Source organism: Trichococcus palustris (genome assembly GCF_900114465.1).
GTDB classification, from domain to species: Bacteria; Bacillota; Bacilli; order Lactobacillales; family Aerococcaceae; genus Trichococcus; species Trichococcus palustris.
This window is the reverse complement of the sequence record NZ_FOTD01000013.1, coordinates 1-57671: the sequence shown is the minus strand read 5'-3', so window position 1 is coordinate 57671 and position 57671 is coordinate 1. Positions and strand designations below refer to the sequence as shown.

At 43.0% G+C, this 57671-nt stretch carries 50 protein-coding genes and 3 riboswitches (1 of these 53 running past the window's edge); of the genes, 45 read left to right on the top strand and 5 right to left on the bottom strand.

Annotated elements, in window-relative coordinates:
- The 8 genes from BM101_RS09485 to BM101_RS09445 form a co-directional block, all read left to right on the top strand.
- A protein-coding gene (locus BM101_RS09485) for a D-alanine--D-alanine ligase (RefSeq protein ID WP_087032259.1) crosses the window boundary here: on the top strand, nucleotides 1–461 show its final stretch. 625 nt of this gene lie to the left of the window's left edge; the window shows 461 of its 1086 coding nt (coding positions 626–1086); its start codon lies beyond the left edge, outside the window; it ends in the stop codon at nucleotides 459–461.
- Nucleotides 462–913: 452 nt separating this feature from the next.
- Nucleotides 914–2290: a UDP-N-acetylmuramoyl-tripeptide--D-alanyl-D-alanine ligase gene (locus BM101_RS09480; RefSeq protein ID WP_087033003.1), complete on the top strand. Its 1377-nt coding sequence runs from the start codon at nucleotides 914–916 to the stop codon at nucleotides 2288–2290.
- Between the two features lie 412 nt (nucleotides 2291–2702).
- A complete protein-coding gene (locus tag BM101_RS09475) occupies nucleotides 2703–4289 on the top strand; it encodes a DEAD/DEAH box helicase (RefSeq protein WP_087032261.1) in 1587 nt (528 codons plus the stop codon).
- Nucleotides 4290–4421: 132 nt separating this feature from the next.
- A complete protein-coding gene (gene acpS, locus BM101_RS09470) occupies nucleotides 4422–4772 on the top strand; it encodes a holo-ACP synthase (RefSeq protein WP_087032263.1) in 351 nt (116 codons plus the stop codon).
- A 13-nt stretch (nucleotides 4773–4785) separates the two neighbouring features.
- The gene (gene alr / locus BM101_RS09465; protein ID WP_087032265.1) at nucleotides 4786–5910 is read left to right on the top strand and encodes an alanine racemase; all 1125 of its coding nucleotides are present in this window, start codon (nucleotides 4786–4788) and stop codon (nucleotides 5908–5910) included.
- Nucleotides 5911–6064: 154 nt separating this feature from the next.
- Nucleotides 6065–6110, top strand: a riboswitch (PreQ1 riboswitch).
- A 5-nt stretch (nucleotides 6111–6115) separates the two neighbouring features.
- Complete coding sequence (locus BM101_RS09460) at nucleotides 6116–6604, top strand: QueT transporter family protein (RefSeq protein WP_087032267.1); 489 nt, start codon at nucleotides 6116–6118, stop codon at nucleotides 6602–6604.
- 817 nt (nucleotides 6605–7421) lie between these two features.
- A complete protein-coding gene (locus BM101_RS09450) occupies nucleotides 7422–8705 on the top strand; it encodes an MFS transporter (RefSeq protein ID WP_087032270.1) in 1284 nt (427 codons plus the stop codon).
- A 175-nt stretch (nucleotides 8706–8880) separates the two neighbouring features.
- On the top strand, nucleotides 8881–9528 hold the full coding sequence (locus BM101_RS09445; protein ID WP_087032272.1) for an MBL fold metallo-hydrolase: 648 nt from the start codon (nucleotides 8881–8883) through the stop codon (nucleotides 9526–9528).
- A gap of 75 nt (nucleotides 9529–9603) precedes the next feature.
- On the opposite strand, the gene cbpA is transcribed toward BM101_RS09445, so the two are convergent.
- Entirely contained in the window at nucleotides 9604–10245 is a 642-nt protein-coding gene (gene cbpA, locus BM101_RS09440) for a cyclic di-AMP binding protein CbpA (RefSeq protein WP_087032274.1), read from the bottom strand.
- A gap of 406 nt (nucleotides 10246–10651) precedes the next feature.
- On the opposite strand from cbpA, the gene BM101_RS09435 reads away from it, so the two are divergent.
- From BM101_RS09435 to BM101_RS09375, 13 genes are all read left to right on the top strand, one after another.
- A complete protein-coding gene (locus BM101_RS09435) occupies nucleotides 10652–11989 on the top strand; it encodes a hemolysin family protein (RefSeq protein ID WP_087032275.1) in 1338 nt (445 codons plus the stop codon).
- A gap of 120 nt (nucleotides 11990–12109) precedes the next feature.
- Nucleotides 12110–12838, top strand: a complete 729-nt coding sequence (locus BM101_RS09430) for an O-methyltransferase (RefSeq protein WP_087032276.1) — start codon at nucleotides 12110–12112, stop codon at nucleotides 12836–12838.
- A 399-nt stretch (nucleotides 12839–13237) separates the two neighbouring features.
- A complete protein-coding gene (locus tag BM101_RS09425) occupies nucleotides 13238–14617 on the top strand; it encodes a L,D-transpeptidase family protein (protein WP_087032278.1) in 1380 nt (459 codons plus the stop codon).
- A 216-nt stretch (nucleotides 14618–14833) separates the two neighbouring features.
- Entirely contained in the window at nucleotides 14834–15541 is a 708-nt protein-coding gene (yycF, locus tag BM101_RS09420) for a response regulator YycF (RefSeq protein WP_087032280.1), read from the top strand.
- Between the two features lie 4 nt (nucleotides 15542–15545).
- Complete coding sequence (walK, locus tag BM101_RS09415) at nucleotides 15546–17393, top strand: cell wall metabolism sensor histidine kinase WalK (RefSeq protein WP_087032282.1); 1848 nt, start codon at nucleotides 15546–15548, stop codon at nucleotides 17391–17393.
- On the top strand, nucleotides 17390–18709 hold the full coding sequence (locus BM101_RS09410; protein WP_087032284.1) for a YycH family regulatory protein: 1320 nt from the start codon (nucleotides 17390–17392) through the stop codon (nucleotides 18707–18709). Before walK ends, BM101_RS09410 begins: the two co-directional genes overlap by 4 nt.
- Nucleotides 18699–19613 (top strand): two-component system regulatory protein YycI, encoded by a 915-nt coding sequence (locus BM101_RS09405; protein ID WP_177194469.1) that lies wholly within the window; start codon nucleotides 18699–18701, stop codon nucleotides 19611–19613. The genes BM101_RS09410 and BM101_RS09405 overlap by 11 nt, the downstream gene beginning before the upstream one ends.
- 165 nt (nucleotides 19614–19778) lie before the next feature.
- A complete protein-coding gene (locus BM101_RS09400; RefSeq protein WP_087032288.1) occupies nucleotides 19779–21644 on the top strand; it encodes a DUF2207 domain-containing protein in 1866 nt (621 codons plus the stop codon).
- Between the two features lie 573 nt (nucleotides 21645–22217).
- Nucleotides 22218–23261 (top strand): anthranilate phosphoribosyltransferase, encoded by a 1044-nt coding sequence (gene trpD, locus BM101_RS09395; RefSeq protein ID WP_087032289.1) that lies wholly within the window; start codon nucleotides 22218–22220, stop codon nucleotides 23259–23261.
- Nucleotides 23248–24036: an indole-3-glycerol phosphate synthase TrpC gene (gene trpC, locus BM101_RS09390; RefSeq protein ID WP_087032291.1), complete on the top strand. Its 789-nt coding sequence runs from the start codon at nucleotides 23248–23250 to the stop codon at nucleotides 24034–24036. Before trpD ends, trpC begins: the two co-directional genes overlap by 14 nt.
- Nucleotides 24033–24650, top strand: a complete 618-nt coding sequence (locus BM101_RS09385; RefSeq protein WP_087032293.1) for a phosphoribosylanthranilate isomerase — start codon at nucleotides 24033–24035, stop codon at nucleotides 24648–24650. Before trpC ends, BM101_RS09385 begins: the two co-directional genes overlap by 4 nt.
- Nucleotides 24651–24781: 131 nt before the next feature.
- Nucleotides 24782–25591, top strand: a complete 810-nt coding sequence (locus BM101_RS09380) for an MBL fold metallo-hydrolase (RefSeq protein WP_087032295.1) — start codon at nucleotides 24782–24784, stop codon at nucleotides 25589–25591.
- A gap of 191 nt (nucleotides 25592–25782) precedes the next feature.
- Complete coding sequence (locus BM101_RS09375) at nucleotides 25783–27312, top strand: S1C family serine protease (RefSeq protein ID WP_087032297.1); 1530 nt, start codon at nucleotides 25783–25785, stop codon at nucleotides 27310–27312.
- Between the two features lie 547 nt (nucleotides 27313–27859).
- Here the strand turns inward: BM101_RS09375 and BM101_RS09370 are convergent.
- Both BM101_RS09370 and BM101_RS09365 read right to left on the bottom strand, forming a co-directional pair.
- A complete protein-coding gene (locus BM101_RS09370; RefSeq protein ID WP_087032299.1) occupies nucleotides 27860–28528 on the bottom strand; it encodes a potassium channel family protein in 669 nt (222 codons plus the stop codon).
- A 24-nt stretch (nucleotides 28529–28552) separates the two neighbouring features.
- Nucleotides 28553–29932, bottom strand: coding sequence for a TrkH family potassium uptake protein (locus tag BM101_RS09365; RefSeq protein WP_177194468.1), 1380 nt, complete (start codon nucleotides 29930–29932; stop codon nucleotides 28553–28555).
- A 325-nt stretch (nucleotides 29933–30257) separates the two neighbouring features.
- Between BM101_RS09365 and rlmH the strand changes: the two genes are divergently transcribed.
- The gene (gene rlmH / locus BM101_RS09360) at nucleotides 30258–30737 is read left to right on the top strand and encodes a 23S rRNA (pseudouridine(1915)-N(3))-methyltransferase RlmH (protein ID WP_087032303.1); all 480 of its coding nucleotides are present in this window, start codon (nucleotides 30258–30260) and stop codon (nucleotides 30735–30737) included.
- Nucleotides 30738–31405: 668 nt separating this feature from the next.
- Here rlmH and BM101_RS09355 read toward each other — a convergent pair.
- Nucleotides 31406–31780 carry a hypothetical protein gene (locus BM101_RS09355; RefSeq protein ID WP_087032305.1) on the bottom strand — a complete coding sequence of 125 codons (375 nt, stop codon included), beginning with the start codon at nucleotides 31778–31780 and terminating at the stop codon, nucleotides 31406–31408.
- 163 nt (nucleotides 31781–31943) lie between these two features.
- Here BM101_RS09355 and BM101_RS09350 point away from each other — a divergent pair, with 163 nt between their 5' ends.
- From BM101_RS09350 to BM101_RS14130, 22 genes are all read left to right on the top strand, one after another.
- Complete coding sequence (locus tag BM101_RS09350) at nucleotides 31944–32762, top strand: hypothetical protein (protein WP_087032306.1); 819 nt, start codon at nucleotides 31944–31946, stop codon at nucleotides 32760–32762.
- A 41-nt stretch (nucleotides 32763–32803) separates the two neighbouring features.
- Nucleotides 32804–36433: an SIR2 family NAD-dependent protein deacylase gene (locus tag BM101_RS09345; RefSeq protein WP_087032308.1), complete on the top strand. Its 3630-nt coding sequence runs from the start codon at nucleotides 32804–32806 to the stop codon at nucleotides 36431–36433.
- Between the two features lie 393 nt (nucleotides 36434–36826).
- Nucleotides 36827–37381 carry a hypothetical protein gene (locus tag BM101_RS09340; protein WP_256212224.1) on the top strand — a complete coding sequence of 185 codons (555 nt, stop codon included), beginning with the start codon at nucleotides 36827–36829 and terminating at the stop codon, nucleotides 37379–37381.
- A 512-nt stretch (nucleotides 37382–37893) separates the two neighbouring features.
- Complete coding sequence (locus BM101_RS09335) at nucleotides 37894–38487, top strand: hypothetical protein (RefSeq protein ID WP_087032312.1); 594 nt, start codon at nucleotides 37894–37896, stop codon at nucleotides 38485–38487.
- Between the two features lie 248 nt (nucleotides 38488–38735).
- Complete coding sequence (locus BM101_RS09330) at nucleotides 38736–38918, top strand: DUF960 family protein (RefSeq protein WP_087032314.1); 183 nt, start codon at nucleotides 38736–38738, stop codon at nucleotides 38916–38918.
- Between the two features lie 6 nt (nucleotides 38919–38924).
- The gene (locus tag BM101_RS09325; RefSeq protein WP_087032316.1) at nucleotides 38925–39197 is read left to right on the top strand and encodes a hypothetical protein; all 273 of its coding nucleotides are present in this window, start codon (nucleotides 38925–38927) and stop codon (nucleotides 39195–39197) included.
- 38 nt (nucleotides 39198–39235) lie between these two features.
- Nucleotides 39236–39321: riboswitch (cyclic di-GMP riboswitch) on the top strand.
- Nucleotides 39322–39499: 178 nt separating this feature from the next.
- Nucleotides 39500–39865, top strand: a complete 366-nt coding sequence (locus BM101_RS09320) for a hypothetical protein (RefSeq protein WP_143084451.1) — start codon at nucleotides 39500–39502, stop codon at nucleotides 39863–39865.
- 572 nt (nucleotides 39866–40437) lie between these two features.
- Nucleotides 40438–41301: a helix-turn-helix domain-containing protein gene (locus BM101_RS09315; protein ID WP_087032319.1), complete on the top strand. Its 864-nt coding sequence runs from the start codon at nucleotides 40438–40440 to the stop codon at nucleotides 41299–41301.
- A 162-nt stretch (nucleotides 41302–41463) separates the two neighbouring features.
- The gene (locus BM101_RS09310) at nucleotides 41464–42144 is read left to right on the top strand and encodes a hypothetical protein (RefSeq protein WP_087032321.1); all 681 of its coding nucleotides are present in this window, start codon (nucleotides 41464–41466) and stop codon (nucleotides 42142–42144) included.
- 21 nt (nucleotides 42145–42165) lie between these two features.
- On the top strand, nucleotides 42166–42555 hold the full coding sequence (locus tag BM101_RS09305; protein ID WP_087032323.1) for a hypothetical protein: 390 nt from the start codon (nucleotides 42166–42168) through the stop codon (nucleotides 42553–42555).
- Nucleotides 42556–42842: 287 nt separating this feature from the next.
- Nucleotides 42843–43148, top strand: coding sequence for a DUF960 family protein (locus tag BM101_RS09300; RefSeq protein WP_087032325.1), 306 nt, complete (start codon nucleotides 42843–42845; stop codon nucleotides 43146–43148).
- Between the two features lie 20 nt (nucleotides 43149–43168).
- Nucleotides 43169–43669, top strand: a complete 501-nt coding sequence (locus BM101_RS09295; protein ID WP_087032326.1) for a JAB domain-containing protein — start codon at nucleotides 43169–43171, stop codon at nucleotides 43667–43669.
- A 98-nt stretch (nucleotides 43670–43767) separates the two neighbouring features.
- A complete protein-coding gene (locus BM101_RS09290) occupies nucleotides 43768–44055 on the top strand; it encodes a hypothetical protein (RefSeq protein WP_087032328.1) in 288 nt (95 codons plus the stop codon).
- A 184-nt stretch (nucleotides 44056–44239) separates the two neighbouring features.
- Nucleotides 44240–44776: a DUF1643 domain-containing protein gene (locus BM101_RS09285; RefSeq protein ID WP_087032330.1), complete on the top strand. Its 537-nt coding sequence runs from the start codon at nucleotides 44240–44242 to the stop codon at nucleotides 44774–44776.
- Nucleotides 44777–44889: 113 nt separating this feature from the next.
- Nucleotides 44890–45864, top strand: a complete 975-nt coding sequence (locus BM101_RS09280) for a hypothetical protein (protein ID WP_143596829.1) — start codon at nucleotides 44890–44892, stop codon at nucleotides 45862–45864.
- A gap of 340 nt (nucleotides 45865–46204) precedes the next feature.
- Nucleotides 46205–46798, top strand: coding sequence for a hypothetical protein (locus tag BM101_RS09275; RefSeq protein ID WP_087032333.1), 594 nt, complete (start codon nucleotides 46205–46207; stop codon nucleotides 46796–46798).
- A complete protein-coding gene (locus BM101_RS09270; protein ID WP_087032335.1) occupies nucleotides 46798–48594 on the top strand; it encodes a DUF927 domain-containing protein in 1797 nt (598 codons plus the stop codon). The genes BM101_RS09275 and BM101_RS09270 overlap by 1 nt, the downstream gene beginning before the upstream one ends.
- A gap of 139 nt (nucleotides 48595–48733) precedes the next feature.
- Nucleotides 48734–49168 carry a hypothetical protein gene (locus tag BM101_RS09265; RefSeq protein ID WP_093399854.1) on the top strand — a complete coding sequence of 145 codons (435 nt, stop codon included), beginning with the start codon at nucleotides 48734–48736 and terminating at the stop codon, nucleotides 49166–49168.
- A 126-nt stretch (nucleotides 49169–49294) separates the two neighbouring features.
- Nucleotides 49295–50725: a recombinase family protein gene (locus tag BM101_RS09260; RefSeq protein ID WP_087032339.1), complete on the top strand. Its 1431-nt coding sequence runs from the start codon at nucleotides 49295–49297 to the stop codon at nucleotides 50723–50725.
- 4 nt (nucleotides 50726–50729) lie between these two features.
- Complete coding sequence (locus BM101_RS09255) at nucleotides 50730–52391, top strand: recombinase family protein (RefSeq protein ID WP_087032341.1); 1662 nt, start codon at nucleotides 50730–50732, stop codon at nucleotides 52389–52391.
- 532 nt (nucleotides 52392–52923) lie between these two features.
- Nucleotides 52924–53035: riboswitch (SAM riboswitch) on the top strand.
- Between the two features lie 78 nt (nucleotides 53036–53113).
- Nucleotides 53114–53401 (top strand): hypothetical protein, encoded by a 288-nt coding sequence (locus BM101_RS09250; RefSeq protein ID WP_143596830.1) that lies wholly within the window; start codon nucleotides 53114–53116, stop codon nucleotides 53399–53401.
- A gap of 309 nt (nucleotides 53402–53710) precedes the next feature.
- A complete protein-coding gene (locus BM101_RS14130; RefSeq protein WP_177194467.1) occupies nucleotides 53711–53884 on the top strand; it encodes a hypothetical protein in 174 nt (57 codons plus the stop codon).
- Nucleotides 53885–54915: 1031 nt separating this feature from the next.
- On the opposite strand, the gene BM101_RS09245 is transcribed toward BM101_RS14130, so the two are convergent.
- The gene (locus tag BM101_RS09245; RefSeq protein ID WP_087032345.1) at nucleotides 54916–55803 is read right to left on the bottom strand and encodes a type II restriction endonuclease; all 888 of its coding nucleotides are present in this window, start codon (nucleotides 55801–55803) and stop codon (nucleotides 54916–54918) included.
- A 59-nt stretch (nucleotides 55804–55862) separates the two neighbouring features.
- Here BM101_RS09245 and BM101_RS09240 point away from each other — a divergent pair, with 59 nt between their 5' ends.
- Entirely contained in the window at nucleotides 55863–56858 is a 996-nt protein-coding gene (locus tag BM101_RS09240; RefSeq protein ID WP_087032347.1) for a DNA adenine methylase, read from the top strand.
- Nucleotides 56859–57671 lie beyond the last annotated feature (813 nt).

Here is a 57671-nt window from a genome sequence, read left to right as displayed (position 1 = left end):
CATTCCGTTATGACCGCCGTGTCGTGGTTGAACAAGGAATCGAAGCGCGTGAAATCGAAATCGCCGTATTGGGCAATGACGATGTTCATACATCCGTTCCTGGGGAAATCGTGAAAACAAAAGATTTCTATGACTATGAAGAAAAATATGGCAACGCGGAAGTGTTGCTGCAAATACCGGCCGCATTACCGGAAGAAATCACCGCGAAATTACAAGAATATGCTACGACAGCATTTCGGGCGCTTGACGGCAGTGGTCTAAGCAGATGCGATTTCTTTGTGACAAAGAACAACGAAATCTATATCAATGAAATAAATACATTGCCTGGTTTCACTTCCCGCAGCATGTATCCGTTGCTTTGGGAGTATACCGGGTTAAAATATAGCGATCTAGTGGAAGAGTTGATCCAGTTAGCTCTGAAACGCCACACTGAAAAATTAGCCTATCAAAATATAGACTGAACAACGAAAGACCGTGCTTTTCCCTATTCGACAGCAGATGCAATCGATTGAAATTTGCTGTCGCATGGGGAATGGGGACGGCTTTTCTTGTTGACAGCTAGTAAGCATAAATTATTTAAATGTAAGAAGCGCATCATTGCGGATGTTTTGCGGATTCTTAACCTGTTTCGCGCCATCACATGATGTCTAGCGGTCCAAGCCTGCCGCTCGGAAACGAAAGATGAAGGAACCTCTTGGCTCTATGAGCCAAGACATACTGTTCGACTAACTTGCTGACGCAGGAAGTCTCTCAGCAATTGCGCGGTTTGCTCATTTGCGCGGTAGTCTTAGGAATTCATTCCTTAGACTACCAGTACAAGGCGACTGCAAGGAGCGTTGCGTCCTTTAAATTTCTGTCGAGGCAGAGCGGGCTTGTCCCGCTTTTCTTAACAAAAGGAAATGAGGAAATAAATGTGAAACCATTACGTATTATTGATGTTGTAAAAGCGGTCGGAGCTATTGATTACACCTCAGCCAACCGTTTTGCTGAAATCGACTCCGTTGTCTTTGATTCCCGGAAAGCAAAACCGAACAGCCTTTTTGTACCGTTGAAAGGGGAAAGCGACGGACATGACTACGTCCAATCCGCCATCCAGAACGGAGCGACGGCAACCCTGTGGAGCAGACCGGCGGGAGAAGCGCCGGAAGAGATCGCCGTCATCCTTGTGGACGATACTTTGGAAGCCTTGCAGAACCTCGCGAAGGCCTATTTGGAGATGATTCACCCTAAGGTCGTGGCGGTCACCGGAAGCAACGGCAAAACAACAACGAAAGACATGACGGCAGCGGTATTGTCGGCCCGTTACCGCGTGCATAAAACACAAGGGAATTACAACAATGAAATCGGCGTTCCGATGACCATCTTGGCAATGCCGGAGGACACCGAAGTGTTGGTGGTCGAAATGGGCATGAGCGATTTTGGTGAAATCAGCTTCCTGAGCCGCATGGCAAAACCGGATGTCGCAATCATCACCATGATAGGGGACAGCCATCTGGAGTTTTTGGGAACCCGTAGCGGCATAGCGAAAGCCAAACTGGAAATCCTGGAAGGCTTGAAAGCGGAAGGTACATTCATCTATCCCGCAGATGAACCGCTCATCCGTGAAACAATGCCGATGGATGGCGCCTACCGCAAAATGACGTTCGGGTTGGATGAGACGGCAACGCTCTATGCCTATGCAGTTGAACCCGGAAAAAACCGTACGACCTTCAAAGTGAACCGGGATGACTCGCTGGAGTTGGAAATTCCGGTGTTGGGCGCTTACAACGTCCGGAATGCCTTGGCCGCACTTGCTGCAGCAGAGGTGCTCGGCATGGCTGTTGCTGAAGTGAAGGATGCGTTGGCGAGTTTTCAGCTGACCGCCAACCGTACCCAATGGGTGGAAGGCGTAAACGGAGCACAAATCTTGAATGATGCCTACAATGCCAGTCCGACCTCCGTGACGGCGGTGCTGCGCTCTTTTGCTGCGCTCCCTAGGGAAGGTAGAAGGATTGTCGTTTTGGGGGATCTTCGTGAATTGGGTGAGAATTCTGCGGCCCTGCATGCAGGCCTTGCAGCGGAGCTGTCTCCGGAAGATTTTGACAAAGTCTACCTATACGGAACGGAAATGGCCGCACTTTATGAAGCTTTGGAAAATAAATTTTCGGCGGATAATCTTTATCACTATGTTGGAGAAAAGGCTCCTTTGATCGGAAAGCTCCAATCAGATTTGCAGAAAGCGGATCAAGTGTTAATTAAATCCAGTTTTGGGACCGATTTGCTTTCAGTTGTAGCCGCTTTGCGTGTATAATGGATTCAAAAGGGAATTGTCTTTTTTCCTTAAGGGAGACAGGCTTTCCGGCCGGAACGCACATGTGCAGCCATCTGGATGACGCTTTTGACAAATGTTGTAATGTTGTTTATTCTCACGTGGTTTTCATTGGAAATATGCTTATATCAACGTTTTTTTGTAAAGAATTCCGATAATTGACAGAAAAATGGTTTGTAAATGTCGCCGGAACATGTTATTATTGCAATTGGTAAGAATAGAGAAATAAGAGGGTTTTTTCTGCGAAGTGCAGAATGTTTGATTTATCAAGCTTTCTATTCAAGGGATTAAGTAAAAAAGGTTTATCTTTTATTTATAAGATTATGAACCGTATATAGATACGGGTAAAAGAAAAGACTCTCTAAATTTTAGTTTCTCAAAATTAGGAGGAAACATGAAATTTTCAGAATTAGGTTTAGATCCAGTATTATTGCAGTCAATTGAGTCAATGGGGTTCGAAGAAGCAACACCCATCCAAGAGGAAACTATTCCTTTGGCGCTCAAAGGATTAGACGTTATCGGGCAAGCACAAACAGGTACTGGTAAAACAGCTGCTTTTGGATTGCCGATGTTGCAAAAAATCAACAACGAGAACAAAGTCATCCAAGGGATTGTTATCGCGCCAACGCGTGAATTAGCGATTCAAACACAAGAAGAACTTTATCGCTTAAGCAAAGACAAACGTGTAACTGTACAAGTGGTTTATGGTGGAGCAGATATCAACCGCCAAATTCGCGCTTTAAAGAACAAACCGCAAATTATTGTTGGGACACCAGGTCGTTTATTGGATCACATCAAACGCAAAACAATTCGTTTAGATCACATTGAAACACTAGTTTTGGATGAAGCGGACGAAATGTTGAACATGGGCTTCTTGGAAGACATCGAAAGCATTCTTAAAGAAACACCGTCTGAACGTCAAACCTTGTTGTTCTCAGCAACGATGCCTGACTCGATCAAAAAAATCGGTGTTAAGTTCATGCATGATCCAGAACACGTAAAGATCAAAGCATCTCACACTGCAGCTAACTTAATCGACCAATATTTCGTTAAATGTAAAGATTTCGAAAAATTCGATACAATGACTCGTTTGTTCGACGTACAAAATCCAGAATTGGCTATTGTATTCGGTCGTACAAAACGTCGCGTTGATGAATTGTCCAAAGGATTGGAACTACGTGGTTACCGCGCAGAAGGAATCCATGGCGATTTGACACAACAAAAACGTATGAGCGTATTGAATGCATTCAAAACCGGCGATTTGGACATCTTGGTAGCGACTGACGTTGCTGCGCGTGGATTGGATATATCCGGGGTTACACACGTATACAACTATGATATCCCTCAAGATCCAGAAAGCTATGTTCACCGTATCGGCCGTACTGGTCGTGCCGGTAAAGAAGGTATGTCCGTGACTTTCGTTACACCAAACGAAATGGACTACTTGCGTACGATTGAAAACTTAACCAAAAAACCAATCACGCCATTACAACCACCAAGTGACGAAGAAGCTTTCCGTGGCCAAGTGAAATCAGCTATGGACGAAGTGGAATCATTGGTGAAAGAAACAGAAACAGACAAATACAAACGTGCAGCTGTTCGTTTGCTTGAAGAACACACTGCAGAAGATTTGGTTGCTGCATTCTTGAAGAGCCTTTCTAAAGATGCTACCGATGTCCCTGTTAAAATCACCCCAGAACGCCCATTACCTTCAAGAAAAGGCAAAGGCGGCGGCGGTTATAAAGGCAAAGGCGGCGGTACCGGCGGCGGCTACAAAGGAAATCGCAGTTCTTCCGACAGACGTGGCGGCGAACGCGGTGGCGAACGTGGCGCAAGCAGAGGCCGTTCAGGTTCAGGTTCAGCTGAAGGCGGCAAACCTCGTTCAGGCGGAAAACGTTATGACGACAAACGTGGTGGCGGCAGTGCGGGCGCTCCTAAAAAAAGCAGCCACAGCTTCACTATCCACAATAAAAACGACTAATTTTTAATGAAACGAACTCTCCCACCGCTGGCTTCCGCTGACGGTTGGAGAGTTTTTTTGATTTCGGATGAAAAATAGGATTGTTTTTGGTAAAATAAGAACAATGCATCAAGAATGGGTGGGTGATGAGGAATGATATTTGGTATAGGGTTAGACGTGACGGAATTGGATCGCATCACCAAGGCATATGAACGACGCAATGGCTTTGCGGAACGCGTGTTGACGGAAACGGAGTTGGCGCTATTTCACGAGCTTAGGGGGAACCGTCAAATGGAATTTTTGGCAGGGCGTTACGCAGCCAAAGAAGCCTTCTCAAAAGCGTATGGAACAGGCATCGGGAAACTGACTTTCCATGACGTCGAAGTTTTGCCGGGAGCGCATCGCAAACCGGAAATAACGAAGTCCCCATTTGAGGGGAATTGTTTTGTATCCATCACACACTCCAGCAATTTCATTGCCGCGCAAGTTATTTTAGAAAAGTAAAGGGGCCTTCAAAATGGCAGTAGGAAATCACCGTCCCACGATAGAAACCGTAGATTTAGGAGCAATCAAGTGGAACGTTCAACAAATTAGACAGGCAATCACGCCGGGTAAAAAGATTTTTGCGGTGGTGAAAGCCGATGCATATGGTCTGGGGGCCATTCCGGTTGCGAAAGCAGCGAAAGAGGCAGGGGTTGACGGCTTTTGCGTAGCTGTTTTGGATGAAGCGCTGGAATTGCGTGAACAGGGGATGCCGGAAGAATTCATTTTAGTGATGGGGCCTACGGAACCGGAAGACGCGGCATTGATAGCCGACCAATCCATCAGTGTAGCTGTGTCATCCATCGAGTGGTTGAAAGAAGCGCTCGCTTATCTGGAAGGCAGGAAGACGAAAAAGCCTATCCGCGTGCATTTGGCTACCGATACCGGCATGGGCCGCATCGGGTTGCGCACGGTCGAAGAGGTGCAGGCGTTCGAAGGCTATATCGAAAATCAGGGTGATTTCATTTTTGAAGGGATCTTTACCCATTTCGCCACAGCTGACGGGGAAGATCCCACGCAAGTGGATAAGCAGTTGGCGTATTTTCAAGAGCTAGTAGGCTGTTTGAAGAAACGCCCGCCCATTGTGCATCTCGCCAATTCGGCTATCACGCTCTGGCATGAATCGTTCCAAACCGATGCCATCCGATTGGGGATCGCCATGTATGGCTACAATCCGTCCGATACGGTGCTGGATCTTCCTTTTGCACTGAAGCCTTCCGTGCAATTGGATACGAAAATCAGCTTCGTTAAGCAAATGCACGAGGGAGATACGATTGCCTACGGGGCGCGCTACCGTGCCTATGAAGGGGAGTGGATCGCTACATTGCCGATCGGCTATGCCGATGGTTGGCGCCGGGATCTGCGGCATCAAACGGTCATTGTGGATGGCCAACGTTGCCCGATACGCGGGGTGATCTGCATGGATCAATGCATGATCAGTTTGCCGAAAGAATACCCCATCGGAACGAAGGCGACCCTGTTGGGAAAGAATGGGGGCATCGTCAACAATCCTTCCGAAATGGCGGTTGAAATCGATACGATCGGCTATGAAATTTTAACGGGGATCAATCAGCGTGTGCCCAGGAAATATCTTTCCTGATAGAAACGTCAGTTCTCAAACGGGAGTTTGGATCTGACGTTTTTTTGCTGTCCGTGCGGATGGAACAGATGCTGCAGAATGAAATTAAAATGATAATTGAGGGCTTCTTATTTTCAAAGTCCAGCGGGTATGGTAAACTGATTTGGCTTCTGAAAAAGACGTGGTTCGTCTACCATCCCACGTAAAAAAACTAGGAGGAACAATTATGAATACAAGAAAAATGGTTATCAATACAATCATTGCGGCTTTATATGTCGCGATGACGGGGATCTTTGCGTTTATGTCTTTTGGTGCAATCCAATTCCGTGTTTCGGAGATGCTGAACCACTTGGTGGGGTATAACAAGAACTATAAGTACGGCGTTTTGGCAGGTGTTTTCATCGCAAATTTAATGTTTTCCACGTTGGGAGCTTGGGATTTGGTGTTCGGATTTGGCCAAACGTTGCTTTCGTTCATCATTTTGGAGAAATTATTCAAGCCGGATGACTCCGAAATGAAACGCATGATGATGACTGCGGTGGTATTTACAGCGACGATGGTACTGGTGGCGATCGAATTATATCTCGTGTTGGATTTGCCGTTCTGGTTCAGTTTTGTGACGGCTGCCTTCGGGGAAGCTGTGGTTATGGTTGTATCGGCACCGTTGATGAAATACTTGAATAAAATCATCAATTTTGCGGAAAAAATGGCATAGGCCAAGTTTCTGCAGATCTGGATAATAAGCGTTAGGCAAGGAAGAGGAGTTTTGCTGAAGAAGCAGAATTTCTCTTCCTTTTTTTGCGTTGGAGGGCTGGTGATGGAGCTTGGCATGATGGGTCTGAGGGAAGGTTCCGCGATTTCCGGCTGAAGATATATTGCCTATTTTATTTCCTTAGCCCATGCCGTTATGCAAATCGATGCGTGTTGTTTGTATAAAAAAGTTATAGCAAAATGCAACTATCGTAATCATGCGACTGGAATCGGATAAAACTGAATATAAAATCAATTAAATCGTCGTCTTTTCATGAAAGCGCAATAATATCCCTTCACGAATAGAATCTTTTTCAAAAACAAAGATTGTGAATTTTGTGCATTCGTATATAACTAAAGAGAACGCAATAAAATGGATTTTTATGGAAAAACTTTCAATTTCAAAAAAAGTGAAATTTTAAATATTTTTCAGGGATAAAATTTTTTTGTAAGGAAAATGCCTTCTGTGTAAAGGCTTGTCTGGTTGACATGTCGGGCGAATCCTCTATAATGAATGATGTTGGTTCAGGCTCGTTACGAGAATGGATCTGTATAAATGTCGTTTTTCTGTTTTTTTCTTTGGCGGCTGCCTGAAAAAGGAGCGCGAAAATGAAAATAAGCATGTGAATAATGTCTCTTAATTATGATTAGTATTTTCGGTATAGTTCAATATGGTTATCTTTTGGGTACGTGTATTTTCTGTATTGGGATATATTTAATTATAGGGAGGCGGATTTTTCAAAACGGCACAAAAAATATATTATTGTGGGGAGCGTTTTATTTTGTCGAAAAAATATTTGCGGATTATCATTGCCGGTATGCTATTGATGCTTGGTTTAGGGGTTCCAATCAATGGTCTGGCGTCGTTTTTCAAACCTGTAACAGAAGCAACCGGATTCTCAGTTTCTCAATTTAGTTTGGTGGGCAGTTTCCTTAATTTGACGGGTATTGTGGCGGTTCCTTTAGTTACAAAATTTTTGCTGCCTAAAATTGGCTTGCGTAAAACAGCCATCCTGGGAGGCATTTTCGGAGCTTTAGGGTTCTTCCTGTTAGCCAACGGTAAATCCTTGCTTTCATTCTACTCGGCGGCAGTCGTCATCGGATTATTCATGATGTCATCAACTGCTATCGTTGCTGTAACGCTTGTGAATAATTGGTTCCGCAAAAGCCATGGTTTGGTGATGGGGCTTGTTGCTGCCACAATCGGCTTAAGCACCGCCATCACGAGTGCGGTTGTTCCTGCTTTCATCCAAAATTATGGTTGGGAAAAAGGTTTCTTATTATTGGGCGGCATGTACGCTGTTGCTTTGTTCTTGGGGGCCTTCCTGTTGATTGAAAAGCCTTCTGATGTCGGCATGTTGCCTTATGGCGTGACGAAAGAATCGATTGCTACAGAAGCGGATGATGCTTCGACGGTTGTCATTAAGCACAAAGATACGGATATGACCTATGCGCAAGCATTGCGTTCTCCGGTTTTCTATTTATTGGCCTTGTCATTCGTGTGTTTTGCAATGATTTCTACATTCACGCAACAAATTCCGATATTCTTTACGACGAAAGGCGCTAGCGCTGTTCAAGCCGGTATGATTTTGTCGATCGCGTCCATCGTCATGATTGCTTCTAAAATCGTCATGGGCATCGCCAGCGACAAACTGGGTGCAACGAAAGCATTCTACATCTTCACGACAGTCTATATCCTTGCATTCTGCATCTTTGCTGCAACAGATAACGTCACTTTCTTAATCGGCGGGGCGATGATCTATGCAGTCAGTACAGGTGTTCCTGCTGTAATGAACCAATTAGTGACATTTGACGTATTAGGGAAAAAAGAGTTCACTGCTATTTGGGGGATCTTGTCGACAGCGAGCAGCCTTGGTATGGCTATTGGCGGTCCGCTGCTGGGTTACTTCTATGACGCAACCGGCAGTTATAACGCTACAATCATCGTCAGCATCGTCTTCATGGTTGTTTGTTTAGCTTCCTTCTTCTTCGCTGTAACGCTAAGAAACCGTGGGCTTAAAAAAGGCTTAACAGATAAGGGAAATCAAAAATTGTCATATGAATGAGAATTGAAAAAGATGCTCTCCTAACCGAGAGCATCTTTTTTGTTGGGCATTTTTTGAATCTATGTGGAACAAGGTTGAGATGGGGTGTTTTTGCGCACGGTTTTCTTTGCTAGGATATTTCCGGTTCTTTCATTATAATGGAGAAGTGCAATCAAATTTAAGGAGTGTTCAAATTATGGAAATATATTCTATCACAGTCGGACCGATCCAGGAAAACTGCTATTTTTTAATCGGAAACCACGAGAACGATACAATCATTTTTGATCCGGGTGCGCAAGCCGAGGACATCATTGAGATTGTCGAAGAGAATCAGCTGCACCCTATCGCAATCGTTTTGACCCATGCTCACTATGACCATATCGGGGCGCTGGAGGCTATTCGCGAAAAATATGGCGTGCCTGTCTATCAAAATCCTATCGAGAAAGAATGGCTGTTGGATCCGAAATTAAACGGTTCTGCAAACAACCCGAATGTGCCGGATGTGAAGCTGTCCAAACCGGCCGATGTTTTCTTCGAGGAAATGGGACCGTATCAAATCGGGGAGTTCTCATTTGAAATGCAACATATTCCCGGGCATTCGCCGGGCAGCACGGTCTTTATTTTCCGTGAAAACGGCTTTGCGGTTGTAGGGGACGTCATCTTTAAGGGGAGCGTCGGACGCAGCGATTTGCCGGGCGGAAGCCATGCCACTTTGATCGAAGGGATCAAAAAATATATCGTGACCTTGCCGGAAGAAACCGTCCTGTTCCCTGGGCATGGGGATGCCACGACTGTCGGATCGGAGATTTTTTCGAACCCATTCCTGAACGGAATCGAGCGTTAGGCCAACCGAAGAAATACCATCAAACAGATAAACAAAAACGAGACCCGAAATTGACGGCCTCGTTTTTGTTTTAAGTTAAAAGTCTGCTTGGAGATTTTCAATCTCGGTGACGCGATAATCTTTCCTTTCCAATGCCCGGACAATTGTATCGAGTATCGGTTTTGACGTTCCTGCAGGCAAAGTGACCAAAACCCGTCGTAAAGCATCTTCTCGGTTGATGTCCAGTGAAATGCAGCTGGCGATGGAGGAATGTTTGTTGATGATCTTCGTGATGTTGTAGAGGTCCCCTTTTTGACCCGGTGCGATGACGGTCAGGACATAACTGCCGACGTCGATGCTCCACGATTGGGCCAACATATTCAACAAAGCATTGTGGGTCAGGATGCCGTAGAAAGTCATATCTGTATTTAAAACCGTAATGTAAGGTAATTCTTTGATCGTAAAGAACACTTTGAAGAAAGAGCTGTCTATTGAAATGAATTTAGTCGCGTTTTTCAGCAAATGCGTAACCGGTAAGGACATGTCGCCGCCGTTCGCTTTATGACGATAGATATGCATCTTATAGATATTCCCTCTAAAAATCGTTTCCGTTTCATCCAAGATGGGTACGCAACGATAACCGGAATCTTCAAGGATATCGATAGCCTCCTGAAGAGTAGCGGATTCTTTTATGATAGTCAGCTCTCTTTTTGGGATGGCCAATGATCGAATAAGCATATAGTTTTTCCCTCCTGAAAAAATAGATAGACGAAGTTGTCTAATGTGATAATAACATTAAAAAAGAAAAAATCAATGCCAAAAAATGGATGCTAATAAAAACTTAAATACTGAATAACACAAAGTATAAAGCCTTTTCAAACGTTTTGCGGGAGGGCTTGGAAATTAAAATGAAATGAGGGTTCGCGGCGCGGACATAGCCGGACATGCCTTCTGAAATCCTTTGTTCAGGCAGCTTGCCGCAGCAGGCTGCCGGGGCGTCCACGAAAAATCACTTGATTTTTATCTAATAGTTCCCTATATTAAATACTATAGAATGGAACGCAGTCTACTCTTTTCGAAATTTCAGCGAATGGAGAGCGAACGTTCTTGGAAACAGCCATTTAGAAAAAGGAGAAATCATTTTATGAACCCAGACCCCGCGGACCCGACGTTGTTATCAAAAATATTACTTATCGCCTTACTTACGGCAATCAATGCTTTTTTTGCGACCGCAGAGTTGGCATTTGTATCGATTAACCGGTCCAAAATTGAGAAACAGGCAAAAGAAGGAGATAATAAGGCGAAGCGAGTATTACGAATGCTGGAAAATCCGGATGATTTCTTGGCAACTATTCAAGTTGCCATCACTTTGGCAGGATTCTTCAGCAGTGCATCCGCATCTTCCAATTTTGTCCAGTACCTGCATCCGCTGTTAGGCAATGTAGCAGGCGGCACTACAATCGCGATGATCATCATTACCATCATCCTATCCTATTTCACGCTTGTTTTTGGGGAACTCTATCCAAAACAAGTTGCGCTGCAAATGCCGGAAGCCATTGCCCGATTCACTGCAGGCCCGATCGTCGTCGTCAAAACGGTTTTTAAACCGTTCGTCTGGCTCTTGTCTTTTTCGACAGGCATTCTGAAGAAGTTGACGCCGATTGAATTTACGCGTGAAGAAGAGAAGCTGACGCGTGATGAAATGAAGGCTATCCTGGCAAGAAGCCGGGGGGAGGGCGTCATTGATCCATCCGAATTTACGATGATGCAAGGGGTATTGTCTTTGGATACGAAGCTTGCCCGTGAATTGATGGTGCCGCGTACGGATACACTGATGATGGATCTGGATGATGATTTGGAGTATAACATCGCGTTGGTGCTGAACAGCCAATTTTCACGGATTCCTGTTTATGAAGAGGATAAGGACAATATCATCGGTGTTTTACATATGAAGAACGTCTTGAAAGCATCCAAGGAAATCGGGTTTGACAAAATTGATTTCCGTAAATTGGTGAATACCACTTTATTTGTACCTTCCACCATCTACATCGACGATTTGTTGGTGGAATTTCGGAAAAAACACACGCATATGGCCATCATCAAAGATGAGTACGGTGGTGTGGAAGGAATCGTTACTTTGGAAGACTTGTTGGAAGAAATTGTGGGAGACATCGAGGATGAATACGATGAAATCTATCGTTTATCCAAAAAAATAGATGATGACAATTATCTCGTGAATGGACGCATGCCGCTCGAAAAATTCAACCAGCTCTTCAAAACTGCTATCGAGTCCGAGGAAGTGGATACGATTGCCGGTTATATAATAGAAGAAATCGGCTACTTCCCTGAGGACGAAGAAAAAGTGACGATCAGGGTGAAGGATTACCTGCTGACAACCACACATGTGGAAAGTGGAAGAATCCGCGGAATCCACGTTACGCGGGATCCCGTGGAAGAAGAATTGACAGTAACGGACGAATGATGGGGAAAGTGCGGTAAAACGCTTTTTAGAGCGCAACCGCACAGGATGTCCGAATTTACGGAGGGGGCTGGGAGTTCTGTTCCAGTCCTTTTTTAATAAAATAGATCTGAGGAGAATATGATGGCTTTAAATGAAATGATGCACAGACCCGTTGTAAAAAAGGAATTAGTTGAATTTATGCGCACCAGATTGAAGCCTTTTTCTGGAGAATTGGGCGAGTTGGAGAAGGATGCGAACACCAGAGGAGTGCCGATCATCCCTCATGAAACGGCCGTTTTCCTGAATATGATCCTGGGCCAAATAAAACCGAAGCAAATATTGGAAATCGGCGCGGCGATCGGCTTTTCCGGGAGCCTGATGGCGCAGCATGTCGGACCGGAAGGCCATGTGACGACGATTGACCGCTTCGACGTGATGATCAGACAAGCAAAAGATAATTTCGAGAAATTAGGGGTGGCAGACAAAGTCACCCTCTTGGAAGGGGATGCGGCGGAAGTATTGCCGACCCTTAGCGGACCTTACGATTTCATCTTTATGGACAGCGCAAAGTCCAAATACTATGAATTCTTGCCGCATTGCATGAGGCTGTTGAAGACCGGCGGCATGCTGGTGATCGATGATGTGTTCCAAGCCGGCACCATTTTGGATGACGTCAAAGAAGTCCCGAAAAGGGTACGGAAAATCCATATCCGGTTAAACCAATTGATGGATACCGTGTTGGACCATCCGGCGCTGGAAACGGCGCTCGTACCGTTGGGAGACGGCTTGCTGATGATCGTGAAGAAAGAGGACTTTGATTTTTCTTATATATTGGAAGAAATCGAAAAAGAAAAACAAACCCGCGCATAGATTTCCGAATAAGCAGGGGGCATCCAAAAGAATAGGCAATCCAATGAAGCCGGGCGTTGTCCCGGCTTCATTGCATTTTCCGCGGACCTTACGATGGCCAATGGTTCCCGAATCAGCTCTGATACAGGGGTGGCTGAATGATAGTTTTCTCGCTGCCGGTTACTTTTAATGCGGTTGCAATTCCCGGCGGAAGATATTATGATTAATTCCATAAGGCTTTTCGAAGGGATTCGGTCCATCGTTCGGTATTCATGAAAAAAACATAAAAATGTCAAGGGACTGTGAGCAAAAAAACATTGCATTTTAATGAAATCATGGTAAAGTAATAAAAAGTAAGCAATATTTAAAAAGTAACGCAAATGTAACGTTCTTGTAACAAAAGGAGAAGGTGGTCTAGAATTGAAAAAGAAACCCTTAATGATTGGAGCCGTTACGGCTGTTTTGCTACTGTCGGGCACCTATTTTGGCTTCGGGAAATACTATGAAGATAAATTTTTGCCGAACACAGTACTGGATGGCATTGATATTTCAAACGACACGATAGTGCAAGCGAAAGATAAAACAGCAGCCGCTGCTGCGCAATCCGAGATCAAGATTGTGGAAAAAGGCGAAACGGTCTATACCTATACCCCCGCAGATCTGGGGATTTCCATCGACAACGCGGAAAAGTTGACGGAAATGAAGCAAGAACAAAAAGGCTGGAATTGGCCTTTGCTGCTGTTGCAGAAAACCGAAGAAAAGACGGACTTAAGCGGCGTTGCCGTGGATGAAGCGGCGCTGCAATCGATTTTTGCGAACATGCCGATACAAAATGACACCAGAACAGCACCGGTCAACGCAAAGATTTCCCACGGTGCAGACGGGTATGCGATTGAACCGGAAGTCGCCGGAAATACGGTTGATCAAACCGCTTTGAAGGAAATGATGCTGGAAGCAGTCATCACCGCTGAACCGGAAGTCGATCTAGCGGAAGCGTACCAAAAACCGACCTTGTTGGCAGATGATAAAAAGCTGAAGGAATCGTTGGCACAGTTAAAAGATCTGAGCGACACAAAAATCACCTATACGATCTCAGGCAAGGAAGAGACGGTACCCCAGACAGCGATCGCAGATTGGCTGGCCGTCGATGAGAAAGGGGATGTAACCGTCAATCAGGCAGGCATTACAGCCTATCTGCAAGGACTTAGCGACACCTACAGTACCTTCACCCGCACCCGTGAGTTCAAAGCCGCGGATGGAGAGACAGTACAAGTGCCAGCCGGGACATACGGTTGGACGTTGGACGTCGCTTCGGAAGCGGAAAATCTGGCAAGCTATATTTTGGCGGGCAAAGATGTGACGGTGACGCCGAACTACAATGGTACCGGCTATTCTGCGGATGGTACGGATATCGGGAACACCTATGTAGAAGTGGATTTAGGCAGCCAACACATGTGGTACTACAAAGATGGTGCAGTGGCATTGGAAACGGACATCGTTTCCGGTCATCCCTTGACGCCGACACCGACCGGCGTATTCTACATTTGGAACAAAGACGAAGAGTCCATCTTGAAAGGTTATAATCCAAAATCGGACAAGACATATGAAACGCCTGTCGATTATTGGATGCCGATCGAATGGACCGGGGTAGGAATCCATGATTCTTCATGGCAATCCGCTTATGGCGGCAATGTCTGGCAAACCGCCGGATCGAACGGTTGCATCAATACGCCACCGGAAGTAATGGCACAATTGTTTGGCTTGGTCACAGTGGGAACACCGGTTGTTATCCACAGCTAGTCGCCAAAACAGCAAGATAAATGAATGCAAGCAAAGAATCGGGCGGGGACATTTTTGTTCCGGCCCATTTTCTGGATTAGGACAAAAAACGACATTTCATCTGGAGTCTAAATGCCGATGGCGGTGCCGCTTTGCACTTCTGACACAGCAAATGTATAATAGAGAGTAGACGCTTCTCAAAGTACGGCATGATTGAATATCCAAGGAGGATTTAAGATGAAGAAAGTATTAGTAGTAGATGACGAAAAGCCGATTTCAGATATCATCAAATTTAACCTCACAAAAGAGGGCTATGAGGTTTTTGTGGCATTCGATGGAGAGGAAGCTTTGGAAAGATTTGCCGAAGTGAATCCGGATATCATTCTTTTGGATCTTATGTTGCCTAAGATGGACGGCCTTGAGGTATGTCGTGAAATCAGAAAAAGCAGTGATGTGCCCATCATTATGCTGACAGCCAAAGATTCTGAAATCGACAAAGTGTTGGGCTTGGAATTGGGAGCGGATGACTATGTCACCAAACCGTTTTCCAACCGAGAATTGGTAGCCCGTGTGAAAGCGAATCTGAGAAGACTCAGCAATCCTGTTGTCGCTGTGCCGGAAGAAGTTGAGAGCAACGAAATCCATATTGGCTCGTTGACCATCCATGAAGATGCCTATATCGTATCCAAACGTGGCACGGAAATTGAATTGACGCATCGGGAATTTGAACTGCTGCATTACTTGGCGAAACATCTTGGTCAGGTCATGACGCGCGAACATTTGTTGCAGACCGTATGGGGTTATGATTATTTCGGCGATGTCCGGACAGTCGATGTGACAGTCCGTCGCTTGCGCGAAAAGATTGAAGATACACCAAGCCATCCAACATGGCTGATTACTCGCAGAGGAGTAGGGTACTTCTTGAAAAATCCAGATCAGGAGTAATCTTATGAACAAAAAAATCCGCTTTATCCACTCTATCCATTTTAAGATACCGATGCTGTTCATTTTTCTGTTGTTGGTATCCTTACAATTGATAGGTGCGTACTTCATCCGTCAACTGGAAACAAAAATGATCAGCAATTTTGATAGCCAAATGAGTTTGAATTCGGGTTTTCTGGAGAAAACCCTTCAGCCCATTTTACAGGGATCCGACCCCGAAAAAGTGGAAGATGCTGTCCAGACCATCTTAGGCGACTTCACGGGCAGCGACATTTTAGAGACGCAAGTGGTCGATGGTCAGGGCTATATTTTGGGGATCAATGACCAGACACTCCAGACGGTTGTGGGTACGAAATCGACGGACCGTGACGTGCAACAAGTCTTGCTGCTGGGGACAGCCACCACCTACCAATATGTGAACGAAAACACAAATAACCGTGTCTGGAAAAGCATCAGCCCTATTTTTTCGCAGGATAATACGGGAACGATCATTGGTGCATTGGTGATGGAATCGAATATCGAGACCGTCTATACCCAGATGAACCAGACGGTCAGCATCTTCTTCAACGCCTCGCTGGTTGCCATCGGGATCACCATCTTTCTAGCCGTCATCATTTCCCGGGGAATTACACGGCCGATTTCAGAAATGCGCCGGCAAACGGCAAGCATTGCTGAAGGGGATTATTCCGGGAAAGTGACTGTCTATGGGGAAGATGAACTGGGGCAGTTGGCCGAAACAATCAATGATTTGTCTTATAAAGTGAAAGATGCGCAAGAGACGACCGAGTCGGAACGCCAAAGGCTGGATAGCGTCTTGAAGCATATGACGGATGGCGTGGTGGCAACAGACCGCCGCGGCAAAATCATCATCATCAACAGCCGGGCCATGGATCTGCTCTCCATAGCGCAAGAGAAGGCGATCGGGCAGTCGATCATGAAAGTGTTGAAATTGGGGGAACAGTTTACTTTCCGCCAATTGTTGGAAACGCAGGATGAATTGATATTGAACATCGCCACAGAAGATCAAGATGCGATTTTACGGGGTGAATTCTCGGTTATCCAAAGGGAATCCGGCTTCATCAGCGGGCTGGTCTGTGTCCTTTCGGATATCACGGAGCAAGAGAAAGTCGAGGAAGAACGCCGCAGCTTCGTTTCGAATGTGTCCCATGAATTGCGCACGCCTTTGACAAGCGTTAAGAGTTACACGGAATCCCTGATTGAGGGGGCGTGGGAGGATAGAGAGCTGGCTCCCGAATTTTTGAAGGTCATCGCAACCGAAACCGACCGGATGATCCGGATGATTTCGGACTTGCTGAATCTGTCCCGCATGGATCAAGGGAAACAAGAATTGAACCTGGAATTTATCAGCATCAACGAATTGGTGTCCCACATTTTGGATCGCTTCGAGATGGTGTTGAATTCGGAACAATACCGCGATAAAGGCTACTCGATTCAGCGCGATTTCACGCAACGCAAGCTATGGGTAGAAATCGATCAGGATAAATTTACACAGGTGATCGATAACATCATGAACAATGCCATCAAGTATTCACCGGATGGCGGAACCATCACTTGCCGTCTGATGGAGACGCACAATAGTGTGGTCATCAGCATCACCGATGAAGGATTGGGTATTCCAAGGAAAGATATCAACCACATTTTCGATCGCTTCTACCGGGTTGACAAGGCTCGTGCCCGTTCAATGGGCGGTACAGGGTTGGGTCTGGCGATTTCGAAAGAGGTTGTACACATGCATGGAGGGAAAATTTGGGTGTCAAGTGTGGAAAATAAAGGCTCGACTTTCTTTATTTCTCTGCCTTATATTCCGATGGATGAGGAGGACGAGTGGGAATGAGACAAAAAGAATCGCCGATACTGAGCGCAACGTTGTACATTCTTGTTGCAATCAGCCTCTTTTTGACTAGCCGCATCTTATCGAATCCCGGTACGCTCAGCAATAGCCAAAATACCGGCACGACTGCGCCGACGGCAAGTCTGACCAATACCAAGAATGTGGAAGACGTCTTCGCGCCGACGTATATGACGATGCATACAGATCAGAAGGTATACCTGTCGCAGGACCCGGCCGTCATGAAGGCTGTGAACGCGCAATTGGGTAAGGGCGAAATGGCAGGCATCGAGAGCGTTTTGACCTATACACCGGAAGAATATGATGCCTTCGTCATGTCGGGAAATCAACTGGAGATCACGTTTTCTGAAGAAGTTCCCTTGGAACTGCTCTCCCGTTACTTCAATAATTTGCAGGAAGACTATTTTACGGATCAAATCAACCGGATCATCATCCCCACGGATGAGGGGGCTCCCATCTATTTGCTGAGCGACAGCACAAAGCGGGTTTTCGTCGTTGCGCATCCGGAACAATTGGGCCAACAGGTGGCGGATATCTATGAAGGAAATAAAGGAAGCTTCACGACGGTGATTCCGTATGCGCTGGCCGATGCCATCGCCTATTTACCGGAGCAAGAAGTGACCGTTCCGAAGTTGGTTTATTTGGCCGAGAGGCCACCGAACAGCTTCTTCATCAATCTTCTGTTTGATGATACGACGGAATTGAAAGACAACGGGAATGACGAATTCGTCAGTTACAGCGACAACATTTCGGAGTTGAGCATCCAAAAAACGACGGGATTGTTGAGTTATTACCGCAACAGTTTGGATAACGAGACAATGTCGAATTATCGCCTCATCCGCAATAGTTTTCATGAAATCAAGATGTTGGACAATTGGACGAACCCTTTCTATTTTTATGATTATGATGAAAAGACCGGCGACGTTTACTACCGCAGATACGTGAATGGGTTCCCGATATTCGGCGACGTGGATTATGGGCTGACCAGGATCAAAATGTCCGGTTCGACCGTGATCGAATTGCAGTTTTCGACACAGGTCATCCAAACGCCTTTGACGGATCGGCAGGAAGCAACGGTGTTGATCAGTGGGGAACAGCTTTTGGAAGAATTGAAAAATGCTGGCTACCCTGCCGGAAATATCCAAAAGATCACGGTGGGCTACGATTGGGCATTCAGCGAAGAATCCAATCGTATCGTTGATTTGACACCGAAGTGGTTCATCAAAATGGATGACAGGTGGCAAACGATGGATAAATGGATTGCCGCGAGCGAAACGGATGGTGCTGCAAATGGATTTTAAACGCATCAAAATCATCTTTATCATTACGTTCACCCTCTTGAACATCTATTTATTGAGCATCCTTCTGGAGAAGAATCAGACGGACTTACGTTTCGGCGATGGGAGCGCGACGCTGAATATCCAGGAAGCGATGAAGAACGATAATATCGAATTTCCGACGCTTTCTACCGAAATGGAGAAAGTCCCTCTGATCAAAACCGCCAAAGGGAATACTTTGGAAGAGGCTCAAAAGACACTGACGAACCAGACTACCCATTACGAAGAGGGCGTTTTGCACAGCACGCTGTCAGAACCGATCCAACTGGAATGGGAGGGCGTCTCGCCGACGTTGGATGACGTGAAGCCCGTCAAGGATTTCATCGCTGGAGGCAACATCCTGTACGGTTCGGCCTACAGCTATTTCACCTATTTGCCGGTCAGGAAACAGTTGGTGTACACGCAAGTCGCAAATAGCATCCCCATCGCCGATGGTACAGGCAGTATCATTTTTAGCCTGAATGACGAGAATGAAATCATTTCCTATGAGCAGACCTATGCTGGGGATGCCGAGGTGCAAGGAAGCGGCCGGAACGTCATTTCCGAAAAAACAGCGCTGGAATCGTTATACTTGAATAAACAGATCCCGGCAAATGCCAGCATCCGGATGATGCATTTGGCCTACTACCGGACGCTCAGCCTATCGGACATGGATATTTACAGCCCGATGTGGTACGTTGAAATCGCGGTCGGAAATTCCCCGGTCGATGTGAAGCGAGTGGATGCCTTGACCGGCAACATCATTTCCACGCCGACGATTGTGGTTCCGGAAAACGGATCGCAGTCAAGGGCGAAGAGCAACAGTTTGCTGCTGCTCATGGAAGAGGAATCCTCTTCCGGGCAAAAAGCCAGCATCGGAGTGGAATGACCTGCCGCGAGCGGCATAGATAAGAGCGAAGCAACTTGGAAGAATCTTACGGAATCATCATTCCGTAGGGTTCTTCCTTTTTTTAATCCGGCAAGTTTGTTAAAATGAAGGCGGGAGAATAGTAGGGTGATTGGGCGGATCGGCTTATGGAAGAGGGAGTATGCGATGAAACGTATAGGATTTATATTCGTGCTTATGTTCAGTTTCATTTTTGGATTTGGAGAGCGAGACGTACAAGCCCGCTCCTATGAAATTACAAATTACGATGTGTTGGTTGACATCCAAAAAGATGGAAGTGCATTTTTCAAGGAAAGCATCACCTACGATTTTTCCGGTGAATTCAACGGGGTGCTGTACGATCTGGATATCAAGGACGTTGCGGTCCCGACCGATGTGAAAGTATCGATGCAGGCTTATTCATCCCAGAACGCATTTCCTTTTGCGCTGAGCGATACGGGGGAACCCGGGACGTTCAAACTGGAAAACACAGGGGATTTTCTGCATTTCACAGTCTACAATAAAATGTCGGATGAAATCCAGACGGTCATCTATGAGTACAGGATTCCGGAAATCGTCACGAACTACAACGATATCGCCGAATTTAACCGGAAAGTGATCGGTGCCGGCTGGGAAAACACCCTGAACGACGTCGATGTGACCATCCGATTGCCTGAAGCGACTGGAGAACAGGAATTGCGGGCATGGGGGCATGGCGGCAGTCAAAACAGCACCGTCACGCTCGAAAAAAACCAGCAAGTATTGCTGCATGTGCCGCAAAATCCAGCCAAACAATTTGTCGAAGCGCATGTGATTTTCCCGACCCGCATCACGGCGGATAACCCGCATATCGTGAACGAAGACAAGTACGCGGCGATATTGGCACAGGAAGCTGCGTTGGCAGAAACGGAGAAGAAGAACAGCTATCTTTGGGGGATTGCGGGAGCCGCTTTGGCGATAATCGGCCCCATCCTTCCGATCGCTGTTTTCCTTTGGAATCGTCGGGCCAAGAAAAAAGAAATGCCGCAGGAAATCCATCTTCCGGATCACATTTATGAATTGCCGGAAGATATGACGCCGGCAGTCATGAGTAGCGCCGTCTTCGGACGTAATGCGCAGGCGGAGGATGTTTCGGCAACCATTTTGGATTTGGTGCGGAAAGGCTATCTATCGATATCGCCCGTGGATGTGCCGCAGAAAGGCATCTTTGGCCGAGAAAAGGCGCCGGTATCCTCCTTCCGCTTGACGAAACTGAAAGATGTGGCGGACGCACCGATTTTGAGTCATGAAAAACAGGTTATGCAGTGGTTCATCGATGATGTGGGGGACGGCAACAGCGTCACCTTGGAAGATATCAAGGATATCGCCGATCAGTCGGCTGATGCCAAGCGCTTCAATGAGAATCGTGATACCTGGCAACAACAGGTTTCTGCGGTTGCGAAACCGAAACGGAAAAGCTACCGTTCGAAATACAATACAAAAGCCGGCGTTTTCGCTGTCCTGGCCCTGATTGCCAATATTCTCTTTTTGGTGATTGTCATCGGCATCGGCATCACCTTGGGAAAAGTCACTATGTGGACGATCATTGCCGCAGCGGTGGGGGTTGGATTGAGTTTTGTGCTGGTCGGGTACAGCGCCAGCAGGCCGATCATGACCGCTGAAGGGGAACGGGTGAAGCAGGAATGGGAAGGCTTCCGGAATATGCTGAAGGATGTCGGGAATTTCCCGATGCGGGAAGTCGGATCGATTGCCTTATGGGATCATTTTTTGGTCTACGCCGTTTCTTTGGGTGTCGCCGATAAAGTCATGAAGCAAATGCAGATTGAATTTCCAGTCAATGAAATCCAAGCCTCCGCTTTCGGCACCTATTACTACATGAACAATGCCATCTTCCTGTCGGCCCTGAACAACAGCGTCAGCACGGGCATCTCAAAATCGATGCCGTCTTCGTCGAACAGCAGCGGTTTTGGAGGAGGATTCGGCGGCGGTTCTTCGGGTGGGTCCGGTGGCGGATCCGGCGGCGGGGCATTCTGATTGCGCCCTCCGGAAGATTAGAAAAAGATGAAAATTAAATGTTGACATCCACAGAAACAGGTAGTAAGATGGAGTCACATCAAATCATCCTTGCATGGATGATCAAAACCAATTGAAAAATAAAATCTTGGAGCAGGAAGAGTACGTATAATCGTTTCGTTTCAGCGAATCTGGAATAGTGTAAGCCAGGTACGATAACCTATACCGAATGGGCCTGTGAGATGAGATGCGAACAACGATTAGCATTTTCCGGGTAGTCCGCCGTTAAAAGGACAGGGTATCGAAAAAGTTTTTTTCTGTACCTGACAAAGATATTTTGCACTTAGGTGGCACAAACGAGATAGCATCTCGTCCTAATTTAGGACGGGGTGTTTTTATTTTATCTTTGGAGGCTGCGACGGCTGATGCGTCGTATTTCCGGGGTGTGTCAGCAAAGGCGATTTAAAATGGGTGGCACCGCGGTCACTTCGTCCCATTACAAGGGGATGGAGTGGCTTTTTTTGTACCCGAAAATGCCGATCGCAGCAAGTGGACAAGCAGAAAATCAAAAGAAAAAGACTGGAGTGGTAAATAATGTTAAAGAATGCAATCAAGAAAATTGCGGAAAAAAAGGATTTGTCGGCTTTGGAGGCGGCAGAGGCGATGAAGCAGACCATGTCCGGAGCTTGCGAGCCATCCCAAGTCGGTGCGTTTCTTTTGGGCTTGCGCATGAAGGGGGAAACGCCGGACGAGATCGAAGGCAGCGCCTATTCCCTGCTCGAAAATGCCGTGGCTTTTGACGTTCCCTCTGAAGACAATGGGATGTTGCTGATCGACACATGCGGAACAGGCGGCGATGAAGCGAACACATTCAACATTTCGACTGCGGCTGCCATCATCGCTTCGGCGGCGGGCGTAAAAGTGGCTAAGCATGGCAACCGGGCTGTATCCAGCCTCAGCGGCAGCGCCGACATCTTGCAGGAATTGGGCGTCCATATCAGCGCCGAAATGGATGATGCGAAAGAATGCCTGAAAGAAACCGGCATGACGTTCCTCTTTGCGCAAAAGTATCATCCTGCGATGAAAAATGCCGCAAAAGTCCGTGGCGAATTGGGTACCCGGACCATCTTCAACCTATTGGGGCCGCTGATCAATCCCGCGCCGATCAAAGGGCAGGTTTTGGGGGTATATGATGGACGGCTGACGCATACCATCGCGGAAGTACTGCTGCGGATGGGAAGGGAACGCGCTTTGGTGGTCCATGGGACGGATGGCTTGGATGAAATAACCACAACCGGCGCGACATTGGTGACAGAAGTAAGGGACGGTCAACTTTTTGACTACACGATTCACCCGTCGGACTTCGGCGTGGCCGTCAGCAACAAAGCCGACATAAAGGGAGGCAGTGCAGCGGAAAATGCGGTCATCCTGGAAGAGGTGCTGAAGGGGAAAAAAGGCCCGCAACGGGATATTGTCCTATTGAATACGGCAGCGGCCCTTTATGTCGGCAAAGCCGTGAATAGTCTGCAGGAAGGTGTCTTGTTAGCTGCCGAGCTGATCGATACCGGCCGGGCGTACGAACAATTGAAGAAAATAGTGAATTTCGGGAAGAGGAGTGCGGTAAATGATATTAGATGACATCGTAAAAGTGAAGGCGGAACAACTGAAGGAAGAAAAAGCCGGGAAATCATTGGCACAACTGCAGAGGGAAATACGGACACGGCCGATCCGTGACTTTGAACAAGCCTTGCGGGGACAGCCCTTATCGATCATTGCGGAAATAAAAAAAGCCTCTCCGTCAAAAGGGATCATCCTGGAGGACTTCGACCATCGGGAAATCGCCCGCATCTATGAAGACATCCGCATCGATGCGATATCCGTCCTGACCGAACGCCATTTCTTCAAGGGTGAGGATGCCTTCATTCAAGACGTGCGGGGAATCAGCAGCAAACCGTTGCTGAGAAAAGACTTCATCATCGATGAGTATCAAATCTACCAGGCCTATGCAATCGGGGCCGACGCCATCCTATTGATCGCGGCCATTCTTCCCGGAAGGCTGAAGAGCTACTACGATTTGGCGAAAAGCCTGGGATTGCATGTGCTGATTGAGGTGCATGACGAAGCGGAAGTGGCGGAAGCTTTGGCGACGGGCTGCAAGATCATCGGCATCAACAACCGGGACTTGAAGACGTTTACGGTCGATTTGGGGCAGACTGCCAAACTGATGGCGGACATACCGAAAGACCGCATCATCGTTTCGGAGAGCGGCATCAAGGATGCGGCGGATGTGAAAGTGCTGCGGGAGTTGGGAGTCAATGCCATCTTGGTGGGCGAAACGTTCATGCGTTGCATCCACCAACCGCAGGAAATCGAAAAATTCATCGAGGCCTGTAAGGGAGCTGGCGAGGCATGACAAAAATCAAGGTTTGCGGTTTGCGGCGCCCGGAAGATGTAGCCTATGTAAATGAGTTGAAACCCGATTATGTCGGATTTGTCTTTGCCGAAAGCAAAAGGCGGGTGACGGCCGCAGCAGCGGCAAAGTTGGCTTCCGGATTGGATCCGGCGATCAAAAAAGTCGGTATTTTTGTGGATGAAGACCCGGAAGTTGTCCGGAGCATCGCCGAACAGGTACCGTTGGATATCCTGCAATTCCACGGGCATGAGTCGCCTGCTTACCTGGAAAGCTTCGGGGATAAAGAAATCTGGAAAGCCCTTCCCATCGCAACCAAAGAGGATATCGGGCAGATGGCGCGCTATCCGCAGAACACCTTATTGCTGGATGCGAAAGTTTCCGGAGCCTCAGGCGGAAGCGGTGTCCCTTTTGACTGGGATCTGCTCAGTGGAGCAGATTTGGACAGGGGGAGGATCGTTTTGGCTGGGGGGCTGAACCCGGACAACGTGGCGCAGGCGATCGAGAAGGTCCGGCCATTTGCGGTTGATGTGTCATCCGGTGTCGAAACGGACGGATTCAAGGACTATCAGAAAATGAAAACATTCATCGAAAAGGTCCGGCTGGCCCCGCAATGATTTCCGTTTTGGGCGCGAACAAGGCCCCCTTGGATGAGATGCCGTTAACATTTCCATAAGAAAAGGAAAAATTACTGGCATTTTTCCGGAAATAAGTTAAACTTATGGATGTAAATGGGGGGCTAAGTTGGATGAATGTACAAGAAGAAGGTTTATATGTCAGCTATTTGGCGAGCGGAAGCTCCGGTAACTGCACCTATATCGAAACGCCGAAACGGAAAATATTGGTCGACAGCGGGCTGAGCGGGAAAAAAATAGCGGAATTGATGAGCAAAATAAATCGGAATATCGCTGACGTGGACAGCATTTTTGTAACGCATGAGCATCGCGATCATGTACATGGGCTTGGCGTTCTCGCACGGAAATACCATATGGACGTCTACGCTAACGAGGCGACTTGGAAAGCGATGGACCACATCATCGGTAACGTCAAAACGGAACAAAAATATATTTTTGAAATGGGTCAGGTCCTCACCCTCGGGGATGTCGATGTCCGAAGCTACGGGGTATCGCATGATGCGGCGGAACCGCAATTTTATTCCTTCCACTATGAAGGCAAACAAATGGCAATGCTGACGGATACCGGCTACGTGAGCGACCGTTTAAGAGGGTTGCTCAGCAATGCGGATGCCTACCTGATCGAGAGCAATCATGACTTGGAGTTGTTGCGCATGGGCCAATATCCATGGTCGCTGAAGCAACGCATCTTGGGGGATGAAGGGCATCTATCCAATGAAGACGGGGCATCGGCCGTGGCGGAAATGCTGGGGCACAATACCAGACGCATTTACTTGGGGCATTTGAGCAAAGACAACAACATCAAAACGTTGGCGCACCAAACGGCAGAAAGTGTATTGATGCAAAAAGGGAAAGCGGTAAACGAAGATTTCTTCGTTTACGACACCGATCCGGCTGAGCCGACTGAACTATTCAGAGTATAGATGGCTATAGGCAAGAGCACGATAAGAGGAGTGGATGCCGAGAGGCTTCCGCTCTTTTTTTTCTGCTGAACATGTTATAATGATGCCAACGATAGACCTATTTCCCAAACTATTATCTAATTATCTTCACAATTTATTCAAAATAAGGAACTATACTGATTTTGTAGAACGTTAAGAAGGAGTGATAAGTGATGGACGGAAATGAAGAAAACAAAAACCTAAATAAAAGTGATGAACCTAAAGAAAAAAATGCGAACAAAACAGAACCTTCAGCAACCGCTTATTCTCAAACGGAAGACGCACAACCACTCGAAGGACAGGCCGATCAAATTGATGGTGAAACCGCAGTCGAATCCGGCGATGTGGATGCCCCGGTTGAGGGAGTGATGGGCGCGGACACACAAGCCGAGCAACTTTCCGAGGAAGAGGAAAGACAAAGTCGCCTACGCGCAACGGTCCCTAAAGAAGAACGCATCAACACGCTGAAAAATAGCATCGACGAGGAGCCGAATCCCAGGAAGCCAAAAGAGAAAAAATCCTCTCCAATCAAAAACGGCATCATCGGCGGCATCATCGGCGGCGGTGTCGTAGCGCTCATCGGTGCCGGCTTATTGCTGGGTTCGGGTCTTTTGGCTAACCAAACCACTGGCGGACAAAGCAATACGACCAAGGTGTCGGACGTAGCTTTAAACATCACCACCGATACAACGGCTGCCGTCGAGAAAGTTCAGGATGCCGTTGTTTCCATCATCAATATGCAAAAAGGCAGCAACAACGTATTCGGGTTGGATATTCCGCAAAAATCATCAGAAACGTCGGATGGGAACCTGCAGACTTCCAGTGAAGGGAGTGGCGTCATCTATAAAATCGAAGGGGATTTGGCTTATATCGTGACCAATAACCACGTTATCGATGGCGCGGACGAATTGGAGATTCTGCTGAAGGACGGCACGAAAGAGGTGGCCACTGTTGTCGGCAGCGATATATGGACGGACTTGGCGGTATTGACGATACCGGCCAAGAACGTCACGACTGTTGCGACATTCGGCGATTCGGACAAAGTGAATGTGGGTGAACCGGCCATCGCAATCGGGTCGCCGCTGGGGACGGAATTCGCAACTTCTGTAACCCAAGGCATCATTTCCGCTAAAAATCGTTCCGTCGCTACGGATGTCAATGGCGACGGGGTCGTTGACTGGGACGTTACGGCATTGCAGACGGATGCGTCCATAAACCCAGGGAATTCAGGTGGCGCTCTGATCAATATCGCCGGACAAGTCATCGGAATCAATTCCATGAAAATTTCCGATCCCAATGTCGAAGGGATGGGCTTCGCCATTCCAAGCAATGACGTGGTTACCATCATCAACGAACTGGAAAAAAACGGGGAAATTATTCGTCCGGTTTTGGGAGTCTCCATGTTGGACTTATCCCAAATCTCCGCAACGCAACAACAGACTGTTTTGAAATTACCGGAAGGTGTGACCGAGGGTGTTGTTGTGGCTGAAGTGCAACCGTTATCGGCAGCAGAACTGGGCGGCATCAAACAGTATGATGTGATCACCGAAATGAACGGAAAATCTGTGACCAGCATAGTCGATTTAAGGAAAATCTTGTACACGCTGGCTGTCGGATCGAAGGTGGAAATCAAGTACTACCGGGATGGTGAACTTCAAACAACGACCGTTACCTTAACGGACGGACAAAGCTCGACTAAATAAACAACAACGTCATTTTAGGAACAACAAGGGTGTGCACCAACGCAAAAAGGCAAACGCAGCATAAAAATATCAGTTTTACCCTGATATTTTCGCTGTGCTTGCCTTTTTTTTCAACAGCCTGTGGATGAAATGTGGGGACAAGTTTTTTATCTGTGTAAAAGTATGGAAATCTTTAGGGATACTTGCTTTCTGAAAACGCGAGTTATCCACAAAAAATGAAAAACCCTGTGCATAAACGAAGTTCGATTGTGAAAAAAGATAAAATTAACGATTTAAAAGGCTTTATAAAAGGTTTTTCAGAATAAAAGATTGTTCAATAGGGGGTGTGCATAACTTTTGGATAGTTCTTATTATCATTTTTTAATAAATCTATATTTAGTGTTGCGGGAAAGGGTAGCCACTAAATAAAGTGGGGAACGTGTGTACATGTGGATAACTCTTGTGGATAAGGTGTGACTTGTATGGGATTATTGTTCATAACTCAGAAGAATGAAGCTTGTCTAATAAAAAAGCAGCACCTCTGTTGGAGAGGCGCTGCCGGAAGTACTTAATTCAGTTTATTCAAGTAGTCGTAACGTTCGAATACGTCCGACTCGGTGATCCCAACAAGAACGATGTCTTGGTCGACGATGTAGTCCGCCGAGAAGGATACATCCAAGTGCTCGCCTTTGTGTTTGCGCAAGCCGATGATGTTGATGTCATATTTTTTGCGCAAGTCCAATTCCACCAAGGATTTGCCGACCCATTTGGTTGGCGGATAGAATTCGATGATGGTCGTCTGTTCGTCCAAATTCACAACATCTTCGATATTGGTGCGCAAAATATTTTTTGCGACACGCATACCGGTTTCTTTCTCCGGCAAGATGACAGTTGTCGCGCCGATTTCCAACAGCACATCGCGGTAATTCTTATTTTTTGCTTTTGCGATAATGTGTTTGATGCCTAATCTTTTGCAGTTCATGACCGCAAGGACGCTCGCTTCCAGAACGGTACCTGTCGCAATGACGACAACGTCGCAGTCGCCCAGGCCGATGGATTCCAATAAAGCAAGATCGGTAACATCACCGATGACCCCTTTTGTGATGAACGGCTCCAAACGATTCACATTTTCCGGATCCTTGTCGACCGCAATAACATCAGAATCGAATTCAGATAACGTTTTCGCAATCGTGGATCCAAAAATACCTAAACCTAAAATACCAACCAATTTACTCATTTTTATAATCGCTCCTATTCTTCCTTATCCAATCAAAATATTTCCTTTTGAAAACTCGACATCTGGTACCTTTTGATCACTCTTTGCTAAACTGTCCACCAACGTGATAGGTCCGATACGTCCCGCAAACATCAAGAACATAAGAACGGCTTGGCTCAGGCGCCCCAAGGTAGGGGTCAAGTTGGCGCTCACACCAACCGTGGCAAGTGCGGAAATTGATTCGAATAAAACGTAGATGAAATTAACTTCAGGGTTCAGAATACTCAATAAGCTTGCCCCCAGAATAAGGGTACCCAGCAAGGCCATGAAAATGACCAATGCTTGACGGACCAACTGTTTGTCGATGGTATGGTGCGCAATATTCACATTGCTTTGACCGCGGACTTCATTGTAGAGCATCAAAACAACGATGGCAAATGTCGTTGTTTTCAAACCGCCAGCCGTCCCACCGGGAGAACCCCCAATGAACATCGTGATGACAAACCAGAATAAAGTAAATGGATATACCGTAGTATAGTCGATTGTGGCAAATCCAGCCGTCCTCATCGTTACGGTTTGGAAATAACCGGCCAATAATTTCTGAGGGAAAGTAAAGGTCCCGATCGAATCCGGGTTGTTGTATTCCACTGCCACAAAGAATAGCATGCCGACAGCGATGACGGTCACCGTCACAAGCAGCGCCAAGCGGCTGTGGAGGGAAAGCGACCGGAAAAAAATCCGCAAGCTTCGTTTGCCCTTCTTGGCGGAAAAACATTTAATGCTCTTCGTAACATCGAACCAGACGGAGAAACCGATACCGCCCAGGATGATCAAACTCGTAATGACGAAATTGACCAAGGGATCATGGACATAATCAACCAAGCTGACATTACCTAAATTATCGAATCCGGCATTGCAAAACGCCGAAATGGATAAAAAGAGGGAAGTGAACAGGCCTCTGCCCCAACCATAAAGCGGCACAAAGCGGAAGGACATGAGGAGGAAACCAGTCCCCTCAATCACTGCGGTATACTTTAAAATATCCGAAAGATATTCCCGGAATCCACGGGCATCGCCACGGTTGATCCCTTCCTGAACGGCCAAACGGTTCCGCAGGCCGATGCGTTTTTTAAAACGGGTAATGACGCTGGCGATAAGGGTCATCAAACCCAATCCACCAATTTGCATCAGCGCCATACCGACGATTTGGCCAAATATAGTATAGGACTCATAAACCGACTGCGTAAACAGGCCGGTTACACAAACCATGGAAACTGATGTAAATAGATTGTCCAGGTATGTCGCTTCCGATGTCGGCAATTGACTGATGGGCAGCGTCAACAAGAGTGAGCCTGTAAAAATAACAAACGCAAAACTGATTGCAATCTTCTGTGAAATAGACCAATTTGAAATCCTCTTTAACACAATGTATTCAATTCTCCTTTCGCATTACCATAGAAATAAGGTTTGATACTTCATTATAATACCGGTATATGATAAAGCAAATAACATATATAAAACTATATTAAAACAATTTCTGGAAAAAGAAAACCACATTCATGACTTTTTCAATCTTATTAAAAAATTTTCTTCATATATAAGGGAAGTGTATAGCTACGTTAGTTAATAAAGAGATATTTGTACTATTTCAACAATATTCGGTCAAAAGGAAGGGAACCTGGAAAATCGGTTGCGAAATCCATCGTGTTCGCATAGGATAGAAAGTGACAAGAAGAAGGAGCGATTGCACATGAACATAAAAATTATCACAGTCGGAAAACTGAAGGAGAAATATCTGAAAGAGGGGATTGCAGAATACACCAAGCGGCTGGGGAGCTACTGCAAACTGCAAATCATCGAGGTCAGCGACGAAAAGGCGCCCGAAAACCTGAGCGATAAGGAAATGGAAATCATCAAGGACAAAGAGGGGGAAAAGATACTGGCGAAAATACCGGAACAAAGCTATGTCTTTGCGATGGCCATCCAAGGGAAGCAGTATGACTCCGTCGAATTCGCCAACGAACTGGATAAGTTGGGCACCGCCGGGAAGAGCGATATCACCTTCATCATAGGAGGTTCGCTTGGCCTCAGCCAAGCCGTCTTGTCCCACGCCGACCAACACATCTCATTCGGCCGCCTGACCTACCCGCACCAGTTGATGCGCCTCGTGCTGACCGAACAGATCTACCGCGCCTTCCGGATCATCCATGGACATGCATATCATAAATGAGGTCATTTTTTTGATGATAATGGCGGTATGACGGCATTCCTGCGTCGGATACAGAAATGGCTTAAAAAAGAGAATAGAAACGAAAAAGCGGAAAGCCTATGATGACGGGCTTTCCGTTTTATTTTTGCCTTCCGGATCATTTAAGGCTGTAATATATATGTAATGTCTACTAAACAATTCAGAATTAGCTATCATTATAATGTGGTGGATGCATCCTACTTTTGCAAATGGACACTTTTTTAGGCTCGCGCCAAAACATTAAAGGACCACGTTGAATATCACTCCAACGCTCTGGGCTTTTTATATGCGCGAAATTAGGTGATGAAAGTGAAGAAATGCAAAGGCTGTGTCTGAGCGACAGGGCTGTCGAAGAATAAGGTTTACTGCTTGTTCGCAAAGTGCGTGAAGCATAGAGGGGTGAAAAGCAATACCATATAAATGCAAGCGGACTTGTTCCTACCCAGGCTGGCCAGAATTTACAATTTTAAGAATTGGGAAAAGATCTCAGCATGTATGGGATATGATATACGATGGCTTTTTAGGCCTCATGGTAAAGCTCTAGATGAAGTTCATAAAATGCTTAGAGATAATAAGGGATAAAAAGAAAGGTTCGTTGCGATATTATACGGCCCCTTCTTTTTGAAAGGAGAAATATGTTTTAGGAGGATTTATTCTTGTTTGCTAACTTCAGTTACTTCGGTAGTCGATTCTTTAAGATCAACTGCCTTCTTCTCAGGAAAGTTTTTCTCTAAGCAATTGAGGATAACCTTGCCTTCTTCTTTGTGTTTCGAACTCTTAACAGCACCTTTGATGAGCTTATAGACCAGGAATATTGTCCCAACTCCAACAACTCCACCGACAGCCCCCTGAATTCTTCCGACCTTGAGCGATTGAGCCGGATCTGCAAGAAAAAAATCAGCAATTCTTGTAAGGCCTTTTTGCATATCACCGTTGCCGAGTTCTTTGAGTGCATGTGTCATATCAGCACCTGTCTTTCCGTTTCTTGTCATTAAGTTTGCAATCTGTGTCTTAGTATTGTTCATCTTAAGTACCCCTTTCTGGGTTGGTTTGTTTTTTAACTTGTGTTCATCATAATACAATGATATAAAGAAGTGAAGGATAAAATAGTCGGAAAACATATCTATTCATAACGGTAACAGGCTTTGAAAAGATAAAATAATCTTTTGGTATAAGGAGAGAGTTTATATGGCATTTAAGAACTTGAAACTTGAGGAACTTCCGAAATTTGGGCAAAGACTTATGGGGCTTGCCAGGGAGAATGATATAGAGACTCCAATTGAAATAGCTCAGACTCTATATGAGAGGTGCTATGAATTAGTAAAGCCCGGTGAAAGAAAGAACAAGTACGGCAAGGTTGTAAAAAGCGAAGAAAATGACATAAAGTCTATTATCAAATTTGTTCAGGCACATTTGAATGAAGAGAACGCGTTTAACGTGCACAGCAAGTATGTGTATGCTTATAGCCAGTTATTCGAGTGTTCAATCGACTACCTGTATGGCATTACAGAAGTTAAAAGTCAGGAACTCGATGTTCGCCAGGTCTGTGAGAAGACCGGTCTGTCTGAGAATGCTGTGACACACTTAATCGAGAATTATGACGACGATCCGGAAACCTTTTCTGCTACTGAATGGTGGTCACAAGTCTTGGAAGGAGGAGCTTTTTATGGTATACCTTTAGTCTGGGGTACATACACTGAGCGGGTCCTTGAAAGGCAGGACTTGCAGAAGAGAATTGATGCAATCAATAAAGCACTAGGTGAAGTAGAACTCGACTCTGATACAATATTATTACAAGAGATGAGACCAGACACACTCGAAAGATTGAAGCGAGAAAAGGAAGACTCTTGCTACGGTGCTTTTGGAAAGATGATGCAGTACATACAGCATTATCTTGAAGACCGTGCCACGGATTGGGTTGAACAGCAACATAAGGATTATGATGAAATGTATTATCGTGGTGAGATCAATAAGTTAAAAATAATAAAGGCATCATTAAAGGTTTAAATACTCCAGTAAAAAACTGACCAGTGGAAAGGGGCGATTATTTGAACAATTCATTGATTTACTCATATATTGAAGATATTGCAAAGAGAATTCATGACCCCGCTTTACATGGCGCAGCATCAGTCATGGTCGGCGCAGGGTTTTCAAAGAATGCGGATGTGGTTGACGATGAAACATCTGCACCTAATTGGGAAGAACTTGCTGTGTCGATGTTTGAAGCTTTATACAAGAAGCCAAATAATGAAGATGACATTAATAGTTGGGAAGTACAAAAGATTAGAAAGACTTCAGGTAAAAACGTATTGAAGTTGGCAGAAGAGTACAAGTCTGTTTTTGGAAGAAACAAGCTAAATAAATTTATCGAAGCGAATATCAATGACGATATGTACATCCCAGGTGATTTACATAAGAAACTTTTGTCATTAAATTGGAGGGATGTGTTTACCACCAATTACGATACTTTGCTGGAAAGAACCATCGATAAAATCAACGTTAAATTCAACTACAAGATCCTGACAAATCAAAACGATCTGCCTGGAAGCACTCATCCGAGGATAATAAAACTTCACGGCAGTGTGGACAGTTCAAAACACTACATCATCTGTGAAGAAGACTATCGCACTTATCCAGTTAAATTTGCACCACTGGTAAACACCGTACAACAAGCCATGCTTGAAACACAATTATGTTTAATCGGATTCTCTGGAGATGATCCAAACTTTTTGAGTTGGTTAGGATGGCTTAGAGACAATATGGGAGAAAACTGTCCTACCATTTATTTAATTGGCTTATTTCAAAGCATGAGCGCTGCAGAGAAGATGACGCTTGAGAGCCAGAACATTACTGTTGTGGATCTTGGCGATATGTTTGATAAGAAAGTAGGGCATCAGGAAGCTTTGGATACATTCTTAGATAAGTTGATTGAGTATGGTGAGAAAAAGGGGAAAATCTTCGAATCAGTTCCTTTTTTTAAAGACATGTTATTTAATCGTGATTTCTATAAGTCTATCGATGATAAATATTTTGAAATAATGGATGGATTTTTAGTGAGGATGAAATATAAGACAAATGGGTACCTGGCTTTTCCAAACGATTCTGAAGCAGATAGGTTTACAGATTCTATAAAACGTCACTTAGTAGAGCTACTCAAACTTGAACCTAGTAGCCGGCAAATTAATCTATTAGCAAAATTCGTGTATTTATTGCGACGGGGTTACATGATTTTGGAAGATCCTGAAGCTAAGAAAATACAAACACTTATAGACTCTTTTGCTGAAGTAGAATTAAAAAATGAGAAAGCTCTTCGTTCATCGTGGGTGGATGTAGCTCTGTATTTACTAGAAATGTACCGAATAGATGGAAGAAATGAAGAATATAAAGTTTTGCTAGCTAAAAGCGAGAAAGTAGCTTCTACACTTGATGGTTATACTAGAGAAGAACTGCAGATAGAAAAATGCAAGTTTCTCATAGCAGTATTTGATTATAGTCAAGCGACTAAAGAAGTCGAGAAGATTAATCAAAATGTTGCTCTCGATATCCAATTAAAAAAAGTGTTTTTATATAAGCAAATTGGTGAAGAAGAAAAAGGGGAAGATTTACTAAGAAAAACTTCTGCAATTTTAGCGCAGAAAAAGTATTCTGAGAATAAAACGGCTTCACTCAGAGGATATCTAAACATATGTGCAAGATCTCTGATAAATGGAACAGATGAAGAGTTTGATGATAGTTTTTCAGATAAAGAATACTATCTCAATGCATATAATGTAAGGAACATTTACAACCAAATGAAAAACGATGTAAGTAATTCGCTCATCCTTGCGCACAATGAATCAAGAGGCGAAAACCCAGGATTTAATCCGGGAACGTACAGAGTTACTTATGGAACGGCAACCAGAAAAGAACAAGATGCTGTATCAAAACCATTAAAGTATGTGATGTTCCAAGATCTATTATGTTTGCCGAATACATTTAGCGATCATCGAGACATATTGGCGTTAGGTTTGAAAGAAATAATTCACACAAGTCAGATTCCTATATGGAAGTGGTCAGCGATAATTCGCACCAATGATTCGAAAATCATCAACTCATTTTTTAGCAGAGAACTGATTATTTCATCAGAGGTTAAATGGGTCGAAGCGATGTTTGACCAGTTAAGTAAACTTTCTGATGTGTTTACTTCAGCAGATAGGTTTAGAAATCAGAGTAGGATTATTACACAAGAAACTCTTTTCGATATTTTAACGAGATTCTCTATTGTGGTAGATGACGAAAGGGTAATTCAACTTATTACAAAACTTATTGAACTAAGAAAATACTTAGATGACTTTGATTCAAGAAAAGTGGATCAGTATTTTGGGAGGCTAAAGCATTCACTCAATTCAGATATTTTCTCTCATTATTTATATGTATTGTTAGAATCTGATTCCATACCACTAAACTTTCTATTAACCTTTGTAGATATTGAGGTAAAAATAGAACAACCTGACATAAGTGATGATATCTATAATAAGGTTATCAGTGAAATAAGTTCTCAAGAATCAGATAGGAGAGATAGAGGAATTGCAAAAGCAATTCTAATTAATGCGTTCTCTGATTTTGGAAAATTTGAGTCACAAATGGCTCGGGCGGTATGGGATCAGTTAAATGAAAATGGATTTCCGGAAGGTACCCTTTTTCATATACGAGTGTGGGAAGAATTGCCACATCCAACAGATATTGATTTTAAAAATTTGTATGATAAATATCTCAAGGAGCCAAAATTCATTCGTTCTGTTAGTGGGGGAACCATTTCAGGAATACCTTCGATTGATAACCCCATAAATGAATATATACAGTTTTTCAGAAGAGTTTCTGCCTTCAATAAAAAGGAAGCTTGTGCCATGGAATTATCTTGGACATCTCAGTACTTTGCTGACATTATAAAGTATATATATGATTATGTAGATAACGAGAAGAGTGTACTAACAGTCAGAAGATGTTTTTTTGGAAGCGGAAAGGAAGGTGAAAAAAGGTTCGTCAAATTGGGGGATTTTGTAGCTATGCTTACAGCACAAGCTTATTTCTTGAATGTATTTACGGATGAAGTGAAGGCTGCAGTCAAAGATGTTAAAGCGCTTCTTAGAGAATACGATCTTTCAACAGCCTCACTAGATTTAATGGATAAAACCATAGCTAATAATTTGTCTGAGAAAGAAGTTAAGCTTCTTATGAATCAAATAATAGTTGGCTCAAGAGACGAGCTGGGACAAGTCATGAATGAAATCGATATACTATTGATGCTCGAATCTAATTCCGTCAATAATATAAAGATATCAAATCACCTGGTTGAACTAATAAGTTCACTAAAGTATTTTGAAACTCAGAGAAGCAGTACCGTAATTTATCAACTGATATATGTAATAGATCATCCGTTACTCATTCAAGATGACTACAGAAATATTATCATAGAGGCATTTCGTGAAAACCTTGATAAATTAGATTTGTCACTCAATGAATCAGATAGGGAATTAATTGAGAGTATCTACAGTTTATCAATATTGGTAAGAAGATATTATGATAAGTTGATTCAAAGTGAGATTAGCATTTCAGAGGAATTTGCTAATGTAATTGAAGAACTGAGTCGTGCTAAACTGAAAGAAGTAAGATACCTGTGGGAAGATATTCAATCATAATAGGAGTTTCTTCGTATATTAGGAGTCTCATTCTTAAGAATTATGAGGGGTATTTCGTGAAAAATAGGCCGATTTTTGGCCTTTTTTAAAAATAAATTATAAGCATTGTTAAGAATATCAACTATTTTGGTGCTATTAGAATTATAATGAAAAACTTTTGAATGATAGAAGGCAGAAACCTTACAATAACGGGGTTTTTGCCTTCTTTTTTTGTTCCGGATTATCTAAGGCTGTAACAATCAGAAATGAAATAAAGATTAAGTTGGAATAATCTTAATAACATTGAGATAATGAGAGCAAATCAATATGAGGTGGTGGATGTCTTTGGTTAATCGAAATAAAGATGTTTATGTGTCATGGGAATCTGTCTGAGATCAAAACCCAAGCGAATATATCGAAAAAGGCTATTTAGATGTGGATGTACGCTTACGAACCGTAGCTGAATGCTGTAACTGCTTCGGTGCTGGGTACAAAGGATTCCAAGGCAGCGGTGCAAAGCATAAATTTGAGGAAGATACGGACATCAAACGATTGAAGTTTTATCCTAATGGAGAGTGGGATAACCGATTGACTCCAGATGGTAATCGGTTTACGGAATTCCATATTAATTCTGAAGAAAATGACAAGTACGCTTGGAGTAGATTAACAGAGCTGAATCAAAAGATAGCGCTATTTTCTCATGAGAAGATATCTTCAGCGAAATATGAAGCCATTTTTAAAGGATTGTACTGTGTCAATACAGAGGAGACCTTAAAGAGCAGGAAAGTCACCTATGATCGCATTTCAAAAATAGTGCCGACCTACTATCCAAAGACAGTCCTATCACCTAAAGTAATTGCAGAAGCCTACGACACGAAAGGATACATGGTTGCTCATTTTTATGATGTCGCGATGTTGGATGCATTTCAGCAGAAATATGCAACGGATTACATCTACCGTCTGAAATAATATCCAGACTTTTTCTGATGCACAATATGTCAAAAAAGAGAATAGAATCGAAAAAGTGGAAAGCTTACAACGACGGGCTTTCCGCTTTGTTTTTGCCTTCCGGATCATCTAAGGATGTAATACACACGTAATGTTTGCTGATGAGATGGATGTTTTTACAAAGAAAAATGTGCGCCGTATAATAAGAGTATCTAGCAGTGAACGATTTTATTATGAGGGAAATGGGATATACAAACCGGATTAATACATTTTATGAAATACACGAGCATATTTAAGAATCTTCTTGAAATGTAGGCGAATACACAAAGAGGCGCGCTTGCTCTAAATTCTACAATAGAGGTGAAAATTGTAGAAGCTTAATAAAAAAATCCAGAGAATAGAGGAGGAATATCAACACTTTTTCGGATAAAAATTATGAGGTGTCAAAGCTGGCTTTAATCATGCATAGGAACAGGTATGTTCAACCGTCAAATGTCCAATAACTCAATCAGATTAAATTGAGGAGTGATTGTATGGGAAAAGTAATATTTTTGCTTTTAATTATTGGGATAGCTTTAGTAGCTCATTTCATGGGATGGTTTGATAATGTTGATTGGGAAGAACTGAAGGATAAAGCCATGGCAGCCAACCAAAAAAACAAGGATGCAAGGGAAAAGAGAGAAAAAGCGAGAGAAGAGGTGAATCAAGAACGCCAAGAGAGGGAGGCAATCGATAGAGTAGAGCATCCTGAAAAATATGCTCCAAAAACTAAGCACAACTCCATTAAACTTGAAAAGGTTGGCTTTGGTACTGTTGCTCTCTCTCAAACAAAAGCAGGTATTGTTTCAATGGGCTTAAAGGAATACTTCCTGATTGATTTCTTCTGGAACCAAAGCCTAGAAGATAAAGGAAAGAAATGGGTAGGCAGAGCTATCGTAGGCACAATTGTTGCTGGACCGCTTGGCACGCTTGTTGGAGCAGGCACAGGCAAACGTAAGATAGAAGATCATTCTACAGGTGTGATAATCCTCAGAGAAATCAAAACAGGCAAATCTATTAGCATTCAAGTAAAGCTTGATGCCAAAAAAGCCACTGAGATGCAAGGTTTCATCAAGTTTCAAGGGTAACTTTTCCCATAATTTAATCTGAAATGGGCTGAGAATCATCCTGAGAGAGGGTGATTCTTTTTTTGTGCTCATTCGTTGAAGAAACATAGCCTTAAGAACATTCAGGGTAAGTATTACTGAAAAAATCCCAGATTGAAATATATATTATATCCATGAACCATCGGACAAATAAGAAGGCCAAGATTCCATACGCGGATCTTGGCCTTTTCTTTTTGCCGAAAAAATAAGGAATGAAAGAGGGATGAAATATGTTTCAATCCAAAAACAACCGCTATGTCACCAGAAGAGTTGCGGAAGACGTGCCTATTGCCACACAGCTTTTTCTATGGTCCCTGATCGACAATCAAGTACAGAAAGGGAATGCATTAGACTATTTCCAGAAGTTCGAGTTGAAGGCCACCGCAAAAGGCCAAGAAAAAAACACCGGATGATCCACTTTGATTGACGGGAAAAAACAGGAAAAAACTGGATACCGAAAACTAAGTGCAATCGCTTACAATTCCAGGGGGATGAACTATAATGTTCTTGTAAACGCTGACAGTTTGATGTGTGCAACTTACTTTTTGTACTTTGTGGTTTATTCCGGATGGGCGGCATTGGAAATGCGGAGGTGTGCTTACTGTAAATTCCAGAATAACGGTGAAGGCTTAATAAAAATCCAAAGAATAGAGCTGAAGACAGTTTTAATGGAAATCTGGGTGCCAAAATGAGTTTATTGGCTGCGTATTTACACTGGTTTTTTGAATAAGCTTGATAATGGCAAATTTAACGAAATTTGATGACGCAAAGCTATGGGACTAAGGTGAATTTTACTATTGATAGCCAGTTACCAAAGGTTTGGAATCAAATCCAGCCTTTGTGTAAGAAAGTTCATGTACATTGAACGGTTGTTGAAATCAACCCGAGTAGTATTCAAAAATAGAGATTACAGACACCCTTTTGGATTTATAGGCATTGTAGGATTTGAGCAGCATCCACAGCTTATATTGTTTCAAAAAACGTGTGATTGTGTTTGAAATTGAATTTAAGTCTTCAGGTGAGTATATATAAAATCAAAGTAACCATTGTATATGATGTTTGTCAATATTTTACGGAATGGGGTGAAGTTATGGATAAAATGCTACCGCCTGCTCAAGACAAGGGAAAGGGTTATTCGAAAGGAGAAATATCCTTGTACAGAAGTGTAATATTTATCCTTGGGAGTATAGCAATTATTTCACTTTTGGGGACTATTTACTTAGTAGCAATGAAAGCGACTAGTATTCCAGATGGAATTATTGCTCTTGGATCAGCTGCTGTAGGTGCCCTGGCGGGTATATTGGCTACGCCAGGAAATAGTAATCTAGGAGATAACAACCAAGGAGATAACAACCAATGAAAGTAAATGAGCTTCTTTTTGTATCGATAATGAAGAGTACAAACTTAGTACATCTACCTAATTTTTGATGCTGTTCAAGCCGTTGAAAAATGAGCTCTCTGTCAAATGGTGTCGATGAGGCATTTCATCTATTGAAATAAGGGCCACATTCAACAAACTCCAGAAGAGATTATTTCTCTCTTGGGGTTTGTTTTTTAGAGCAACAGATTCCCGATTCTACCTGTTTAGTGAAACTCATTCGAATATCATTAGTAGTTATGGGTCCCATACCACAAATGATACGATAAAAAAACCGCAGTAGAATATGATACGCACATGCGTATCATAAATGAGGTCATTTTTTTTGGGGAGAATGGCGGTGTGACGGCATTCTTGACTGGACGTGTTGGATGGACAAAAAGCAGCAAAAAATAAGCATAGGTAGGAACCTTATAATAACAGGGTTTCTGCCTTCTTTTTTTGTATTTCTCAAATTCGTTGAACAGTTCAACGAGTGAATCTTGACAATTTAATGTGTGACTGATATATTGTAGGTAATCGTTGAACGGTAATACGTTTTAAAGGGAGGAACAATGGAAGGACATAAGGAAAATGAAAATATTGAGGATTTTGACGATTCTCAGTTCGAAGCAGCCATAGACGAGTGGGAAGCTAAGTTCTCGTCAGAAGACAGACTAAAGCTGTTTAATCAGCAATATATGACGTCAAAGGAAGAAATTCTGCATAAACTAGATCTGCACATCCAAAACATTGAAAAAGGAGTTACTAATGGTGATGATGATCCGACATATGCGACAACCATGATAAACTTCCTAAGGCAGTTTAAGGAAAAGGTCGAAAAGATTACACTATTTAAATCTCTGGAGGACTGGTGGTCTTACGAATATTCCTTGAGTAGCAGAGGGGCAGTGTTATACCTGGTACATACACGGGGAGCATATGTGGAATTTAATAAGCGTGTATCTGGCTGGCATGATACCAAAATGAAAGTCATCGAATTCCCGGCTCAGATTCTTACGGTTGATGAGTATGCTAAATCGATTGGAGTGAAATCTGGGGCTGTGCGACAGTGGATCAGAAGGGCAAAAATCCGGTCGGCATTCAAACAGGGACAGGAATGGAGAATTCCTGAACTGAGCCGTCCGATCAAGAGAGGTTATCTTCATACAAAATACGTTTGGACTGTGAAACTGACCGATGTACCTAAAGGCTATGACTATCTTAGTAAGCCATCAGGTATTTCCATTTATCAGGATATAGATGATAAGAAATACTATGATCTTTGGGTCTCGGCTCCCGAGGGCGGTATTGCCAACAAACACAGACTGACAGAAGCCGATAGAGAAAAACTTGAACTTTATTTAATCGCGAAGCCGGAAGTGATTTGGGAGAGCGATCACCAAATTTATAGCATGTCAGAAGGCATTAAGTCATAAGTTTTTGGCGGTATAGGCACAGATAGAAGGAATTCTTGATGAGTCCGAAATATGATGAAATGTATAAAGATTATTTACAAATATTGTCTGAGGAATAGCAGCAGACCTATGCATTACTGGCAACTATTGACATGATCAAACAACAGCCAAAGGAGGATTAACATGGAGATTATTCAAGTAGCATATGAAGTGCCCGATGATGTGGTTGAAGGATTGGCAACTGGGGCATTAACGAGATACGGCAGCTTGATTCGAGGCCATACAGGATACAAGCTACATCTTAAAGAAGTCCCAATTCGGCAGCCGGAAAATATCACCGCAGTGAAAACTACATCCGCCTCTGCTACTGCTTCGAAATCTGTATTTTCTGTTGTTAAAGACACTGTAAGAAAGCACCCTGTAGCGGCGGTTGTGACTGTAGTTGTGGTAGGAACAGCAACAGTCGGAGGTATTGCTTATGGAAAGTTTAAAGCTAAAAAGAAGCAGACTAAGGAAAAAATCGAACTGCCAGAATGTGAAAAGGACTTCAATAATGCTTTCATCGCCTATTTAGATGAGGTTCGTGCAGGCAATCTCAAAGAAAGCACTCTGGATACCTTGATTGAAGAGCTGAATCAGTTGAAGGAGCGTATTCACTCCAACGAGAGCGAAATTGTATTTTCTTCAGAGCAACTAGACACCTTGATAAACATGGTCTTTGACTACACAAAGCAGCTTGCTAAGGCAAACTCCTATAATGTTGTGAAATTCAGAAATCCGGAAATAGATTCTACAGAGGAAGCTATTGATGGTTTGCAGGAGTGCCTGTCTATTCAGAAACAGATTTTTACAACGGCATCATAAGATGAGAAAGGAAAAATTGTTATGACTCCAAGTGAAAAAACCGAAAAAAAGAGACTGATTGGTGAAGTATTAGAAGTAGGAAGCAGCCGTTTGAAAGACAATGAGGTTGAGTTTTTGTACCAGTTTGTCACTCAGTATGATAGATTTATTGGGATTACAGAAACAATCAGGAGATGCCATGATAGTTGGAGTTCGGATGGCAAGTTTACGCGTTGGGAATACTATACTTACTCTTTGGGAAGAAATGACGTTGGTATTTGTGTGGAAGAAAGCTATCATGATGACGAGGGGAAAAGTGGTGAATACCCCAAAGTTATTATTTATAAGGCTAGAGATGTGATTAACTGGTTTCGAGATTATAAACGCCAAAAATCGTTTGATAGTGTTCGCGATATTTGCAATTTAATTTAAGCCTGAAAAGAGGCTCTGTTTAGGTGGCTTCTTTCAAGTGATAAAAATTTCGGATTTTCTGTTTATATTATGCAATGTTTGCGGAATAGCTCAAAGCCCCTTTGTTAATTAGTGAGTGAAGGAAAGCTCATTTTAGGAATTCTGGGGCAATATGATGCCTGAAACAATCCCAATTTGAAAGATATATTATATCCCTGAACAATCGGAAAATAAGAAGGCCAAGATCCCAAACGCGGATTTTGGTCTTTTCTTTTTGCCAAAAACTAACAATGGAAGAGGGATGAAATATGTTTCAAATCAAAAACAACCGCTACGTCACCAAAAATGTGGATGATGAAGTTCCAATCGAAACGCAGTTCTTTCTATGGTCCCTGATAGACGCCCAAGTACAGAACGGAAATACATTGGACTATTTTCAGAAGTTCGAGTTGAAGGCCACCGCAAAGGGACAAATGATTCTGCATAGCCAAGAGGAGCCGCAGTGGAGCCAAGCAACAGTAATAGCGATTCCCAATGAATGCTGCATCACCAAAACCATCTGGGTGATCGACAGCGAAGATTACCAAACAATGCTCTTTCCGGAAGAATACTAATCAGAAAAGGGGAATTCAAAATGAAAAACGAATACACTAACCAAACGAAACAACACACAGTCGAAGAACTGGCCCACACAGCAGCCAAACGGGTGGACATCGTGAAGATCCAGATGGTGAAAGACAAGTCCTTGCTGTACAAATACCGTTCCATCGGTTGCCCAAATGATGGCTACCAATTGATGCGCCAGTTTTTGGGGGATGTCGATCGTGAATACCTGGTCGTGCTATGTCTGAATACCAAAAACGAGCCTACAAACATCAATTGCTGTCATATCGGTAGTATCAACTCCTCCATTGCGCATCCGCGCGAAATATTTAAGACCGCCATCCTTTCCAATTCAGCCCGCATCATGGTAGGTCACACGCATCCAAGCGGAAATCCAGAACCATCTGAAGCCGATCTTGTGATGACAGCGAGACTGACTGAAGCAGGTGAACTGTTGGGAATTAATGTCATAGACCACATCATATTGGGCGATGATGATTTCGTATCGCTTAAAGCTGGGGGATACTTATAAAAAAGAATTGTGATGAAAAATCGATAGGGAAATAATCTTATTTTAACAAAAACAATGTGTAGGGACTTGTTGCAGATGAGGTGGAAGGAGATTAAGGGATGGATAAATTGCCGTATATAATGGATCTGATGCACAGACACTTCGATTGTTCTACAAATAGCGCCGATTACGCTACGGAAAGCATTTTGCTATTCAGAGATGAACTGGATGCGGATCTTTTGCCGGATTTTTTCGATGAAATCTATACCGAAAAGGAAATTTTGGTACATTACTTCGCCGTTGACGAATATATTGCATATATCATTACAGATGCGGACGATAGGGAGTGGAAGCTTTTGGGCGTTTTGAATGGGACCAATCTTGTCTATCATCAGGTGTTTGATTGAGGGGGCGCATTAATGGATAAGCATTTACTCATGATACTTTTGGAAGGGCTTAAAGTAATTTCCGATTTGCTCAACGTTGAGAAGTGGAAGGATTGAGATGAGGCATGGATGTATTTTTAAGGATTGTTGTTTCGGTATCGATAATACTGATTGAAGAAGTATTGAACGGGAAGAGGATGAAGTAATGGTTAATCAGATGGAAGCTACTATAAAAGTTCAGATTACGGAATCGGATGATGCCAAGCATCGATACGTTTTATATAAAGAATGGGACAATAAAAAACCGAGTTGTACGATCATAACCTTGTTTCCCGGTTCTGCGGAACTTGTGATCACGGATACCACGCAAGTATTGATAACGAACCATTTGTACCAATTGGGATATGGGGCCTTTTACTCCGTCAATCTCTTCTCGAAGATCGGGATAGCGAACAGAGGCCAGAAAGCATTTACGAATGCCACAAACAAGACGAATGACGAAATTATTTTGGGTTGTGTAGAAAAAAGCAAAACGGTAATCTTCGCATGGGGAAGCTTACCGGAAAAAAATAAGGTTGTGCGGCAGAGGGTTGAAGTATTGCTGTCGAAACTGGATACTTATTTGGATAAATGCTACTACCTTACAGAAGGTGAAGGTGATAAGTACTATCATCCGTTGTCTGCAAAAATTAGGCATGAGTGGATTTTAAAACCCGTTGGAAATAATAAGTCAGATAGATAATAATCCTATTAACTGTGGTCTGAAGATGAAATGCTTTGGCCGCAGTTAAATGGTGTTAATACTGTAGATGAAAGATGGTAGAATAATGATGCGACCAAAATCAGGAGGGATCTATGATGGTAACGATGAACGATGTTTTTACAATTTCAATATACCTGACAGATAAGCCGAAAAAGGGAAATATTGATGAAAGAAAATATTATTTTTTTTCAACGAAAATGCCGCGGTTGAATAAGATAACGTTGGAGAGAGCGGTTTCGAATATAACTGACATGTTGATGTTTTCACCTACAGCGAAGAATTTGCTCAAAGAAGGCAATTATCGGAACTTCATCCAAGACGAGAAACACGGAGACCAGCAGATGACAATAAGTCAAATTGGTAATATGGAAGTGCATTCAAGGGTTCTATTTTTCACATATGCAATCTTTCTTTCGTACTTTCGATTCTTTGGCTATAGAAAATCAGATAATTACACCCCTATCTTACTACACTTTAAAAAACTGAAATTTTGTGCAGAGAATTCAAGCCTACGAATAAACGAAAAAGTTAGCGAAATCGTCCTTTCCGATGAAGAGGAAGCCCTTGAACGTTATTTTTTCAACAGAATCCAAGTTACTTTTGAAAAGCTAAAGGATGGTTCTGTTTCAGACATGCTATATTCCATACAGGATACATATGATGAGTATTATCAAGACCAAATTCAAATAAATGATGAGGGCATAGATTTGGAATTGGTTAAGTTCGCTAATATGGATGGTGGAGAAACTTCCTTTGAAGAGGACCCGTACGGAAAAATCATAAATCTTCGGAACTCTTTGACCGAAGAGGACTTTGATAACATCAAACGTATTATTGACGATATCTGTACTCCAAAGTTAGCGGCAACTTATGTGAAAGGATTAAAAAAAGTTCTGGAAAGGTATAACGTACTCGATGTCTGGGATGAAGAAAGTATAAAAGCTGCAAAACGGGATCGGTCAAAAAGTAATGTAAGACAGTTGGAAGAGGCGGTTCGTATCAGGAGGCTCTATCCATGGGAGTTCGACAATATTGATAGGCAGCAGGGTTCTCAATTAAATAATTAAAAAAAGGTGTGATGCTTAATTAAGAAGCATCACACCTTTTTTTGTTATTTATAGTTTCCGGCTGCGCTCCCTATATATGCAGGTAGTTCTGACACTCAAAAAATAAATTTTCTACCTATTAATATTTAAAATGTGCCCCCTCATAAATTAGCTCCATCAGTTGATTGTTTGGATCATGTTGTTTGTTTTTTGTCAAGTACAGAAAAAAGCTGTTTTGAGAAAAGGGTATTTTTCTGCAACGCGAGCCTCTTAAAAAAAAGTTATGATGAATTCGTTCCTAAGGGAATAAATAAAACGAACATCCGGCAAGTATTGTGGATAACAAAAGGGGAAACACTTTATGAAATGCAAAATTAAAATCACCGACTTCATCAACCCAGAATCCGATCAGCGCATGCATGCCACTGCAACTGTACAAGGTGTTACCGTACATCCGAATAAGGCCATATCGATTGATTTTGAAATTGAGGAATGCTTCGGATCCATCATTCCAGAGATTTCCAGATTTTATCATTGTAATCTGCCCGCAGTGGAAAAAGCGAAGGTAAGCTCTCCGTATAATTATCGGAGTATTTTGGAATCCATCCTTTATACTTTGCACGTTGATGAGAGTGGGAATGTTGATCTTGCACAAATCATCGGCAGGACGTACCTCCTCTCAATTCAAAAGAAGGTTTACGAGACTCAAGGGTACGTATTCTACAACACGCTCAATATGATTCCATATGATATCCAAGAAGAGCCAACTGATGAGGGGAATGACTATTCGTTTCAAGAGCACGACCCTTATGAATCGCTGCCAGATGAAGTGTATGATTACAATGTAAATGAATCAAATCAAACTGACTGGAATTCGTTGCAGCAATTGGGAAATAACGTGCGACGAGACGGATCTGGTTCAAGCGATCCGAGAAATGGAGGTTTTGGACATTGATGCCGGAGAGCGGCGTTCAGCCTGCCGAAAAGGTTGATAGCTTGGTCTGCGGCCGATTCCAAATCAGCAAACAAGAAGGGATTCTCGTAAAGGGGAAGGAATCGGAGCCGTATTATAAAATTGCAGAATATGCCAAAGTCAAAAGCATCCGGGTCAATCGGACCACTGGAATTGAGGCATTGGAACTCGAATACAGAAGGGTAAGCACGCAGAAAATCGAAACGCAATGGATTTCGAGCGATCAGCTGACTAGCCAAAAAAGTGAGCAAATGATCCAATTCGGTTTGGACATAACGATGTCTAATAAAAAACTTGTGACAGAGGCTCTGTTGACTAGCCGAGCACATGCGGCTGTCCAAAACGTTTACAATCAATACGGATGGGGAAGGATTGGCGACGAGCCAACCTTCTTCCATGCTAATGCAATCCCAGATCGAGACTACTTCTTGTCTGAGGATGCGAAACTGAACATTCAGCCAAATGGGTATTTGGAAAATTGGCTAGACATGTATAACGTAAATATAAAGGGGCACACGCCCTTGGAATTGGCTGTAGTGTTGGGATGTGCGGCACCTATTGTCGCATACCTTGAATCGAAACATACTGATCTAAAGACCCTTTTCGTTGCCTTGAATGGCCAATCTTCGAGCGGAAAAACGACCGCAGCCATGTTGGCATTAAGCGTGGCGGGCGCACCTAGCTCTACAAAAAACGGATTGCTCAAATCATGGAACGCCACAATAAATTCTATGATGAGCATTTTGGACGGTGTAAACGGCATTCCCATTTGTTTTGATGAACTCTCCCAATCGAGAGCCGCTGATTTAACCGCATTGCTGTACGCTTTAGCAGAAGGCAAACAAAAAGAACGATCTACTAAGGATGGAGGTTTGCGTGAAAGTGCGCATTGGTCGACCGTCATTTTGTCAACGGGAGAGCTTTCTATTTTCAACCGTCTGGCAAACAATCTCGGATTACGTGTACGAATCATGGAGTTTTCTCATGTTCAATGGACGAGGGATGCGGCCCAATCGGAAAGTATCAAAAATGTTCTCTCACAGCATTACGGGCATGTTCTGCCGTATTTCATTACTCGTCTCTTTGAAGTGGGACTTCGCTCAATCGATACGGAGTTTGACCATCAAAGGAAGCTGTTACTCGAGCAAATGCCTGCTTCAGATACTACACGTCGAGTTTCCATAAAACTTGCGGCTATCATGACAACCGCAGCTTTGTTGGCAACCTGCACTGACATTTCTATCGAAGTTGATGCCATTCGGGCTATGTTGCTTGAAAATGATAAAGATAACCTCGATGACCGGGACCACGGTACCAAAGCGATGGAGGATGTTCTGCAATACCTTGTTGAACACCAGTCTAAACTGATGCGCGACAACCAAAGTAGGATTCCACATGAAGTCATTGGACTTCTTAGTAAAAAGAGAGACGCCACTGGCAAACAAACGATGGTTGTTTCCATAATGAAGGCCCATTTCGATCCAATGTTGACAGCGTTGAAATACCAAGATACTAAGGTCATTCTCAAAGACTGGAGTCATAAAGGGTTGCTGGTCACCGAATCCGGAAGGCAAACCATACGGATGAATCTGGATGTAGATGGCAGCGGCAAGAAAAAGGTGCCCTTTTACAGCTTCTTGGTTCCTGAAGAATACCAAAATATTTTTGTGGAGACCCCCAATTACGAGGCAATTGGTGAGGCGCCGTATTTCCCGAACAGTACGAAAACGGCCGCAATGATGGCGGAATTGCTCGATGCGAGTTCGGAAATTGAATAGGAGTGTGATAATTAATGGAAGAGTTTGACCAGTTTGTGGATGTTGTCGCTGAACAAATGCTTGCTCTCTGGCATCATTTAGACCCCACAGAAGACACGATGATATAAAAATGACGGAGCAAAGAAAGGGAAGAATAAAAATGGAATTGATGAATAAAATAAAAAAATACGACAATGAAGAGTTTTTACTATTTGACTGGGCGCAGAAGCAATTGGAAAAAACAGGGGATGTTAGAGAAAAAGAAGATTGGTTGATGCAAAGCTATGGTTTTTCAGAGGATCATTGCTATACGGAGCGCAGTGAGCGTCATTTGATTTTGGATGACATCAACACGATGAAAGACATTATTGCATATGCGGAAATAAATCGATATCGAGAAACGTTGTTGTCTGAGATGAGCGAAGAAGAAAAGGAAACAGTTATTCCGCGTATCATCGACAGTCTATCAGAATTATATGCGCCTCCTACAGCGTATGCTATAAAAAAAGACGCTATTGTCTTGGCGTGGTATCTGAACAACGTTGCAAACGTTTGGTCTCTAACGGAGGATCTTCAAGCAATAACTCGATTCTGAAGCAAGACAAAATCACCTAATGTGATAAAAAGATGCTCGGATGCTTAACGAGAGCATTCATGAGCTTCGAAGATAAAAGGAGTGTGATGGGTGCCTCTGCTGATTTGAGCAGGGGCATCTTCTGATATGGAAAGTAATCATGCAATTGGCTACATCAGGCAATCGACAAGTAAACAGAAGAGCCTAGAGTGGCAACAAGATGTCATTCAGCAAGAGGCTGGAAAACGAAACCGTCAGCTAGTGCATGTGTTTCACGATAAGGCGAGTGGTAAAAATAGTGAGCGTACTGGGTTTTCTTTGATGAAGGCAAGCATCGCTACCAAAAAATACACGTTTTTGTACGTTTGGCGGTTGGACCGAATCAGCCGTAATGTTTCTGACCTGTTGGAATTCCATGATTACTGCAGCCAATACGGTGTAATCATCGTCAGCATAGCCGATCCGATCACCGCAACAGGTGATTCCATGGCCAGATTCCAGATTTCCGTCATAGGTAGTGTTGCTCAGCTACAACGGGAACTGATTGCGGAGAATCAGCGGATTGCGTTCAGAAGAAAGCATGACTTGGGCCTTCAACTGACGGCGCGCGTGCCGTTCGGTTACAGGTACATCAGCACGGATAAGATTGTAATCCAGGAAGAAGAAGCGGAAACGGTAAGAAGAGTGTACGCCCTTTACCTTAGCGGAAGTGGATACAAAAGGATTTGTTCCATCCTTGCAGCAGAAGGGATAAAGGTTCGAGGCAATCCTTTTCGAGTTCATAACGTGCGTGGCATCCTTACGAATGCATTTTACTCAGGCTACATTGATAATGAATTTGGGAACGTCAAAGGCATCCATCCACCGATCGTAACACGGAAACTGCAAAACGATGTGGGTAAGATTCAGCAATCCCGGTATGTGAAAAAGAAGGATTTTCGTCGGCAGTTGCTTACGGGGAAAATAAAATGCCCTCATTGCGGCAAGAATCTCACCATTCACATCGTGGGTCCTAGTCAAAAAAGCAGGAGTTACAACAAGCTGTACTACTACAATTGTCCCTTAAATAGCGTAAATGGCAAGCTTGCCTGTAAAGGAATCCATCTACGGGCGAATGAAATAGAAGCGCAAATAGTGACTGCAGTGATAGCTTTCTTGAACGATAAGGAACGGTTGGGACAGATTCAAAGCCAACTGAATAAAAAAGTGGTCAAGAAGAGAGATCGGACAGGTGAAAGAACAGAAAGCATCGAGAGCCGCAAACAAGCAGCGCTAGTAGCTTTTGAAAAAGGGGTGTTTTCAGCTAAACAGCTAGCGGATGAGTTGAAGCGGTTAAACCAGTACAAAGCAGGTGGTGAAGCCGTCCAACCAAAAGATGAGCTACTTGATACGGTCCGCTTGAAAGAATTGACCGAACGAATAGTGAGCTTGGGGGCCGTACAACAGATGCCGACCGTGCAACAATACCATTTTTTTCAGGAAGTCATTGATCGGATTGACATAGATAGCCAAAAGAAAGTGCTCGGCATTTACCTAAAAGGATATAAGAAAAACATTTTGTCAGAAAAAAAGGAGTGAGGACATGGAACAACTGCCGATGAATAGCATACCTTCGCAAACGTTCAGGAAGAAGCGTTGCGTCGGGTACGCGCGTGTAAGTACACAAGAACAAGCGGAAGAAGGCTACTCCATTGATGCCCAAATTCAGACCATCCAAGAGTACTGCCAACGGGAGAACATGGAATGTGTGGGTGTCTACGTCGATCGAGGCAAGAGTGGGAAGAACATTAAAGGCCGCCCGGAGATGCAGCAGCTTCTCCAAGATGCGGAGAGCGGTCAGTTCGATGCCGTAGTCGTTTGGAAGATCAGCCGGGTTGCCAGAAACCTAATGAACTTGCTGGAAATCGTCAATGTTCTTCAGAAACAGGACATCGCTTTCTACAGCATCAGCGAAAAATTCCAGGTCGATACCACCACCGGACGCTTCATGTTGCAGATAATGGCATCCGTGAACGAACTCGAACGCAACCAAATTGCAGAAAACGTGAAGCTAGGCATGACCAAAAGAGCCTTCGACGGTGGTTGGAATGGAGGCCTGATCCTTGGATACGATAACGTAGAGAGCGAGGCAGGAAAAAAAGTGCTGGAAATCAACAAGGAAGAAGCGGACTTGATCCAGGTAATCTTCCAAGAAGCTTCAACAGGAAAAGGATACCGGGCCATCGCGAACAGCTTAAACCGAGCAGGGCATAGGACAAAACAAGGGAACCCTTTCAGTACCATTGCGGTAAAAGATATCCTGCACAACCACACTTACATAGGCAAAATTCAATACAATAAGTACGAAAAGTGGGCTGACAAGCGCAGGAAAGGCCTTAGTGAGAACGCTCTGCTAGTAGAGGGACAACATGAAGCCATCATTGACGACTCGCTTTGGCAAAAGGTTCAGGTGAAATTGAAGATCAACAGCAAGCATCCTTCTTGGACCAAAACCGGAACAAGTGTCTTGACGGGATTGATCAAATGCCCTGAGTGCGGATCGGCCATGGTCATCAACAATACCTACAACACGTTGAAGGACGGTACCAAGAAGAAAATCCGCTACTACAGCTGCAGTCAATTCCGCAATAAGGGGGCGTCGGTGTGCCATTCCAACAGCATTCGGGCTGAGGTAGCCGAGAAACAAGTGGCGGAGAAGTTGAAGGCAGTCATCACACAGCCGGAAATCCTGGAGGCGGTGGTTGAACGAATGAATCAGCAATTGCAGGATAGGAAAGCCCCGATGGTAAGGGAATTGGAACGGCTGATTCAGGACATCAAGGAAAAAGAAGCAAACGTGCAAAAATTTCTGAATCTGATGGTTGAAGCTCCTGAGATTGCCAGTGATCTAACCAAACGGATAAAACAGCTGGAACAGGAACAGCAAATGCTCCTGCAGAAGGAACAACAGCTTCAAAGAACGTTGAGAAAGGGGGCGGAACAGATCCCCTTAGACGAAGCCAAAAGAGCATTGGTATACTTGGATAAGGGCCTCGAAGGCAAGCAGAACAAGGAATTGAAAGAAATCTACAAGGTCTGCATTGATAAAGTTACGTTCGATAAGCAGAGCAAGGAAGTAGCTGTCCACCTGTTGTTCGGGCAAGACTTCATCAGAAAACTGAATCACGCTAATGAAACAGAGTCATCACCTACCGAAGGTGATGGCTCTTTTGTTTTGTCTGGAGAAATCTACTTAGTGCTGTAAACGTTGGAACAGTCGATAAGCCCCGTGCGCCGCTGAATGGACAGGTTTCCCGTGATAGCTTGTTGAGGGACTTTGTCGTGCCATTTCTAGCCCTGTGCAGGTCGCACCTAAATCCGTTTTAGGAAATCCATTCCCTTCAACCTCTCACGGATGATTGAAGCCCGTAGCTTCCCAGCCACCCCCAAGGGGCGGGAAGCAAACGGGATGGTAAAAATACAGTAAAATAAACAATTACAATAAAAAATTCTATAATAATCCCGTTTTCCCGTAAAAAATAAATGATAGACTACCAAAAGCCAAATCAGCATCAGTGAAAACAAATACTAAGGCATCTCTAACCGCTGGAAACTGCGGGATTGCGGGGAAAGTCATCGAACGTAAGGGAACTCAGGGGGAACGAAAGAGGGCTTCTTTGGTGAAATGAAGGTGGTATTGTAATGAATGGAATAGAATCAAGGAACTGGGCAAACAGAAAAAAGCGCTTGAAAAAGAAACGCTATCATGTAATAATATAGTTGAAAACTAAATAACTTCTTTATCAAGAGAGATTGAGGGACTGGCCCTATGACATCTCAGCAACCGACTTGTGTGTGACTCACAGAAGTACGGTGCTAAATCCTGCAGAGAAATCTGAAAGATAAGGAGAGTAAACGTTAAATCCCAACTCTTCTTGTTTAAAGAAGGGTTTTTTTGTTTTCAAAAAAAACAAAATGGAGGGAAAGATGATGAAATTAACAAAAGAACAAATTTCAATATGTAAAAAAATGGAAGAAAATGGTGGCCCAAAAAGTTATGCCGGGGCTATGCTATACCATCAATACAAGTTGCAAAAAGAGCAGATCACAATCGCAAAAAATACGGGTGAGGAGAAATTGAAAGACCAGCTTATCCAAAAGGTACAGGAAATTCAAATGCTGAGAAATGAGATAGAAGACAAACAACAACAATTAGGAGAGAAAAAAATTGAATTAGAGGCGCTGATTGAAACAATCGGACTGCTCAATGACTAACCTACAAAAACCTACGATATATACTGGCCTGTAACAAGAAGTAAAGCCATCACCAGACGAAGGTGATGGCTCTTTTGCATTGTCTGGACAAATCATCTTAGTCTGTAATAACTGCTACAATTTCCTCTGCGATAGCTGCATAGACACATTTTCTCTAGGACGACATAAATCGGATTTTGCGAAATACTTTCTCCCCAACCTCACTAAGGATGACTGCTCGTAGCTTACCACCCCAGAGGCGGAGAAGCGCATAAGGAAAGAAGAGAGATATGCTACAATATTGGTAAGCGCATGCAGAGGAGAGTGTACATGGAAAAGTATCAAAATCAAATTAATGAAATTGAAGCACTTGAAGCGTTCAGGTATCTGCCAACTGAATATCTGAAAGGCAGTGCAGTCGCATTTCATAAAGCTTTGCAAAAATTTGGATTTAAGGTGATTGAAAATGATGAACTTGAATATTCTGAAGTGGGGCAGAAATGAAAGGATAGATTTGAATCAATAACTTAACTTAGAACACCTGAAATCAATACAGTAAAAAGTGAATATATATCAATCAGAGCTATCACCATAGACAGGTGATAGCTATTTTTGTTTTGTACTAAGTTAAAAAATGTGAGTTCTAAGAAAAAAGAAGAAAGGGTGAAAAGTCATACAATATTCTAATAAAGAAAAAGGAAAGTTAAATGACCTAATTCGAGTATATACAGAGGAGGGGGATTATTTAAATGAAGAGCTTTTTAAAATCACCAATTGATAGACGGTTTTCGAAAAAATCTATTATGAAGCGCAAAGCTTATTAGATGAAGTAATTGATTTAAAATTTCTTGAAGAATATGGGTTCGAGCTGATTAAATAACTGAATACTATACAGCCGGTATTCCCGAATTATGTAACGAGAATGGCTGTAATGCTTGATAACAATGGATTTTCGCCTTGTTATAAATACTTATTATAACGAGGTAAATTAACACTGAAAAACCTCTAAAAGCATTGATATGACTGTTTTTTTCGAAATCCTCGTTATAAAATTCCGAGAATGTAGGATACAGAAAAATGAGATTTCGAAAGTAATATGACATAGCTATAAAAAACACGAAATAGTTATCTTTATTGATTTGTGTTTTTGCTAGTGGTGTCGAGAATATGAACTGTGATAAGCCATACAACATAAATTACAAAAATATGTTGAGAGTATTATTGAAGAAATTACTCAGGCCGTACTAGATTAATGGTAATAAAATGACAAATATGTTAATGGAAAATAATATATTATGGAGAACTTGTGTTTGTGTTTTTTTCAGCATGCTTTATAATAGTATAGAAACGTATTTACGCTTATTAAAATGAACTATCCAATATTTTCAGTTTTTTCCGATTTAGGATTTAAACCAGTAGGGTCTGATATAGTTTATATCAATGAACTACACAAACCGTTCTTAAAAACATACAAGCATTCGAGGAGAGCATTAAACATCGATGCGCTAAATCCGGGAATTATGAAGGTGTTATCATTAAATAGTGGTTGAAATAACTGTTTCAGATTCATCAACTACGCTATTATATGAAGATTTCCAATCTAAAAAAGCTTGCTTATAGCTTAATAGATCTCTATGCTGTTCAATTGTAACTTCAGGTAAATTGATATTGTCCAAGGAACTCTCCAACCAATTGAAATAACTGTCTAAATCGATGTAGACTTTAGGACTTTCAGTGTTCTTTGAATAGTTTCTCCAATAGTGAAGATATAGTTTTTTCGGTAAGTTAGAAAAAGGACCTGTGAAAGTTTTAAATTCATTGACATTGGTGCATATAATAGAGCTCATATTATCGGTGTTTCCGCTGCCTTTTTTCTGGCCGTTAATATCCTTTTTCTTACGTACAAAGTAATCTACATTAAGGTACGGAATAGCTAATGAATCTAGGTCATTGTATGTTACAATGCTGCCCTCCTCAGCTTCAAGATTGCGTTCATATATAAAACCTATAACATAATGATTAGCGTAGGTACTGTATGGGTACTGTATGTTCTTGGTGTTATTACGCATAAATGATGTAAAGGAACCCAAAGTGAAATTCAATTTTCTGTTTCCTTGCTTATAAGTGGTTTTAATATCGATGGCTATTTTTTGAGGATCATCTTCACTTCTCATTAAAGTGAAATCAGGGTAGGTGTTTTGTTTGTCTGGAGTTTTTACAATGTAACCATATTCGTCAGCTATAGCTTTAATAACAGGTGCTGAAACAATTTCGAAAATTCTTCCTAGAAGTTTTGAGTCATTACCAATTGCATATACTGTGTCTGCATTTGCGATCAAACCTTTAACATTCCAATCTATGTTCATTTCACATACTTTACTGTAAAATAATGTAGCAAAATCAAATTCCAAATCACTAGCCATTCACAAGACCCCCTACAAATAATATACATATATTATATCAGAAGGAGCGCAATAAGAAAATGCTACCAATAATGATCGAACACGTTAAGGTACCACCAATCAAATGTCAGGGAATAAAAACAAAATTAATTAATTTTATAACTACTTCAATAAAATGGGATGGTAATGGGGTTTGGATTGAACCATTCATTGGTTCAGGATCAGTAGCTTTCAATGTTCAACCGCAGAAAGCTATACTATCAGACTCTAATCCTCATATTATTAAGTTTTATCAAGACATACAGAATGGAACTATCACACCAGAAATAGTTAAAGAATATTTAACAAAACAAGGCGTCCTACTTTCCAAAACAGATGATACCAAAGAAAGTTACTATTATGAAGTAAGGGCAAGATTTAATGACAATCCGAACTCACTAGATTTTTTATTTCTATCTAGATCATGTTTTAATGGAATGATGCGGTTTAATAAAAAAGGAGGCTTTAATGTTCCATTTTGTAGAAAACCAAATAGATTTCAGAAATCGCTTGTGACAAAAATTGTGAATCAGATTAAATGGGTAAAAGAGATAATGGAAGGAAAAGATTGGCTATTTGTAGTAAAAGATTGGAAAGAAGTTGTACAAAATGCAGAGCCGAATGATTTCTTATACTTAGACCCTCCGTATATTGGAAAAAATACTGATTATTTTAATCAATGGTCTGATCAAGATGCAGATGATTTAGCTATGATTGCACAATTAGCACCTTGTGGATATGCATTATCAATGTGGGCTGAGAATAGCTATAGAAAAAATGAATATTTACTTAAATGGGATGGAGAAATGGTTACGCAGGACCATTTTTACCATGTTGGTGCAAACATTGAAAACAGGAATTCTGTAAGTGAAGCTTTGTTAATCAAAAATAATTATCTATACACAGGAAATATGGATGACATTCCGATTAGACCTAGACCCGAAAAAAAAATAGTTCAAAATGAGATTGCAGGTCAATTGGATTTATTAGATATTTCTATTAGTGATGAGGATGATTTTTTGGTCCGCCAACTTTAAAAAAGTCATTTGATATAGTATTCAGTGTTAGTTATAAAAAAATAAGCATTTGGATGTATGTTTAATATAGTATTTTTAATCATCAAAAATAAACAATCCGACAATAAACTGAAATGTATATTAAATCGTAAACCCGAAATATAAAATGATACACCTTTTGTAGTGCACTAGAAATAGCCATATACCATGGTTTTGTCTCGCGAGTATACGGCTATTTCTTTATTTCTTGACAACACGTCGTCTGGATGTTTTTTGCAAATGAAGGTACCGATCGAATAATAATCGTTTTGATAGATATTCAGATTTGGGAAAGCCATAAATAATTTTTATATATTCGTAGAAATCGACACCATTGCTTTTACTGTTCTGTGAAACACAAGAAAATGGCGTTTGCTTGTGCAGTAGATTCATTTTTTGAAAAGAGACAAGGATATCTAATCCTATATGTATAATGGAAATCATTCGAATAGCATTAGTGGTTATGGATTCCGTAATACAACTAATACGGTAAAAAACCGCAGTTATGAATGTTACGCACATGCATATCATAAATAAGAGAGTGCTCACCTTCTGCGGAGAAGAACACGTTTTAGAGGTTATTTTTTTGAAAAGAATGGCGGTATGAAGACATTCCTGAGATAGGTACAGAAATGACTTGAAAAAAGAGTAGAACCGAAAAAGCGGAAAACCTGTACCGTTTGCGGCATCGATGTCGGCTTGAAGGATTTTGCCGTCCTTTCCGATGAAACCGTCTACAAGAAACCCACGGTCTTTCCGCAAACTGGAACGGAAACTCGCCAAGGAACAAAAAGT

Coding starts and splice junctions, on each gene's coding strand:
- BM101_RS09270 (WP_087032335.1), top strand. CDS start 46,798: ATGCCGGAGAGCGGCGTTCAGCCTGCCGAAAAGGTTGATAGCTTGGTC.
- BM101_RS09380 (WP_087032295.1), top strand. CDS start 24,782: ATGAATGTACAAGAAGAAGGTTTATATGTCAGCTATTTGGCGAGCGGA.
- BM101_RS09265 (WP_093399854.1), top strand. CDS start 48,734: ATGGAATTGATGAATAAAATAAAAAAATACGACAATGAAGAGTTTTTA.
- BM101_RS09460 (WP_087032267.1), top strand. CDS start 6,116: ATGAATACAAGAAAAATGGTTATCAATACAATCATTGCGGCTTTATAT.
- BM101_RS09255 (WP_087032341.1), top strand. CDS start 50,730: ATGGAACAACTGCCGATGAATAGCATACCTTCGCAAACGTTCAGGAAG.
- BM101_RS09400 (WP_087032288.1), top strand. CDS start 19,779: ATGAAACGTATAGGATTTATATTCGTGCTTATGTTCAGTTTCATTTTT.
- BM101_RS09280 (WP_143596829.1), top strand. CDS start 44,890: ATGATGGTAACGATGAACGATGTTTTTACAATTTCAATATACCTGACA.
- BM101_RS09435 (WP_087032275.1), top strand. CDS start 10,652: ATGAACCCAGACCCCGCGGACCCGACGTTGTTATCAAAAATATTACTT.
- BM101_RS09410 (WP_087032284.1), top strand. CDS start 17,390: ATGAGACAAAAAGAATCGCCGATACTGAGCGCAACGTTGTACATTCTT.
- BM101_RS09330 (WP_087032314.1), top strand. CDS start 38,736: ATGTTTCAATCCAAAAACAACCGCTATGTCACCAGAAGAGTTGCGGAA.
- BM101_RS09335 (WP_087032312.1), top strand. CDS start 37,894: ATGGGAAAAGTAATATTTTTGCTTTTAATTATTGGGATAGCTTTAGTA.
- BM101_RS09355 (WP_087032305.1), bottom strand. CDS start 31,780: ATGAACAATACTAAGACACAGATTGCAAACTTAATGACAAGAAACGGA.
- BM101_RS09315 (WP_087032319.1), top strand. CDS start 40,438: ATGGAAGGACATAAGGAAAATGAAAATATTGAGGATTTTGACGATTCT.
- BM101_RS09350 (WP_087032306.1), top strand. CDS start 31,944: ATGGCATTTAAGAACTTGAAACTTGAGGAACTTCCGAAATTTGGGCAA.
- walK (WP_087032282.1), top strand. CDS start 15,546: ATGAACAAAAAAATCCGCTTTATCCACTCTATCCATTTTAAGATACCG.
- alr (WP_087032265.1), top strand. CDS start 4,786: ATGGCAGTAGGAAATCACCGTCCCACGATAGAAACCGTAGATTTAGGA.
- BM101_RS09305 (WP_087032323.1), top strand. CDS start 42,166: ATGACTCCAAGTGAAAAAACCGAAAAAAAGAGACTGATTGGTGAAGTA.
- BM101_RS14130 (WP_177194467.1), top strand. CDS start 53,711: ATGGAAAAGTATCAAAATCAAATTAATGAAATTGAAGCACTTGAAGCG.
- BM101_RS09430 (WP_087032276.1), top strand. CDS start 12,110: ATGGCTTTAAATGAAATGATGCACAGACCCGTTGTAAAAAAGGAATTA.
- trpC (WP_087032291.1), top strand. CDS start 23,248: ATGATATTAGATGACATCGTAAAAGTGAAGGCGGAACAACTGAAGGAA.
- rlmH (WP_087032303.1), top strand. CDS start 30,258: ATGAACATAAAAATTATCACAGTCGGAAAACTGAAGGAGAAATATCTG.
- BM101_RS09405 (WP_177194469.1), top strand. CDS start 18,699: ATGGATTTTAAACGCATCAAAATCATCTTTATCATTACGTTCACCCTC.
- trpD (WP_087032289.1), top strand. CDS start 22,218: ATGTTAAAGAATGCAATCAAGAAAATTGCGGAAAAAAAGGATTTGTCG.
- acpS (WP_087032263.1), top strand. CDS start 4,422: ATGATATTTGGTATAGGGTTAGACGTGACGGAATTGGATCGCATCACC.
- BM101_RS09260 (WP_087032339.1), top strand. CDS start 49,295: ATGGAAAGTAATCATGCAATTGGCTACATCAGGCAATCGACAAGTAAA.
- yycF (WP_087032280.1), top strand. CDS start 14,834: ATGAAGAAAGTATTAGTAGTAGATGACGAAAAGCCGATTTCAGATATC.
- BM101_RS09385 (WP_087032293.1), top strand. CDS start 24,033: ATGACAAAAATCAAGGTTTGCGGTTTGCGGCGCCCGGAAGATGTAGCC.
- BM101_RS09285 (WP_087032330.1), top strand. CDS start 44,240: ATGGTTAATCAGATGGAAGCTACTATAAAAGTTCAGATTACGGAATCG.
- BM101_RS09445 (WP_087032272.1), top strand. CDS start 8,881: ATGGAAATATATTCTATCACAGTCGGACCGATCCAGGAAAACTGCTAT.
- BM101_RS09475 (WP_087032261.1), top strand. CDS start 2,703: ATGAAATTTTCAGAATTAGGTTTAGATCCAGTATTATTGCAGTCAATT.
- BM101_RS09250 (WP_143596830.1), top strand. CDS start 53,114: ATGATGAAATTAACAAAAGAACAAATTTCAATATGTAAAAAAATGGAA.
- BM101_RS09370 (WP_087032299.1), bottom strand. CDS start 28,528: ATGAGTAAATTGGTTGGTATTTTAGGTTTAGGTATTTTTGGATCCACG.
- BM101_RS09240 (WP_087032347.1), top strand. CDS start 55,863: ATGCTACCAATAATGATCGAACACGTTAAGGTACCACCAATCAAATGT.
- BM101_RS09245 (WP_087032345.1), bottom strand. CDS start 55,803: ATGGCTAGTGATTTGGAATTTGATTTTGCTACATTATTTTACAGTAAA.
- BM101_RS09310 (WP_087032321.1), top strand. CDS start 41,464: ATGGAGATTATTCAAGTAGCATATGAAGTGCCCGATGATGTGGTTGAA.
- BM101_RS09290 (WP_087032328.1), top strand. CDS start 43,768: ATGGATAAATTGCCGTATATAATGGATCTGATGCACAGACACTTCGAT.
- BM101_RS09275 (WP_087032333.1), top strand. CDS start 46,205: ATGAAATGCAAAATTAAAATCACCGACTTCATCAACCCAGAATCCGAT.
- cbpA (WP_087032274.1), bottom strand. CDS start 10,245: ATGCTTATTCGATCATTGGCCATCCCAAAAAGAGAGCTGACTATCATA.
- BM101_RS09300 (WP_087032325.1), top strand. CDS start 42,843: ATGTTTCAAATCAAAAACAACCGCTACGTCACCAAAAATGTGGATGAT.
- BM101_RS09295 (WP_087032326.1), top strand. CDS start 43,169: ATGAAAAACGAATACACTAACCAAACGAAACAACACACAGTCGAAGAA.
- BM101_RS09375 (WP_087032297.1), top strand. CDS start 25,783: ATGGACGGAAATGAAGAAAACAAAAACCTAAATAAAAGTGATGAACCT.